This is a genomic window from Larkinella soli (genome assembly GCF_003703975.1).
GTDB lineage: Bacteria > Bacteroidota > Bacteroidia > Cytophagales > Spirosomataceae > Larkinella > Larkinella soli.
In genome coordinates this window covers 229442-287112 of record NZ_QTJY01000008.1, presented here as the reverse complement: position 1 = coordinate 287112, position 57671 = coordinate 229442, and the positions used below count along the sequence as shown (strand labels likewise).

The 57671-nt window shown below is 57.7% G+C and carries 48 protein-coding genes, 1 tRNA gene and 1 pseudogene (2 of these 50 running past the window's edge); 25 read left to right on the top strand and 25 right to left on the bottom strand.

Translation table 11 applies throughout. The features are described 5' to 3' along the window. A protein-coding gene (locus DX909_RS16290; RefSeq protein ID WP_128546251.1) for a recombinase family protein crosses the window boundary here: on the bottom strand, positions 1 to 191 show its start. 472 nt of this gene lie to the left of the window's left edge; only the first 191 of its 663 coding nucleotides appear in the window; the start codon lies at positions 189 to 191; its stop codon lies off the left edge, out of view. Positions 192 to 551: 360 nt separating this feature from the next. Here DX909_RS16290 and DX909_RS29800 point away from each other — a divergent pair, with 360 nt between their 5' ends. The 4 genes and pseudogenes from DX909_RS29800 to DX909_RS30100 form a co-directional block, all read left to right on the top strand. Continuing rightward, on the top strand, positions 552 to 719 hold the full coding sequence (locus DX909_RS29800; RefSeq protein ID WP_206513013.1) for a PIN domain-containing protein: 168 nt from the start codon (positions 552 to 554) through the stop codon (positions 717 to 719). A 38-nt stretch (positions 720 to 757) separates the two neighbouring features. After that, on the top strand, positions 758 to 1576 hold the full coding sequence (locus DX909_RS16285) for a PIN domain-containing protein (RefSeq protein ID WP_229311065.1): 819 nt from the start codon (positions 758 to 760) through the stop codon (positions 1574 to 1576). 10 nt (positions 1577 to 1586) lie between these two features. After that, on the top strand, positions 1587 to 2129 hold the full coding sequence (locus tag DX909_RS16280) for a hypothetical protein (protein WP_128546250.1): 543 nt from the start codon (positions 1587 to 1589) through the stop codon (positions 2127 to 2129). Between the two features lie 333 nt (positions 2130 to 2462). After that, positions 2463 to 3517, top strand: a pseudogene (locus DX909_RS30100) (IS3 family transposase); the annotation flags it as partial. A 611-nt stretch (positions 3518 to 4128) separates the two neighbouring features. Here DX909_RS30100 and DX909_RS16265 read toward each other — a convergent pair. The 4 genes from DX909_RS16265 to rpoN all read right to left on the bottom strand — a co-directional run bounded on the left by DX909_RS16265 (position 4129) and on the right by rpoN (position 7581). Continuing rightward, positions 4129 to 4202, bottom strand: a tRNA-Arg gene (locus DX909_RS16265). An 85-nt stretch (positions 4203 to 4287) separates the two neighbouring features. Beyond that, positions 4288 to 5082 (bottom strand): enoyl-CoA hydratase/isomerase family protein, encoded by a 795-nt coding sequence (locus DX909_RS16260; protein WP_128546247.1) that lies wholly within the window; start codon positions 5080 to 5082, stop codon positions 4288 to 4290. A 279-nt stretch (positions 5083 to 5361) separates the two neighbouring features. Next, positions 5362 to 5949: a hypothetical protein gene (locus tag DX909_RS16255; protein ID WP_128546246.1), complete on the bottom strand. Its 588-nt coding sequence runs from the start codon at positions 5947 to 5949 to the stop codon at positions 5362 to 5364. Between the two features lie 180 nt (positions 5950 to 6129). Next, the gene (rpoN, locus tag DX909_RS16250) at positions 6130 to 7581 is read right to left on the bottom strand and encodes an RNA polymerase factor sigma-54 (RefSeq protein ID WP_128546245.1); all 1452 of its coding nucleotides are present in this window, start codon (positions 7579 to 7581) and stop codon (positions 6130 to 6132) included. Between the two features lie 259 nt (positions 7582 to 7840). Here rpoN and asnS point away from each other — a divergent pair, with 259 nt between their 5' ends. The 3 genes from asnS (at position 7841) to DX909_RS16235 (ending at position 10817) form a co-directional block, all read left to right on the top strand. Next, entirely contained in the window at positions 7841 to 9295 is a 1455-nt protein-coding gene (gene asnS / locus DX909_RS16245; RefSeq protein ID WP_128546244.1) for an asparagine--tRNA ligase, read from the top strand. Between the two features lie 144 nt (positions 9296 to 9439). Beyond that, positions 9440 to 10249 (top strand): helix-turn-helix domain-containing protein, encoded by an 810-nt coding sequence (locus DX909_RS30045; RefSeq protein WP_128546243.1) that lies wholly within the window; start codon positions 9440 to 9442, stop codon positions 10247 to 10249. Positions 10250 to 10304: 55 nt separating this feature from the next. After that, a complete protein-coding gene (locus DX909_RS16235) occupies positions 10305 to 10817 on the top strand; it encodes an anthrone oxygenase family protein (RefSeq protein WP_164851307.1) in 513 nt (170 codons plus the stop codon). Positions 10818 to 11032: 215 nt separating this feature from the next. Here the strand turns inward: DX909_RS16235 and DX909_RS16230 are convergent, their stop codons facing one another. After that, positions 11033 to 12946: a S9 family peptidase gene (locus DX909_RS16230; protein WP_128546241.1), complete on the bottom strand. Its 1914-nt coding sequence runs from the start codon at positions 12944 to 12946 to the stop codon at positions 11033 to 11035. Between the two features lie 357 nt (positions 12947 to 13303). Between DX909_RS16230 and recQ the strand changes: the two genes are divergently transcribed. The 3 genes from recQ to DX909_RS16215 all read left to right on the top strand — a co-directional run bounded on the left by recQ (position 13304) and on the right by DX909_RS16215 (position 18068). Further along, positions 13304 to 15442 (top strand): DNA helicase RecQ, encoded by a 2139-nt coding sequence (gene recQ, locus DX909_RS16225; protein ID WP_128546240.1) that lies wholly within the window; start codon positions 13304 to 13306, stop codon positions 15440 to 15442. 147 nt (positions 15443 to 15589) lie between these two features. Next, positions 15590 to 16675 carry a lytic transglycosylase domain-containing protein gene (locus DX909_RS16220; protein WP_128546239.1) on the top strand — a complete coding sequence of 362 codons (1086 nt, stop codon included), beginning with the start codon at positions 15590 to 15592 and terminating at the stop codon, positions 16673 to 16675. Positions 16676 to 16844: 169 nt separating this feature from the next. Then, positions 16845 to 18068 (top strand): lytic transglycosylase domain-containing protein, encoded by a 1224-nt coding sequence (locus tag DX909_RS16215; RefSeq protein ID WP_128546238.1) that lies wholly within the window; start codon positions 16845 to 16847, stop codon positions 18066 to 18068. A 21-nt stretch (positions 18069 to 18089) separates the two neighbouring features. Here the strand turns inward: DX909_RS16215 and DX909_RS16210 are convergent, their stop codons facing one another. The 3 genes from DX909_RS16210 to DX909_RS16200 all read right to left on the bottom strand — a co-directional run bounded on the left by DX909_RS16210 (position 18090) and on the right by DX909_RS16200 (position 22868). Beyond that, entirely contained in the window at positions 18090 to 19124 is a 1035-nt protein-coding gene (locus DX909_RS16210) for a DUF4249 domain-containing protein (RefSeq protein WP_128546237.1), read from the bottom strand. Further along, complete coding sequence (locus DX909_RS16205; RefSeq protein ID WP_128546236.1) at positions 19124 to 21484, bottom strand: TonB-dependent receptor; 2361 nt, start codon at positions 21482 to 21484, stop codon at positions 19124 to 19126. Before DX909_RS16205 ends, DX909_RS16210 begins: the two co-directional genes overlap by 1 nt. 64 nt (positions 21485 to 21548) lie before the next feature. Further along, positions 21549 to 22868 carry a cryptochrome/photolyase family protein gene (locus DX909_RS16200; protein ID WP_164851306.1) on the bottom strand — a complete coding sequence of 440 codons (1320 nt, stop codon included), beginning with the start codon at positions 22866 to 22868 and terminating at the stop codon, positions 21549 to 21551. Positions 22869 to 23002: 134 nt separating this feature from the next. On the opposite strand from DX909_RS16200, the gene DX909_RS16195 reads away from it, so the two are divergent. From DX909_RS16195 to DX909_RS16185, 3 genes are all read left to right on the top strand, one after another. Then, positions 23003 to 24085, top strand: coding sequence for a complex I subunit 1/NuoH family protein (locus DX909_RS16195; RefSeq protein ID WP_128546235.1), 1083 nt, complete (start codon positions 23003 to 23005; stop codon positions 24083 to 24085). Positions 24086 to 24120: 35 nt separating this feature from the next. Further along, a complete protein-coding gene (locus DX909_RS16190) occupies positions 24121 to 24360 on the top strand; it encodes a DUF433 domain-containing protein (protein WP_128546234.1) in 240 nt (79 codons plus the stop codon). A 102-nt stretch (positions 24361 to 24462) separates the two neighbouring features. Then, positions 24463 to 24744: a DUF5615 family PIN-like protein gene (locus DX909_RS16185; protein ID WP_310589853.1), complete on the top strand. Its 282-nt coding sequence runs from the start codon at positions 24463 to 24465 to the stop codon at positions 24742 to 24744. Here DX909_RS16185 and DX909_RS16180 read toward each other — a convergent pair. The 7 genes from DX909_RS16180 to DX909_RS16150 all read right to left on the bottom strand — a co-directional run bounded on the left by DX909_RS16180 (position 24734) and on the right by DX909_RS16150 (position 32952). Then, complete coding sequence (locus tag DX909_RS16180) at positions 24734 to 26014, bottom strand: metal-dependent hydrolase family protein (protein ID WP_128546233.1); 1281 nt, start codon at positions 26012 to 26014, stop codon at positions 24734 to 24736. The genes DX909_RS16185 and DX909_RS16180 overlap by 11 nt on opposite strands. A 342-nt stretch (positions 26015 to 26356) precedes the next feature. Further along, positions 26357 to 27565 carry an acyltransferase family protein gene (locus DX909_RS16175; RefSeq protein WP_128546232.1) on the bottom strand — a complete coding sequence of 403 codons (1209 nt, stop codon included), beginning with the start codon at positions 27563 to 27565 and terminating at the stop codon, positions 26357 to 26359. A gap of 263 nt (positions 27566 to 27828) precedes the next feature. Beyond that, positions 27829 to 28230: a hypothetical protein gene (locus DX909_RS16170; protein ID WP_128546231.1), complete on the bottom strand. Its 402-nt coding sequence runs from the start codon at positions 28228 to 28230 to the stop codon at positions 27829 to 27831. Between the two features lie 56 nt (positions 28231 to 28286). Further along, positions 28287 to 30083 (bottom strand): SLC5 family protein, encoded by a 1797-nt coding sequence (locus tag DX909_RS16165; RefSeq protein ID WP_128546230.1) that lies wholly within the window; start codon positions 30081 to 30083, stop codon positions 28287 to 28289. A 55-nt stretch (positions 30084 to 30138) separates the two neighbouring features. Further along, a complete protein-coding gene (locus DX909_RS16160) occupies positions 30139 to 30855 on the bottom strand; it encodes an SDR family oxidoreductase (RefSeq protein ID WP_128546229.1) in 717 nt (238 codons plus the stop codon). Between the two features lie 20 nt (positions 30856 to 30875). Further along, on the bottom strand, positions 30876 to 32039 hold the full coding sequence (locus DX909_RS16155; RefSeq protein WP_128546228.1) for an LLM class flavin-dependent oxidoreductase: 1164 nt from the start codon (positions 32037 to 32039) through the stop codon (positions 30876 to 30878). Positions 32040 to 32052: 13 nt separating this feature from the next. Then, positions 32053 to 32952, bottom strand: a complete 900-nt coding sequence (locus DX909_RS16150) for a selenium metabolism-associated LysR family transcriptional regulator (protein ID WP_128546227.1) — start codon at positions 32950 to 32952, stop codon at positions 32053 to 32055. Positions 32953 to 33155: 203 nt separating this feature from the next. Here DX909_RS16150 and DX909_RS16145 point away from each other — a divergent pair, with 203 nt between their 5' ends. After that, on the top strand, positions 33156 to 36020 hold the full coding sequence (locus DX909_RS16145; RefSeq protein ID WP_128546226.1) for a TonB-dependent receptor: 2865 nt from the start codon (positions 33156 to 33158) through the stop codon (positions 36018 to 36020). A 132-nt stretch (positions 36021 to 36152) separates the two neighbouring features. Next, entirely contained in the window at positions 36153 to 37808 is a 1656-nt protein-coding gene (locus tag DX909_RS16140) for a glycerol-3-phosphate dehydrogenase/oxidase (RefSeq protein WP_128546225.1), read from the top strand. Between the two features lie 111 nt (positions 37809 to 37919). Here the strand turns inward: DX909_RS16140 and DX909_RS16135 are convergent, their stop codons facing one another. The 3 genes from DX909_RS16135 to DX909_RS16125 are packed head-to-tail and all read right to left on the bottom strand — an operon-like array spanning position 37920 to position 42121. Beyond that, positions 37920 to 39041 (bottom strand): glycoside hydrolase family 130 protein, encoded by a 1122-nt coding sequence (locus DX909_RS16135; RefSeq protein ID WP_128546224.1) that lies wholly within the window; start codon positions 39039 to 39041, stop codon positions 37920 to 37922. Between the two features lie 14 nt (positions 39042 to 39055). Further along, positions 39056 to 39823: an SDR family oxidoreductase gene (locus DX909_RS16130; RefSeq protein ID WP_128546223.1), complete on the bottom strand. Its 768-nt coding sequence runs from the start codon at positions 39821 to 39823 to the stop codon at positions 39056 to 39058. Positions 39824 to 39847: 24 nt separating this feature from the next. After that, positions 39848 to 42121, bottom strand: a complete 2274-nt coding sequence (locus DX909_RS16125; protein WP_128546222.1) for a hypothetical protein — start codon at positions 42119 to 42121, stop codon at positions 39848 to 39850. 153 nt (positions 42122 to 42274) lie between these two features. Between DX909_RS16125 and uvsE the strand changes: the two genes are divergently transcribed. From uvsE to DX909_RS16090, 7 genes are all read left to right on the top strand, one after another. After that, the gene (gene uvsE, locus DX909_RS16120; protein WP_128546221.1) at positions 42275 to 43204 is read left to right on the top strand and encodes a UV DNA damage repair endonuclease UvsE; all 930 of its coding nucleotides are present in this window, start codon (positions 42275 to 42277) and stop codon (positions 43202 to 43204) included. 49 nt (positions 43205 to 43253) lie between these two features. Then, complete coding sequence (locus DX909_RS16115; protein ID WP_128546220.1) at positions 43254 to 44591, top strand: MFS transporter; 1338 nt, start codon at positions 43254 to 43256, stop codon at positions 44589 to 44591. 3 nt (positions 44592 to 44594) lie between these two features. After that, positions 44595 to 46304, top strand: coding sequence for a GH39 family glycosyl hydrolase (locus DX909_RS16110; protein WP_128546219.1), 1710 nt, complete (start codon positions 44595 to 44597; stop codon positions 46302 to 46304). Between the two features lie 41 nt (positions 46305 to 46345). Further along, the gene (locus DX909_RS16105; RefSeq protein ID WP_206513012.1) at positions 46346 to 49198 is read left to right on the top strand and encodes a glycosyl hydrolase; all 2853 of its coding nucleotides are present in this window, start codon (positions 46346 to 46348) and stop codon (positions 49196 to 49198) included. Positions 49199 to 49226: 28 nt separating this feature from the next. Continuing rightward, the gene (gene rhaM, locus DX909_RS16100) at positions 49227 to 49541 is read left to right on the top strand and encodes an L-rhamnose mutarotase (protein WP_128546218.1); all 315 of its coding nucleotides are present in this window, start codon (positions 49227 to 49229) and stop codon (positions 49539 to 49541) included. A gap of 85 nt (positions 49542 to 49626) precedes the next feature. Further along, positions 49627 to 49827: a hypothetical protein gene (locus DX909_RS16095; RefSeq protein ID WP_128546217.1), complete on the top strand. Its 201-nt coding sequence runs from the start codon at positions 49627 to 49629 to the stop codon at positions 49825 to 49827. Continuing rightward, complete coding sequence (locus tag DX909_RS16090; RefSeq protein WP_128546216.1) at positions 49811 to 50239, top strand: putative toxin-antitoxin system toxin component, PIN family; 429 nt, start codon at positions 49811 to 49813, stop codon at positions 50237 to 50239. Before DX909_RS16095 ends, DX909_RS16090 begins: the two co-directional genes overlap by 17 nt. 97 nt (positions 50240 to 50336) lie before the next feature. On the opposite strand, the gene DX909_RS16080 is transcribed toward DX909_RS16090, so the two are convergent. Then, on the bottom strand, positions 50337 to 50801 hold the full coding sequence (locus DX909_RS16080) for an META domain-containing protein (protein ID WP_128546215.1): 465 nt from the start codon (positions 50799 to 50801) through the stop codon (positions 50337 to 50339). Between the two features lie 127 nt (positions 50802 to 50928). Between DX909_RS16080 and DX909_RS16075 the strand changes: the two genes are divergently transcribed. Further along, positions 50929 to 51114 carry a hypothetical protein gene (locus DX909_RS16075; protein WP_128546214.1) on the top strand — a complete coding sequence of 62 codons (186 nt, stop codon included), beginning with the start codon at positions 50929 to 50931 and terminating at the stop codon, positions 51112 to 51114. 84 nt (positions 51115 to 51198) lie between these two features. On the opposite strand, the gene DX909_RS16070 is transcribed toward DX909_RS16075, so the two are convergent. The 5 genes from DX909_RS16070 to DX909_RS16050 all read right to left on the bottom strand — a co-directional run bounded on the left by DX909_RS16070 (position 51199) and on the right by DX909_RS16050 (position 54851). Beyond that, complete coding sequence (locus DX909_RS16070) at positions 51199 to 51666, bottom strand: Fic family protein (protein ID WP_128546213.1); 468 nt, start codon at positions 51664 to 51666, stop codon at positions 51199 to 51201. A gap of 64 nt (positions 51667 to 51730) precedes the next feature. Continuing rightward, on the bottom strand, positions 51731 to 52582 hold the full coding sequence (locus DX909_RS16065) for a DUF4097 family beta strand repeat-containing protein (protein ID WP_128546212.1): 852 nt from the start codon (positions 52580 to 52582) through the stop codon (positions 51731 to 51733). Between the two features lie 59 nt (positions 52583 to 52641). Next, the gene (locus DX909_RS16060; protein ID WP_128546211.1) at positions 52642 to 53499 is read right to left on the bottom strand and encodes a DUF4097 family beta strand repeat-containing protein; all 858 of its coding nucleotides are present in this window, start codon (positions 53497 to 53499) and stop codon (positions 52642 to 52644) included. A gap of 12 nt (positions 53500 to 53511) precedes the next feature. Then, positions 53512 to 54333, bottom strand: coding sequence for a HEAT repeat domain-containing protein (locus DX909_RS16055; protein ID WP_128546210.1), 822 nt, complete (start codon positions 54331 to 54333; stop codon positions 53512 to 53514). Further along, positions 54330 to 54851: an RNA polymerase sigma factor gene (locus DX909_RS16050; protein ID WP_128546209.1), complete on the bottom strand. Its 522-nt coding sequence runs from the start codon at positions 54849 to 54851 to the stop codon at positions 54330 to 54332. Before DX909_RS16050 ends, DX909_RS16055 begins: the two co-directional genes overlap by 4 nt. A gap of 210 nt (positions 54852 to 55061) precedes the next feature. On the opposite strand from DX909_RS16050, the gene DX909_RS16045 reads away from it, so the two are divergent. Both DX909_RS16045 and DX909_RS16040 read left to right on the top strand, forming a co-directional pair. Continuing rightward, positions 55062 to 55682, top strand: a complete 621-nt coding sequence (locus DX909_RS16045) for an RNA polymerase sigma factor (RefSeq protein ID WP_164851305.1) — start codon at positions 55062 to 55064, stop codon at positions 55680 to 55682. Positions 55683 to 55832: 150 nt separating this feature from the next. After that, positions 55833 to 57671: the 5' end (the start) of a M43 family zinc metalloprotease gene (locus DX909_RS16040; RefSeq protein ID WP_128546207.1), read on the top strand. Its footprint extends 1929 nt past the window's final position; the window shows 1839 of its 3768 coding nt (coding positions 1-1839); its start codon is at positions 55833 to 55835; the stop codon falls past the right edge of the window.

Here is a 57671-nt window from a genome sequence, read left to right as displayed (position 1 = left end):
TGACAAGCCCGGATGGCGGCCTGAAGCTGCGGCCGTTCGCTCTTGCGGCCGGACTCAACCTCGGTCAGCTCGGCTACCAGCTGATCGCCCTCCCTCAGGTAACGGCTCACGATCGATCGCTGATCGGCTAGACCCAGGCCCGAGCGGCCCTGCATCTTCGTCGAAACCCGGTAGTAGGCAACGTAATTCATAGAGTCATTAGGGTCCGCTAGAGTGTTCCACGGACGGAAAGGCGAAAGATAAGGTGTTTATGGCCTTTAACAAACGAGCGTTTGTAAAATGCCATAAACCATTATCTTTGGTGAATTAAACTGTGGAACACCTGTTTTTAATGTTATAAGGATCTATGAACTACATCTGCTACTATCGGGTACCGACGAAAGCACAAGGCCACTCAGACTCTGAGTATTCAACTGAATATGAACGCTTTGTTAATAGAAAGTCATATGCTCCAAGTCATTCAATACCATCTTTTCAAGAAGCTGTTAAAAAGGTAAACCAATTTATAGATCTGATTAATAACCCTCTATAGCCATTACTATATTAGCAATATGCATAAGCTTTTAGTTGATACTTGTGTATGGTTAGATCTAGCAAAAGACCCTGATTATGAGAAGATTTTAGATATAGTCGAAGAATTAATTAGTATAAACGAACTATCATTAATCGTTCCTCAAACAGTAATTGATGAATTTTCTCGCACAAAGGAAGAGTTATAAAAGAAAATGGCAAAAGCCTTTCTGCCGTTATAAAGCGTGTGAAAGACGCTGTAAATAAATTAGGTGATCAGGAAACCAAGCAAGCCGTTTTGAATCATTTAAACAATATAGATTATAAGATCCCTGAACTTGGTGAGTCAGCCGCTCTTGCTGTCACCCGAATAGAGAAGCTGCTTAAAAGCAGCGACATTGTTGAAACGAGCGATAAAATAAAATTACGTGCTGCTCAAAGAGCTATAAATAAAAAAGCTCCGTTTCATGGTGGCAAAAATAGCTTTAATGATGCCATTCTGATTGAGATCTACGCGGACTATGTAAGTAACAAAAAGTCAGCAGGAGTAAAATTTTCCTTCGTAACCCATAATACTTCGGATTTTAGCCTACCCAACGGTAATAATAAGTTACCTCATCCTGATATTGAATTCATATTTACTAAAATCAAATCTTCGTATTATATAAAGCTTACAGAAGCTGTTCAAAAAATAAGACCAAAATTGGTATCAGATTTAATGCTCGAGCACGAATGGGTTGAAGAGACAAGAAGTTTGTCCGATATATTAGAAGCAATGAATGAACTTATGGATAAAATTTGGTACAACCGATATCAAAATTGGTTATACCGCATTAAAATAGGTGAACTAAGAATTGCTACTAAAAAAGATGCCGGAAAATATAACCCCAATGTAACGTCAAGGGAAGTATACAATGGTGCTAGAAAAGCAGCTAAAGAGAAAGAAAAACAGTTTGGCAAGAAAAACCTTGGGCCTTGGAATAATTTTGAATGGGGTATGCTCAACGGTAAGCTCTCTGCTTTACGCTGGGTTCTTGGGGATGAATGGGACTTTTTAGATACTTAAATTTACATCAATGAATATCGCTTGCTTAGGATGGGGATCACTCATATGGAATCCAGGTGGATTACTTGTACAGAACAAATGGTTTGAAGATGGGCCATTGCTACCAGTTGAGCTGAGTAGACAATCTAAGAACAAAAGGATTACTTTTATTATTGATGAGAATGCTCACCCAGTGAGAGTGCTTTGGGCATTGATGACAGTTAGTAATATCGATGATGCAAGAGCTTCTTTAAAAGAACGTGAAAACGCATACAGACTTGATGATATTCACTTTGTAGAAGTAACCGATAAAGAAGATAAAGGAATCAAAGCTACAATCGTAAAGTGGTTAGAAACAAAAAATCTTGATGCGGCAGTATGGACAGGCTTATCATTCAGCGAATTTACAAACCGTGAACAGCCATCTGTAGACTATGTAATTAAACATTTAGATAACCTTGAGTACAATACAAGAAAGTTAGCTGAAGAGTACATTAGAAAAGCTCCAAGGCAGATAGATACACAATATAGAAGAAAAATTGAAATCGCTCTGGGATGGACACCAATCGATTAATAAGCATAGGTCATATATCACACTTACAATATGTTAAGGACACTAAACGCTCTGGAAAATAAATTTAAATCTATTTGCATAGAATCATTTCCACACGAGTGGGATGAAAATCACCTGACGTATTTATTAATGAAAGATCTCAGATCTATTTTGAGTAAAAAAACTATAGCCTTCAATGGTTGGTCTAAAATTGTTGATTGGCAATCTTTCAAAAACAGAGGTAGTCAAGAGAATCTATACGGGGATATCGCATTATTAGTTAACATATGTAAGCTTCCCACTAATTAGGACAGTGTAGGATTAGACTCGAAAAGGTCTAATTTTAACTGTTACATGAAAAAGAAGAACTTCACCGAGTCCCAGATCGTAGCCATCCTCAAGCAGTACGAAGTAGGACGAGAGGCTATGGATGTTTGTCGTGAGTACGGCATCTCCAAAGCCACTTTGTACAATTGGCGGAAGAAATACAACGGGATGGAATCTAGTCATTTAAAAGAGTTGAAAGCCCTTCAGGATGAGAATCGTCGCCTAAAGCAGATGTATGCTGAGTTAAGTCTGGATTACAAATTGGCTAAGGAGATCATTGAAAAAAAGCTGTAAAGCCTTGTCAACAGAAGGAATTAGTGGAGTGGGCCGTGGACGAAAAGGTGTCTGTAGGCAGGGCTTGTCGAGTGGTGGGAATGCATCGTTCCCACTGGTACTATCAGAGTAAAAAGAACGATCAGCCGGTCATTGATAAACTTCGGAGATATGCTGAACTATATCCCACGCGCGGTTTTGATGATTACTATGGCAAGATTCGAAATGAAGGGCTAACGTGGAATCGCAAGCGGGTGCTACGGGTGTATCGTTTGCTGAACTTAAAACATCGAAGGCGGCATAAACGGAGACTACCGGCACGGGTGAAACAACCATTGAAGGTTCCCCAAGAAATTAATCAATGTTGGAGCATGGACTTTGTTTCTGATGCACTGGTAAGTAAACGAAAAATCCGGGTATTGACGATTATAGATGACTGTAGTCGCGAGGTCCTAGCCGCTCACGCTGATTTCTCGTTATCAGCTCTGAAAGTGATTGATGTTTTGGAAATGATTGCCTTGGAACGTCCCCTGCCAAAGCGAATCCGAGTAGATAACGGCCCGGAGTTTATTGCAGATAAATTCAAAGAATGGTGTGAAGGGAACCATATTAGGATTCAATACATTCAGCCGGGAAAACCGATGCAGAACGGTTACATTGAGCGGTTGAATCGCACGTTTCGAGAGGACGTGTTGGATGCTTATCTATTCGAGTCATTGGAACAAGTCCGGATCTTGTCGGATGAGTGGGTTGATCAGTACAATCGTTCGCTTCGGCGATCCGATTCATCCTCATCAGTCGCTGGGTGGTCTGGCTCCAGCAACCTATGCCAGGCAAGTGAAAACCACAGAAGTCTAAACACTTGCTGTCCTAATGTGGGTAAGGCTACAATTACTGGGAAGCTTACAGAGCCTAAGTAAAAATTTTACAGAGCCTATATAAATTTTTTACATAGGCTCTGTAAAATTTTTACATAGGGTCTGAAGCGTTTTCAGCGAGGGGTACATCCGTCGTTTATTTTCCTATAGCTTACCATCCTCTTCGACTACATATGCCGCCTTCTAGATCTGCTGCAGGGGCTGAGAGCTGACTAACAGTGGCCGTCGTCACGCCGATCTGCTCGACTGGGTAGGAGTTGGTGTCCGTACATTCTTCGTCCCGGGACAAAAAAGTTATCTAGAAGAGCTGTACCCGCGCGATAAGATTTAGATCCGGTATGGCCAAAATAATGGCCGGTAGCCAAATTTCAGGAAACTCTACCTTACGCTCCGTAAAAACTTCTCTCCCTACCCGGGTCCTTCTAGTCGGAAAGGCATACTTTATCTTAATTTATTCAATAAGGATATTTGTATTGCAACTTGTATTGCAACTAAAAAGAAAAAGCCACTCAACATTTTTGCTAAGTGGCTGATTTTCACTGCGGACTCGTAGGGATTCGAACCCCAAACCTTCTGATCCGTAGTCAGATGCTCTATCCAATTGAGCTACGAGTCCGGGACATGATGTCACTGCTCCCGGTTGGGACTGCAAAAGTAAGAGGAAAACGATTAATGTCAAAAGGTGCCGCAAATAATATTGGCTATTTTCCGCTGAAAACCGCCTTCCTTTTCGTTAAAAACGCCCCGATGCCTTCCGCGACATCCTTGGTGAAACCCAGTAAATCCTGATACTGAGCCTCTTTCTCCATCTGCTCTTCCAGTGAATTTGTTAACGACTGATTCAGGGCCAGCTTCATCGCCCCGATGGCCTGGGTAGGTGCCGAAGCGTAGTAGGAAACCAGCTCTTCCACAGTCTTGTCCAGGTCCGCCGACGGAACGGAACGGCTGACGAGTCCCAGCCGTTCCGCTTCCGGCCCGTACACCCGACGGCCCGTCGCACATAACTCGAACGCCTTCTGCTGGCCCACCAGCCGGGGCAGAAAATAGGTAGAACCGGCGTCGGGCATCAACCCGATGCCGACGAACAGCAGCGACAGATAGGCTTCCTCCGCCATAATCACCTGGTCGCAGGACAGCGCGAGGGAACAGCCGGCCCCGGCCGCCAACCCGTTCAGGCGGCAGATGACCGGTTTCGGGACACTGCGGATCGCCAGAATCATGGGATGATAGGTGGTGCGCAGCTTTTCTCCCAGCGAAAGCCGCTCGCCGGCCTGGATGGGTTCGGAAGCTTCTTTCAGGTCGGCCCCGGAACTGAAGGCCCGGTCGCCTGAAGCCGTCAGCACGATCACCCGCACCGACTCGTCGGCCCCGGCCGCTTCCACCGCGTCCCGGATTTCATGGATCAGCCCCGGACTCAGGGCATGGTACACCTCCGGCCGGTTCAGCGTGATCCGGCAGACGCCGTCGGAAATGGAATAGAGAAGGAAAGAGAACATAGTTGAGTAGGGGAGTTTGGGAGTTAAGGGGTTGGGGAGATTAGGAGTTTTGGGGTTAAGAGGTTTTGGGCTTAAAGATCTAAGGGTCAGGAGTTATGCGCTGCCTGTTTGTCATCCTGCCCGCTTTCTGGCATCCCGACGCAGGAGGGATCTTGTGGCTAAATGGCCGGTCTGACGGAGCGCCGAAGCTCAAGCTCCCTCGTTCCCCGGGATGACAATACCACCGGGAGGACAAAATCGGGCGGTGCGTAACTCCCCAACTCCTTAATCCCCCAATTCCTAAACCAGTAACGTGACCGTCGTCAGGCTGACCGCCAGCCCCAGGCAGAGGCCTGCCCCGATCTGGAGGGGCGTGTGGGCGTTCAGGTGAAGACGGGCGCTCGCCAGCAGACCGGCGAGCATAACCAGAATCAGTAACGGGTACAACAGATCGGACTCGCCGAACTTAACGGCAATCCCGAGCAGCGCACCGATCATGCCGCTGATGCCGACGCTGTGGGCGCTGATCTTCCAGAACAGGCTGATCAGCCCGACCAGCGTCACCGACACCGTAATGCTCCCCAGGATGATCCCGATTTCCGGGACAAGCTCCGATAGGGGGCGCATCCGGAAGGCGAACATCAGCGTGATGGCCGTATACAGAACCGCCGTCAGGAAATACGGCAGCCGCCGGTCGGCCAGGCTGTCGAGATGGAGACTGGAGACGAAGCCGGCCCGGTACAGAAAATAGATCAGAAAGGCCGGAACGAAGAACGTGCTGATGCAGATCAGCACCAGCAGGCTCAGCTTCGCCGTCAGGCCCAGCGCGTATAGATTCAGGGTGCCGGGTGCCGTAAACAGCAGGATGCCGAACAGGATCGTCGGCATTAGCAACGGGTGGAAAACCGCTGACAGAATTTGGGCAAGACGCGTATTCAAAGTCAATGGAACAGGCAGTAATTCAGGTGAAGTAAATACCCTTCAGCTTGCAAAAATAGGTTAAAACCGGAAATGTACCGCCATCGTCTGCCCCTGTATCCGGTTTGAATTTCTGCCTGAACCCCCCGCTTACAACTGCTTGCGAAGCCGCGCCACCGGAATATTGAGCTGCTCCCGGTATTTGGCGACCGTCCGCCGGGCAATGTTGTATCCCCGCTCATTGAGCAGTTTCTCCAGTTTATCGTCCGACAGGGGATTGCTTTTCGGCTCGTTGTCGATCAGGTCTTTCAGGATGTTTTTCACCTCCCGGCTGCTGACGTCCTCGCCCGATTCGGTCGAAATCCCTTCCGAGAAAAAGTATTTAAGCGGATAAATCCCGAATTCGGTCTGCACGGACTTGCTGTTGGCCACCCGCGACACCGTCGAGACGTCCATGTCGATCAGGTTGGCGATGTCTTTCAGGATCATCGGCCGCAGCTTGGTTTCGTCGCCCTCCAGAAAGAAGTCGTACTGGAATTTCACGATGGCGTTCATCGTCTTCAGCAGGGTGGCCTGCCGCTGCTTGATGGCGTCGATGAACCACTTGGCCGCGTCGAGTTTCTGCTTGACGAACGAGACGGTTTCCTTCAGGGAACGGTTGTTCTTGTCGCTTTTCTCGTACGTATCGAGCATTTCGGCAAACGACCGGCTGATGCGCAGTTCGGGCGCGTTGCGGGAGTTCAGCGTCAGTTCCAGCTTCCCGTTGTTGTTCGTCAGGATAAAATCCGGAATCAGATACTGCACCGCGCCGTCCTCACCTTCCACCGAGCCGGGTTTGGGGTTCAGCTTGGTAATGACCTGGATTACCTTCTTCAGCTGGTCTTCCGAAATGTTCAGGCGCTTCTGAATTTTGTCGTAGTGCTTTTTGGAGAATTCCTCGAAAAAGCCGTCGATGATCCGAATGGCCAGCGGTACGGCGGGGTCCGAAAGGTCTTTGCGCTGAAGCTGGAGCAGCAGGCATTCCTGAAGCGTCCGGGCCGCAATGCCCGGCGGGTCGAAGGTCTGAACCTTTTTCAGCACTTCTTCCAGTTCGTCAATGTCGGTGAATATATTGTGAGAGAAGGCCAGGTCGTTTACGATGGCCTGCATCGACCGCCGGATGTAACCGTCGCTCTCGATACTGCCGATGAGCTGGAGCCCGATCAGCTCCTGGCGTTCGTCGAGGTTGAGGTAGCCGAACTGCTGCATGAGCGTGTCCGTCAACGTCGAGCGGTTGGCTACCGGCATTTCCCGTTCTTCCTCTCCGTAATTGCCGTCCCCCTGCATTTTGTAACCGTTGTAATCGTCCTCGTTCAGGTAACTGCCCAGGTCGATTTCGTCGTTACGTTCCTTGTAATCATCGTCGTACTCGTCGGCAAACGGATCGTCGGCCGCCGGTTCGTCGTAATCGTCGGCGCCTTCTTCCAGCGCCGGATTTATTTCCAGTTCTTCCTCGATACGCGTCTCCAGTTCGGCCGTCGGAATCTGCAGCAGTTTGATAAACTGAATCTGCTGCGGGGACAGCTTTTGCTGTAAGGATTGGGTAAGGCTAAGTCTCTGCATAAATCGAAACAATCTTCAAGAGCACGAATCCGGGTCCGGACGTTCCGTGTCGCCCCTATCAAATTCCAGACCAATTTTAATTAAAATTGTTTTACGTCAGGTCGGCTCCCCAGAAAATAGCAATAAATATAATTGAGAATGAAGTTTTTAAATAGGAAAAAACGAGGAAATGGAATTCCTGGCGTAATCCGGCAAACCCCTTCATAGTTACGAGATATGACTTAACTTTGCAGCCGTCTTTCACTTAATTGCTGTTGTAATGAGTCTTTTACCAATCAAAGAGTTACTTGCTTCGACGACCACCGGCTCCACCGTCACGGTCAAGGGATGGGTCCGGACGAAAAGGGAAAGTAAAAACGCCATCTTCATTGCCATCAACGACGGCTCCACGATCCATACGATTCAGACCGTGGCCGAGCCGGGCCGGATCAGCGAAGACGTGCTGCGGCTGGTGACGACGGGCGCCTGCGTGGCCGTGACCGGCACCCTGGTCGAATCGCAGGGCTCGGGCCAGAAGGTAGAAGTCCAGGCAGCCGAAATTCACGTGTACGGCCCCGCCGACCCGGAACAGTATCCCCTCCAGCCCAAGCGGCACTCCCTCGAATTTCTGCGGGAAATCGCCCACCTGCGCCCCCGTACGAACACCTTCGGCGCGGTGCTGCGCATCCGGCATACCCTGGCCTACGCGATTCATAAGTATTTCAACGACAACGGGTTCTTTTACCTGCATACACCCATCATCACGGCCTCCGATGCCGAAGGGGCCGGCGAGATGTTCCGCGTCACGACGCTCGACCTGAACCACCTGCCCCGTACCGACGAGGGCGCCATCGACTTCAGACAGGACTTCTTCGGGCGGGAAACCAACCTGACCGTGTCCGGGCAGCTGGAAGGGGAACTGGGGGCCATGGCACTCTCCAAAATCTACACCTTCGGTCCGACCTTCCGCGCCGAGAACTCCAACACCACCCGCCACCTGGCCGAGTTCTGGATGATCGAGCCGGAAATGGCCTTTTACGAGCTGGAAGACAACATGAATCTGGCCGAGGACTTCGTCAAATACGTGATCCGCTACGCCCTCGACCAGGCCGCCGACGACCTGGCTTTTCTCGATCAGCGGCTGAAGGAAGAGGAAAAGACGAAGAAAAAAGAAGAACAAAGCGAACTGGGCCTGCTCGAAAAGCTGCGGTTCGTGGTCGACAACGATTTTGTCCGGATCACTTACACGGAAGCCATCGACATCCTGCTTCAGTCGAAACCGCATAAGAAAGGCCAGTTTCAGTACCCGGTGGAATGGGGCATCGACCTGCAGTCGGAACACGAGCGCTTCCTGGTCGAAAAGCACTTTAAAAAGCCGGTGATCCTGACCAACTATCCGAAAGCCATCAAGGCTTTCTATATGAAACAGAACGAGGCATCGGAGACCGAAAAAGGTCCGACGGTGCGGGCGATGGACGTTCTCTTTCCCGGCATCGGCGAAATCATCGGCGGTTCGCAGCGGGAGGACGATTTCGAAAAACTGCTGGCCCGGGTGCGGGAAGTGGGCATCGAACCGGAAAGCCTCTGGTGGTATCTCCAGACCCGGCAGTTTGGTTCGGCACCCCACGCCGGCTTCGGCCTCGGGTTCGAGCGGCTCGTGCTGTTCGTCACCGGCATGGGGAACATCCGCGACGTCATCCCGTTCCCGCGGACACCCAAGAGCGCCGATTTCTGACGGATACCGCCGACGAATCGGGTTGCTCCGAACCCAAAACGCCTTTCCTGATTCGCTGTTCACTATTCATTATTCGATCTTACGTTGGTTTTGAATAGCGAATAATGAATATTGAGCAGCGAATCACAAACCCCCGGCCACCCGGTGAGTCAGCATCACCACATCCCGCAACACCCTCTGCTCAGGGCTTCCATCGAACTCTTCTGGCAGGTCGATCGGAGCAATGCCCTGTTTCAGCAGGAAACGATCGTTCCGAAGGGGGTGATCGAGGTTATCTTCAATTTGCAGGAGTCGCCCGGTTTTTCGGCCCGGCTGGGCAGCCGGTCTTTTGCTTTGCCCCGCTGTTTCATCAACGGCTACAATTCCAGCCCGCTGGTGCTGACTCTTCCTGAAAAGCAGCTTTTCTTCGGCGTGGCCTTCAACCCGGCCGCCATTCGGCCGCTTTTTGGCATCCCGGCCGGGGAATTTGCCAACCAGTGCGTGGAGATAACGCTGGTGGCTCCGGTTTTCGATTCGCTCTGGCACCGGCTGGGTGAGCAGCCGACCTTCCAGGATCGGGTGGCTCTTTTTTCGGACTGGGCCGGCAACCGGCTGTCGGGAATGCCGCTTCGGGAACAGAGGTTCGGAAGTTTTCTAAGCGGAAAAGTCAGGCCGGTGGGGTCGGTGGCCGAACTGGCCGACCTGCTGTGTTATTCGCCCCGGCAGCTCTCCCGCAAGTTTCTGTCCCTCACAGGGATGAATACCGAAGAAACGCTGCTCTACCGGAAATATCTTCAGGCCGTCGATCTCATTCATCACTCCACGCTCTCCCTAACGGAAACGGCCTACGCCTGCGGATTCGTCGATCAGTCGCACTTCATCAAGGCCTTCAGGCTGTTTACGGGCCTGACCCCGGGCGAATACCGGCTGCGGAAAAGCCGGGTCCCGGGGCACATTCTCGAAAATGTCCGTTAAGTACAATTCCGGCCGGGGCGAGGAAGGTAGTTTTGTCGAAAAAAACACAAATACGATGAAACGAATCCTTTTATTCTCCACCCTGACGGTTGCCGGCGGAGTGCTGTTTGTCAACCTGTACAATTCCATCGTCGACGCCCCCGCCTGGGGCGCAGACCTGCCCCGGTCCATCGCCACCGCCCGGGCGTATTACCAGACCGTGAACCCCGGCACCTTTTTCCGGGCGGTTTCACCCGCTCTTCAGGTGCTGAGCCTGTTGTCACTTGTGCTGCACTGGAAATCCCATCCGTCGCTCCGGCGGTATCTGGGTGCGGCTTTCCTGCTCTTCGTCGGCGCCGATGCGTTTACCTTCGGCTACTTTTACCCCCGCAACGAAATCATGTTCCTGACGGCAAAACTGACCGATGTCGAAACGCTCCGGCAGACCTGGCAGGAGTGGAGCCGGATGAACTACCTGCGGTCGGCGGTGGTCCTGGCGGGTGTGATTTGTACCGGCCTGGGCCTGAACGGCAGCTATACCAGGCAGCCTCAATCGGTCTTCACCGTCCGTCCGGAACCGGTCCGTTAAGCCCGTGGAAACCGGAAGCCCCGCCGACCACCCCCCGGCCCCCTCCTAAAACAGGAGGGGGAGAGCGCTGCCCGATTCAAACCCTGCGGTGCCACCCCCTCCTTGCTAAGAAGGCCGGGCCGCCGGGGCGGGGCCGGGGGGTGGTCAACAGGATGCCAAACCGCTTCCCCAACCAACCCCTTAGTGGCCGGCGGGATTTCCGGTTTTTGTTTGATTTACTTCAGCGTCTCCTCCAGCCATTTGTAAAACTCCCGCTGCCAGACCAGCGCGTTCTGCGCGGTCAGGACCCAGTGGTTTTCGTCGGGCAGGTAGAGCAGCTTGCTTTTGATGCCGCGGAGCTGGGCCGCCTGGAACGCCTGGAGACCCTGCTCGATGGGGACGCGGTAATCCCGCCCGCCCTGAATGATGAAGATGGGCGTGTCCCATTTATCGACAAAGTTGCTGGGCGACATCTCAAACGACTTCCCGGCAGCTTTGTTCTTTTTGTCCCAGTACGGGCCGCCGAACTCCCAGTCGACAAAGAACAATTCCTCGGTCGTGCCGTACATGCTTTTAAAGTCGAACACGCCGTCGTGGGCGATGAACGACTTGAACCGCTTCTCGTGGGTGCCGGCGAGCGCAAACACCGAGTAACCCCCGAAACTCGGTCCGACGCAGCCCAGGCGGTTTTTATCCACAAAGGGTTCCTTTGCGACTTCGTCGATGGCGCTCAGGTAGTCTTTCAGCACCTGTCCGCCCCAGTCCTTGCTGATGTCCTCGTTCCAGGCGGTGCCGTGGCCGGGCATTCCCCGCCGGTTCGGGGCCACGACGATATAGCCCTGCGAGGCCATCAGCTGGAAGTTCCAGCGGTAGGAATAACTCTGGGTCAGCGGGGATTGCGGGCCGCCCTGGCAATAGAGCAGCGTGGGGTATTTTTTCGAAGCATCGAAACCGGGTGGGTAGATTACCCAGACCAGCATTTTCTTCTTATCGGTGGTGGTCACCAGCCGCCGTTCCGTTTTGCAGACGCCCAGCCCCTTCATGGTATCGTCGTTGACGTGGGTCAGCTGCTTCATGGAACCGCCGGTCAGGTCGACGGCGAACAGTTCCGTGGGGTTGTTCATGGTGGTGCGGCTGACGATGAGTGTGTTGCCGGTTTGCCCGACGATGCCCGTGACGTCGAAGTCGCCTTTGGTGATCTGGGAGATGACCGGCATCATTTTGGTCAGGCCCGGATACGTTACCCGAAACAGTTGCACCGTACCGTCGATGGGCGCATAGAAGAACAGGCTCCGTCCGTCTTCGGCCCATTTGAAGCCCTCCACGTGAATGTCGTCCCGCTGCTGGGTCAGGTTCATTTTGACCGTCCCGTTCATCACCACCAGGTCCTGCTTGTCGGATTCGAAGCCGTCGCGCTTCATCTGCATCCAGGCCAGCTGGCCCTGTTGGTTATATTCTGGATTGACGTCGTAGCCCTTGTTTTCCTCGGTCAGGTTGCGCGTCGTGCCGGTCGTGAGGTCATATTCGTACAGATCGGTATTGGTGCTGACGGCGTATTCGGCCCCAAATTTCTTTTTGGTGACGTACAGGATGTGTTTCCCGTCGGGGTGCCAGATATAGTCTTCCTCCCCGCCGAAGGGCTTCTGGGGGCAGTCGTACGGTTCGTTCGGCATCAGGTCTCTGGCCTTGCCGGGTTTGCCGTTTTCCAGGGGCGCCACGAACACATGGTCGAATTTTCCGTCTTCCCAGGTATCCCAGTGGCGGTAATTCAGGGAGGTGTAGACGTAGGCATTCGATTTTTTCAGGTCCGGGTATTTATCCGCACTGGTAATGTCCAGCACTTTCACGGGTTCGCTGCGGATGATGTGCTTCCCGTCCGAAGAAATTTTGGTGTTTTCGAGCAGCGCATCGGGGTCGTCAACTTCGACGGCTGGGCCGCCTGCAATGGGTACCCGGTAGGTTTTGCGGCTGCTTTTATTTTCTTCGATGCTGGGGGTGCTGACGGCGTACAGCACGTATTTTTTATCTTTCGAAAGGCCCAGACCCGACACGCGGCCCAGTTTCCAGAGCTGTTCGGGCGTCAGCCGGTTCTGTGCGTAGGTCGCCAGCGAGAGAAGAAGCAGGCCACCCAGAAACCCGGTTTTTTTCATGGAGTTGCGTAAAGTTTGCAGATGTTACTGAATCTCAAACTTACGCATAATCCCGGTTGCCGGGCCGCTCTCCCGGCACCAAAATGTTTGAATCACCTCCTAGACACTAAAAGTTGGGAACCGGTCCCGGTGGCTCCGGGTTCGGCAGGATCAGGATTCGGCAAAGAATAAAAAATAGATGTGCAAGCAAATAAAAAGGTGGTATATTTGCGGCCCGCTTGCTGAGCGATTCCGGTCCGAATTTCGTATTTTTGATATTCGGATTTTCCTCCGTTTTCTTTCCTGACCGGCAGGGTCGCCACTTTCGGCTTCCCTGCTTCCAACTCATCCGAAGGGCTGAACCATACGATGCAGAGTATGAACGAACTAATCACTCCGACCGCCAATCCCGTCGATTTCCTGAAGCGGTATTACGGCTACGACCGGTTTCGGCCGATGCAGGAAGACATTGTCCGGTCCATCCTGGCCGGGCGGGATACGCTCGTCCTGATGCCGACCGGCGGGGGCAAGTCGGTCTGTTTTCAGATTCCGGCCCTGATGAAAGCCGGCGTCTGCATCGTGGTGTCGCCCCTGATCGCCCTGATGAAAGACCAGGTGGAAGCCCTGCTGCTGAACGGCATTCCGGCGGCTTACCTCAACAGCACCCAGGGCGGCCGCGAGCAGCGCCAGATCGAGCAGGACTGTCAGGCCGGAAAACTGAAGCTGCTCTACGTCTCGCCCGAAAAGCTGATGTCGGAGTCGTTTTTCGTCTTTCTGAAAACGCTGTCCATCAGCCTGTTTGCAGTCGATGAAGCCCACTGTATCTCCTCCTGGGGTCATGACTTCCGGCCGGAATATACCCAGCTGAGTCTGCTGAAAAAGCATTTTTCCGAGGTGCCCGTCGTGGCCCTCACCGCAACCGCCGACAAGCTGACCCGCCGGGACATCGTCGACCAGCTTCATCTGAACGACCCGGCGGTGTTCATCGCTTCCTTCAACCGGCCCAACCTGAGCCTGAAGGTGCTGCCCGGCACCAAGCGCCTGCAGCAGATCGAGCGGTTTGTCGCTCAGCAGCCCGACACCTGCGGGATCATCTATTGCCAAAGCCGCAAATCGACCGAATCGCTGGCGGCCAAGCTTCAGGAAAAGGGCTACCGCGCCGATTATTACCATGCGGGAATGGACGCCGGAAGCCGCTCGCGGGTGCAGGACGCCTTTGTTCGGGATGAGGTCCGGATCATCTGCGCCACCATTGCCTTCGGCATGGGCATCGACAAGTCCAACGTGCGCTGGGTCATCCATTACAACCTGCCCAAAAACCTCGAAAGCTTTTATCAGGAGATCGGCCGGGCCGGACGCGACGGCTCGGCGGCCGAAACCGTGCTGTTCTACAGCTTCGCCGACGTCGCTTCCTGGAAGGAGATGCTCGCCGAAAACGCCCCGGCCAACATCGGCCTTCAAATGGCAAAACTGGAGCGCATCCAGCAGTATGCGGAAGCCCATTCCTGCCGCCGGCAGATTCTGCTGAGCTATTTCTCGGAAGACCTCGGCGAACCCTGCGGCAACTGCGACATCTGCCGGAACCCGAGGGTGACCTTCGACGGCACGGTCATCGCCCAGAAGGCCCTGTCGGCCATCATCCGGCTTGGGGAGCAGGTGCCGATGAACACCCTGATCGACGTGCTGCGGGGATCGAGGAACCAGGCGGTGATGCAGAACAACTATCACCTCATCAAAACCTACGGCGCCGGAAGCGACCTGAAGTTCGACGAATGGCGTACGTACCTGCATCAGCTCATCAACATCGGCGTCATCGAGGTGGCCTATAACGATCATTACGCCCTGAAAAAAGGGATTCTGGCCGATGCGGTGCTGTTTCAGGGCCGGAAAGCGGAACTGATCAAGCCGGAGGATGCCGCCCAGCTGAAAGCCGCCCAGAAGCCGAAGACCAAAACCGAATCCGCCCGCGACGGCCTGTTCGAGCGCCTGCGGACCCTCCGGAAACAACTCGCCGACGAGCAGAACGTGCCGCCGTACGTCATCTTCACCGATTCCACGCTGGAAGAAATGAGCCGAATCCGGCCGACGACCTCCGAGGCCTTCCGCAGCGTGAGCGGGGTGGGGGAACGAAAGCTTCAGCTGTTCGGCAGGCGGTTCATGGATGAAATTGCTTCCTTCCTGACCGGGCAGGCCCGCGAAGGCACCAGTCTGAAGGGAGCGACCCACCTGCTCACCTACGAACTCTACCGGAACGGCCGGTCCGTAGAAGAAATTGCCGAAGAAAGGAAGCTGTCTCCTTCCACTGTTGCGATGCACCTGATTTTTTTGGCCGAAAACAATTATGAGGTCGATCTGGAGGGGCTGGTAAGCACTGCCGAGCGGCTGGATATCGAACGCGCCATCGCCCGTGTGGGCTTGGAAAACAACGCGGTGAAGCCGGTTTATGAGTATCTTCAGGGACGTTATGACTACGCAAAAATCCGGATCGTGGCCGCCCTGATGGACCGAACCGTTTGATAAAATGATCGGTCCGTTGGATAAGCCGATTAGCAGTTTTTTTAGATCACGAATTTGGTAATTAGCAGTAAATCAACTAACTTCGTAAAACCGGCTTTTTGTTAAACCGTGAACGTCCTGTTGACGTAAACCACAATTTAGTCCGTTTTGATCAAAGAAGTTAGTTTTTCCCTTCTGCTGTCGACCATCAAACCGTTGGGTTTGAAGACGGCGTCGGGCGTGGATTCGAGTCAATTTGCGCCCCTTCCCAGCGGTCCCGTCAGTGTCGTGGTACCAGGGACTGAAACCATCCAGAGTTTGCATCCGGTGCAGTTTTGTGGGGAGGATGTCCCCCTGCACCAAACGGCCGTCACCCGGCGGTGGGTGACCGTATTACTCCAGCAATCCCGCCATCGGGATTACCTGCTTCGGCTTCGGAAACGTGCTGTGCATTTCTTTCCGATCATCGAGCCGATCCTAGCGAAGTACCGCATTCCCAGAGACTTTCGTTTTCTGCCGCTGGTCGAAAGTGACCTGACAGCCAACAGCATCTCCCCGAAGGGAGCCGCAGGATACTGGCAACTGATGCCGCAGACCGCCCGCGAAATGGGCCTGGTTGTCGAACCGGGCCGTGACGAGCGGAAAGACCTGCGGAAAGCCACCATTGCCGCCTGTCGGTATCTGCGTGGTCTGTACGCTGAACTGGGGTCCTGGTCGCTGGTGGCAGCCGCTTACAACAGCGGAGCCAGCCATGTTCAGGACCACATCGAAAAGCAGAATAACCGCAGCTATTTTGCCCTGCGGCTGCATCGTGAAACCCGGATGTACCTCTACCGGGTATTGGCCTATAAGGAGTTGCTGACCCGTCCGCGCCTGTATCGCGACATGATCAGCTCCGATGTGCTGTCCGACCTGACCCGCCCTGTTCCGGGCGAACGTTTCCAGCCGGGGGTCGTTCCGTATCAGCCGCCGGTTGTCCGGTCGGGGCCGGAGCCGGAACCAACCTGGGGACCGCGGAAGCGGAACTTCCTGGAGGAAGCCCTCGCACAGATCATCGGTGAGGACGAACCCGGCACCCGGGATGACGACGATGCCGGGGCACCGTCTATGTCGTCGTCTCCGGTTCAGCCCACCTCGGCCATGGCCGGTCTGATGGGCCTGCGGGTGCTGCGCTTCCGTCGCCGGAGCCTGTATCAGGTCTTCCTGGCCGCCAAACGCAAATTCCAGCCCCTGTTCGACTGGGACTGGGTCTAAACAGGCAAAGGAACCGTCAAAAAAGGGAGAAACTCTTCGGAATTTCTCCCTTTTTCATTTTGACCTTTTGCTAAAAACTCCGTCTAAAGTGAACACTAATCGGCTGGTCGGCGTTGTTTTTAACTGAGGACCAGGCTCTTAAATCGTGCATCAACAGCGTATAATCAGATTGATATTACTGGCCGGATGCCTCTGCCTGACGGCAGGCGTGCCGGCTTCCGCCCAAAAACACCTTCGGAAAACGAAAACCGGCTCCGGCGGCCGGCCGGTCGTAGCGGCCCGTTCGGGCGTTCATTTCTGCGGGGAACCCGTGCCGGTCGAACACGGCGCCGTGGCCCACAACCTGTCGGTGGCGCTCATGCGGAACGTCACCTCCCAGAACCACCTGATGAACTTCCGCCGGCGGGCCATTTCCCACTTCTTTCCCGTCATCGAACCCATTCTGAAGAAATACCGCATCCCCGACGACTTCAAATACCTGGCCGTGGTGGAAAGCGGCCTGAAGGCCGACGCCGTTTCCCATAAGGGAGCGATGGGGTACTGGCAGCTGATGCCCGAAACCGCCCTCGAACTGGGCCTGACCGTCAATGAGAAGGTGGACGAACGCAGGGACCTGCGCAAATCCACCGACGCGGCCTGCCGGTATCTCCGCATCCTGCACCGCAACCTGGGCAGCTGGACGATGGTGGCGGCCGCCTACAACGGCGGAATCGGCCGGATGCAGTCCCACATGAAGAAACAGCGGGAAACCAACTATTATTTTCTCTCGATGAACGCCGAGACGAGCGATTACCTCTACAAAATCGTCGCCGTCAAGGAATTTTTCCAGTTTCCCGGCCAGTACCTGACCTCGAACCTGATGGCCTCCCTGGGCAACGACTACGAGCGTGAACGCGCCGAGGCCGTCCGGCAGGGCCTCATCCCGGCCGACGAACCCGAACCCGTCGGTGTTCCCATCGAACCGAAGGAAAGCCTGACCCTGCAATTTGAAGCCGCATCGGTGGACAGCCTGCTGGGAGCCCTGACCCGCGCCCGGCCCGAAACCGCCCCTGCCACCGCCTTCCGGGGCGACGTGGAAGCCCGGCTCGAAAAACCCGGTAAGCTGGCCGTCGGTCAGGTCTGGCGGTTCCGCCTAACCAGAGAGGTGGAGATCGGCGAACGGAAACTGGGTCGCAACGACCTGATGATGGCCGTCGTCGATGACATCGACCGCAAAAACGGGCAGATCTTCCTGAGGTCCACCGGGTTCGTTTCCGAGCAAACGAAGCAGCCCTACCAATTGACGATGATCTGCCTGAACCCGCAGACTGGTCTGGCTGGGGTGCCGCTGCCGAAAGCCGAGCAGATCAAACCCGGCAATCCGGCCTGGACCATCGGCTGGAAGGCCATGTAATCCGGCTTACCAGCCCGGAACTTACCAGCCCGGCGGTTCCGTCACCGGGGCATCCGCGCCGTAGGTCCGGCGGCAATCGCCGAAGGGAACCGGTAAAGAGCTGAAATAGCCGAATGGCGCATTCCGGTACGTTTCCTCACCCGTGATGCGGAGCCGTTTCCGGGCGATGGCCGAGGCACCGAAGTAACCCAGCGCCCGGTCGTTCGGGTCGGCGGCATTGACCACATTGCCGATGATCGGTCCCGGCAGCGGGTCGAAAATACTGCCCACCCGGGTGCTTTGTTCCTGAAACGCTTTCCAGAAGCCGTAAGCCTCCTGCGTCAGGCTGTATTGCTGCACCTCCACCAGCGTCGGGCCGGGCGTAAAGACCGGCGACTGGATGATCAGCCGGTCGGCGATGGTGTTGCCGTTCGTGGCTTCGTCGTCGGCGATGTTGACGGCCCGGCTGAACAACTGCGTCCAGCAACGGTCGAAACAGATGGCCGTGCAGCTCAGGCAGCAGAGAACGCCGGTCGATCGCCGGCTGGTGTAGCTGTAGGCCGCCCAGCGGTAATAGTTCCGTTCCGAGGCCGGGTCTTTCGTATCCAGATACACAAAATACTGGTAGGCATTCGCGCCGGTGTTGGATTGCACCAGCTGAGCATACAGGCTGTCGACGGGCGGCACGGGCCGCATCGTCTCGGGCCGCGACACGTACCGCTTGCCGTCGGGCAGCGTGATTGACAGCGTATAGGACCGTCCCACCTGGCCCCGGAACGTGGAATCGGTGGTGAGGTAATAACCCGGCCGGCTTTCGCTCCCGATTGTAGGGGTGCTGCGGCCCCGGTCGTCGCTGATCGTCACTACTGCGTTTTGAACCACCTCATCCTCCGGTGTTTCCTGGTTGAAGCTGAACGTGCCGGAGCGCGAGAGCCGGATGGTATACGGGGGCGCTTCGTTGGTAATGACTCCATCGACCACCAGAATCGGCGTTTCGCTCCGGATGGGCAGGTTCACTTCGTTGATGCAGGCCGCCGTCAGCCCCGCCGGAATCAGAAACAGGATCGACCACCTCATCAGAAATAGAAATTATACGTAATGGAAGGAATGAACATACCGAAAATGGCCAGCCGGTAAGAACGCGTGCTGGAAAACACGCGGGTGAAATAGATCGAATAGGGGTTCTTCCGGGCATAGACGTTGTAGACGCCGAGTGTCCAGATACCGTACCGGGTTTGGGCGGCCGTTAGCCGGGTATCTTTCGAAAAGGAAACGTCCAGCCGGTGATAGGCCGGAACGCGGTCGGCGTTCCGGCGCGAATAATTGAGGGTCGGCTGATTATCAAATACATACTGCCCGTCCGGGTACGTGGCCGGGATGCCGGTGCTGTAGACGAAATTGGCGACGAAGGTCCATTTGTATTTCATCGCCAGCCGGGCCTGCACGTTCAGGTTATGCGGTTTGTCGAAATTCGACGGGTACCACTCGCCCCGATTGACAAGCAGCTCGCTGAACGGCGTCTGCACGGCCACCAGCGAGCGGGCGTAAACGTAATTGAGCTGACCGGTAAGCCGCCCCCTGTTTTTGGCCAGGCTGAACTCCAGACCGTAGGCCCGTCCGCGGGCTTTCAGCAGGTCGGTTTCCAGCGTCTCGTTCAGCAGCAGCGTGGCGCCGTTGCGGTATTCCACCAGGTTGTCGATGGTTTTGTAATACCCTTCCAGGGAAAGCTCGACGGCATTGTCGGCCAGGTTTTGAAAAATACCGACCGAATACTGGTCGGCCACCTGGGCCGGCACGAAGGGGTCGCTGGCCTTCCAGAAGTCGACGGGCGTGATGGCGGTGGTATTGGAAATCAGCTGGAGGTATTGCCGCATCCGGCTGTAATTCAGCTTCAGGGAGGTGGCCGGCCCGAACTGGAACCGCAGCCCCAGCCGGGGTTCCCAGCCGCCGTAGGTCTTCACGGTCTGTCCCGACCCGTACAGGGTCGAGTCCGTAATGGTTTCGCGCGACGGCACGACGCCCGCTTCGTACCGGTAGATCGTTCGCGGCCCCACCAGGGCATAGGCCGAATACCGCAGGCCGGCCTGGAGCGTCAGGGACGGGGTCAGGGTCCATTCCGTGTGCAGATAGGCCCCGCCTTCCCGGGCGTTTTCCGGTTCGAGCCGTTTGGGGTTGATGCTGGATGCGTCGCCCACCGGTTCGATGTTTCCCTTCTGCACCTGATAGGAAATGCCGTTGAGGCCGACCTGAATCCGGTGCCGGTCGCGGAGGGTGTAGTACAGGTCCGCCTTGACTTCCCGGTGTCGGATGGCCGCCGTCAGGTCGAATTCATAGCTTGCCCGCTGCCCGTCCACGCTGAACTGATAGCCGCTGTACAGCCCCGTCACATTGAGTTGCAGATTCCGGGTCAGCAGGCTGCTCCACCGCACCGACGCCACGTTCGACTGCCAGCCGTAGAGCGTATCGCCCGGGAACTTGAACCGGTCCTGGCTGCGGTAGCCGGAGAGCGAGATTGTGTTGGTCGCGTTGGGAGTAAACTGAAGTTTGAAATTGCCGTCGTAAAAAAAAGCCCGGCTTTCACGAGCCGTAGTTCGCTGCGGAAACAGCTGGAGCACCCAGCTCGGAAAGGCGATGCGCCCGCCCGCCAGCAGCGTCAGCTTCTTCGCGATCGGTCCGTCCACGACCACCCGGCCGCTGATGGGGCTGATTCCGCCCGAAACCCGCCAGGCATCGGCGTTGCCCGGGCGGGTCGTCATGAGCAGGAGGGAGGAGGTACGGCCGCCGTACTGGGCCGAAAACGTGCCTTTGTAAAGGTTGATGTCCTGCACCACGTCGGGGCTGACGTTCGTGTAAAATCCGAGCAGGTGGCTGGTATTGAACAGCGGTGCGCCGTCGAGCAGGACGAGGTTCTGGTCGGTGCGGCCCCCGCGGACGTTGAACCCGCCGGCCCCTTCCCCCGCCGTGGTGACGCCGGCCTGAAGCACCAGCGCCTTGAGGATGTCGGGTTCGCCCAGCACCATGGGCAGCTTTTTCAGCTGCTGCACGTCGATCTGCACCCGTCCCATGCGCACGTCCTCCACGTTCTGATCTTCGCGCCGGTCCTTGACCTGCACCTCGTCGAGGTCGATGGTCCGGGACTGAAGCCGGAACGTGATCGACCGGTCGGCGTTCAGCACCACCCGTTCCAGCGCCGTCTTGTAGCCGACCGCCGAAATCTGGATCAGATACGAGCCGCGCGGCAGGTCGAGGACGTACCGGCCGCTGTCGTTGGTGGTAGTGCCGGCCCCGACGCTGAGTACGCTCAGGCCGGCGCCGGGGAGCGGTTTTCCGGTAGCACCGTCTTCCACCTTCCCGGATAAGGTCAGACGCTGAGCAGAAGCGCCCGGATTCAGCAAAGTCAGCAGGAAGAGGAGACAGCAGGCGGAAAAGTGATTCATGCCGTTATTCAGGGTGGTTCCGTTGGCAAACCGACCCTAAAATTATAAGAATCGTTGGAATTGTCTAATCCGGCCGCAGGGCTTTCCGATAGGTGTCGACGGCCCGGTTGCGGGCAAAGGTGTGCTCGACCATCGGCGGGGGATAGTCGAGGGAGTTGAACTCCGGCACCCACCGCCGGATGTATTCGCCCTTCGGGTCGAACTTCTGCGCCTGAAGCGTCGGGTTGAACACCCGGAAATACGGGGCGGCATCCGTGCCCGAACCCGCGGCCCACTGCCAGCCGCCGTTGTTGGCCGACCGATCGTAGTCACGGAGTTTCCGGCCGAAATACGCTTCTCCCCAGCGCCAGTCGATGAGCAGGTGTTTGCAGAGAAAGCTGGCCGTGATCATCCGGACCCGGTTATGCATCCAGCCGGTTTCGTTCAGCTGGCGCATACCGGCGTCGACGATCGGATAACCGGTCCGGCCTTCGCACCACCGCCGGAATTCCTCCTCGTCGTTGCGCCATTCGATCCGGTCGTATTCCCGCCGGAAGGAGCCGGTTTCGACGTGGGGGAAGTGGTCGAGGACCTGGAAGTAAAAATCCCGCCAGACCAGCTCGTTCAGAAAGGTGAAATTATGTTCGCGGGCCTGCAGGGCCACTTCCCGGATGCTCAGGGTGCCGAAGCGGAGGTGAATGCCCAGTTCGCTGGTGCCTCTGAGGGCCGGAAAATTCCGGGTTTCCTTATAGTCCCGGAGCAGCCGGCCGGCGACGGTTCTTTCCGGAAAAGGCTCGTTGAGCGGTGTAAAGCCGAGTTCTTCCAGCGAGGGCACCGACCGTTGGTTCAGGGACAGAAAATGGCCGAAATACCGCTCCGTCGGGTAGGGTTTCAGGAAAAAATCGTTCAGCCGGGCGTGCCAGGTGCGGCTGTAGGGCGTAAACACCGTGTAGGGCGTGCCGCTGCCGCTCAGGACTTCGTTCCGGTCGAAAATGGTCTGGTCCTTGAAGGCATGAAAGCCGGCTCCGTTCTCGCGCAGTAGGTCGGCGACGGCCCCGTCGCGGTTTTTGGCGTAGACCTCGTAGTCATAATTGGTATAAACCGCCCGGACGTCGTATTCGCGCAGCAGGTCCCGGAAGACGTCGAGCGGTTTTCCCCGGCGGACGATCAGCGAGGTGTCGATGGCCCGGAACGCGTCCTGCATTTCCTGAATGGTCCGGTGAATGAATTCCACCCGCCGGTCGGCCCGGTCTTCGAGCCGGTCGAGAATGTCGGTGTCGAAAATGAATACCGGCAGGACGGGGTAGCCGCTGCGGAGGGCGTGGTAGAGACCGGCGTTGTCGTGAAGGCGGAGGTCCCGGCGGTACCAGAACAGGGCAATCGGCCGGGTAATGGTTTCAGGCATACGATGGGGTTTTGAGAAGCAACCGGGCGTTGAGGAAAAAGGTTTGCGGTCGGTATTTTCAGGGTGTCGACCGGCATTCCGCCCGGTGTGCGTATATTTGGCGTCTGAATCGTTCGTCCGAACGTCGTCGTTCCATGCTTGCACTTCCGATCTTTCTGGTCATTGCCGTCGGTTTCGTTGTGGTCGGGGTTTATCTCGAACGCAAGGTGTCGGCCTTCATTCAGGACCGCCTGGGGCCGATGGAAGTCGGGAAATACGGCCTTCTGCAGCTGATCGCCGACCTGCTGAAACTGCTTCAGAAGGAAGACATCGTGCCGAAAGCCGCCGACCGCCGGTTGTTTCTGCTGGCCCCGATGGTCATCTTCGCGGCCATTTTCGCCGGTTTTGCCGTGATCCCCCTGACGCCCGACCTCCAGGGCTCGGCGGCCGCCGTGGGCGTGTTCTACCTGATGGCGATCGTCTCCCTCGACGTGATCGGCATCCTGATGGCGGGCTGGGGTTCCAACAACAAATATTCGCTGTTCGGGGCCATGCGCTCGGTGGCCCAGATCATTTCCTACGAAATACCGCTCGGCCTGACGATCCTCTGCGCCGTCATGATCTGCCAGACGCTGAACCTTCAGGAAATCAGCTTCCAGCAGGGCATCTACACCTACGAAGCCAACTACCTGTTCGGGATCAAAGCCCTCGGCATCAACGTCACCGACTGGGGCGGAATTTTCAGCTGGAACATCTTCCGCAACCCCTTTCTGCTCATCGCCTACATCATCTTCTTCATCACGACCCTGGCCGAAAGCAACCGCGCCCCCTTCGACCTGCCCGAGGGTGAGTCGGAACTGGTGGCCGGGTTCCATACCGAATACAGCGGGATGCGGTTTGCGCTCCTGTTCCTGTCGGAATACGCCATGATGCTGCTGGTTTCCTTTCTGGGAGCCATTCTGTTCCTCGGCAGCTGGAACACGCCCCTGCCCAACCTCGGCCCCATCCGGCTGGCCGACTGGACGAGCGGGGTGCCGGGCACGGTCTGGGGCAATATTACGGCCGCTTTCTGGCTCCTGTCGAAAGCCCTGCTGGCCGTGCTGGCCCAGATGTGGGTCCGCTGGACCTTCCCCCGGGTTCGCGTCGACCAGATGATGTTCCTCTGCTGGAAAGTCCTGACCCCGGCCTCGCTGCTGCTGATCCTGCTCTCCGGCATCTGGCGCCTGTTGATGATCTGAGCGGGCTTCTTTACCTTTGAAAGAAACAATTGGTTATGGAACAGTTACTGCAGCGAATCACCATAAATCCGAAGGTCAGTTCCGGTAAGCCGTCTATTCGTAATATGCGGTTTACGGTGGCTCAACTGCTGGAACTGCTGGCGGCCGGGATGACGCCTGCTGAAATCCTGAGTGACTATCCGTTTCTGGAAGAAGCCGACATCCAGGCCTGCCTGCTGTTTGCCGCCCGAATAGCAAATGCCAAATCAATCATCAATCCTCAATCCGTCGCCTGAACCGGCTGCTTTTCTGCACCATTATTAATTGATGAAGTTCTTCATTGATACCCAGCTTCCGCCCGTGCTGGTTTCGTTTCTCAGAGGAAGGGTTATGATGCCATTCATAGTATTTCATTTCCGCAAGGGCAGTTTCTGGAAGATGCTCAAATCCGAGCCATTGCCGTTGAGCAAGGCCGAATTGTAATCACGAAGGATAACGACTTTCCGGACCGGTTCTTTCTTGAAGGCGCTCCTCCGAAAATTCTACATCTGGAGATAGGAAATATTAAAAACAACGATTTGGTCGACCTGCTCGACTTGTTTCTGCCGACCATAGTATCCCTTTTTGAATCCGGAGCGGAAATGGTCAAAATGGGGCGGGATACACTGATCAGTTATTGACCACTTTCCCGCCCTGCATGATCAGCCGGACGTTGCGGATGGCCTGGATGGCCTGCGCCGGGTCGCCCTCGACGGCCACGAGGTCGGCCAGGAGCCCGGGGCGGATGCGGCCCCGGTCGGTCAGGTGAAAGACGTCGGCATTGACCGAGGTGGCCGAACGCAGCACGTCCAGCGGTTTCATTCCGTATTCTACCATCATCTCCAGTTCGCGGGCATTGTCGCCGTGGGCGAACACCCCCACGTCGCCCCCGAAGCAGATCGTCACCCCGGCCGCCAGCGCCTGCCGGAAGGTGACCCGTTTCTGCCGCACGTTCTCCGGCTCCGGACCGACGCCCTTCTTCCATCCGCGATACTGGCTGACCGCGTCGCCGGCCGCGAGGGTGGGGCAGAGGGCGGTTTTATGTTCCTTCATGAGCGCGAAGATTTCGGGCGTACCGGCGTCGCCGTGCTCGATGGTTTCACAGCCCGCCAGAATGGCCCGGCGCATGCCTTCCGCCGTAGCCGCGTGGGCCGCCGTCGGCCGGCCGCTGGAACGGGCGGTTTCCACGATCAGTCTGATTTCTTCCAGGGAAAAGGTCGGTCGGGCGTCGGCCATGAGGCCCCAGCGGTAGTCGGCATAGACCTTCACCACGTCGGCTCCCCTGCCGATTTGCCGCCGGACGGCCTGAATCAGCCGGTCGTGGCCGTCGGCTTCCTCGGCCCCCTGCGGCACGTCGAGGTCGGGGCTGAAGCCTTTGGGGCCGTAGCTGCCGGATGCCACCAGCGCCCGGGTTGCCACGATCATCCGCGGGCCGGGGATGAGGCCCTGGGCGATGGCCTGTTTCAGCCCCACGTCATCGTAATCGGCCCCCTCGGTGCCGAGATCCCGGACGGTCGTGAAGCCGGCCAGCAGCGTTTTGCGGGCGTGGACCGTGGCCCGGGCGACGCGGTAGGCGCGGGGTTCTTTCAGCACCTGGTCGTTCCAGCTCGTTTCGTTGTAGGGATGCAGCAGCAGGTGGGAATGGCCCTCGATGAGCCCGGGCAGCAGGGTGGTGCCTTTCAGGTCGACGACCTCCGCACCGGCCGCCGGAACGCTGCCCGCCGGCCCCACGGCCTCGATCCGTTCGCCCCGGACCCGCACCGCCCAGCCTTCGTGCATCGTCTCCCCGTCGAACACCCGGTCGGGTTTCAGCAGCCGGGCGGCCTCCTCAAACCGGCCGGCAGGGGGTTGATCGAAAAAGGAGAGGGCCAGCCACAGGGCCGGCAGGCGGAGGTAGTTAAGCAGGAACATTCCGGTATCGGTTGGCCGTCTTTACAGGTAATCACCGGAAATAAAGATCGGTCAAAACCGGGGAAATGGAAGACCGCCGGAGAAAAACTTTTCGATAAAAAGGCCGGAGGCAGGGGAACGCCCCTGCCTCCGGCCAAACGGAAAGGGAAATGCCTGAAGCCTTCATCTCGGGGAACGAGGGGCGCCGGACCACCCCCCGGCCCCCTCCTTTTGAAGGAGGGGGTAGCTTCGCAGGTCTTAAAAACGGCAGCGCACTCCCCCTCCTGTTTTAGGAGGGGGCCGGGGGGTGGTCCGCTCGCCGGCCAACCGGTCGGGGAAAAAATCTTTTCGCCAAACGATCGCTTAAAGTGTAACTTCCGATACGGACGCATTGACCGGATACGCCTGCCGCCGGTGACCGAACCGCCGGTTGATGTAGTTCCGGGCCGGAACCTCGACATACCGGTAAGTCAGAGCCGCCGTTCCGAGCGTCAGGACCAGCAGCACCAGGCACACTGGGCCGCCCGGAGGGAACGGGGTCGACATCCAGGCCGGGAAGCTGGAGTACATCTTCGGGTGGTTCGGCAGAATGAACACGGCCGTCAGGAAAAAGGCGATCGGGATGTGGACCATGTAGATCGAAAACGACCAGTCGCCCAGGCGTTGCAGGGGCCGCGTTTCCAGCACCCGCTTGATGAAGTCTTCGTTCCAGGCGGCCGTCAGGATGATGAACGGAAAGAAGCAGACGATCAGCAGGTCGTGGATGGCGAAGTGCATGGCCGCCAGCACCCCGACAAAGGAGGCCAGGAAGGCCCAGCCGCTCCGCAGCAGCCGGTAGCCGATGCCGTGACGGTAGAGTTCATGGAACAGCATCCCCAGCAGGAAGCCGGCCAGACAGCGGACCAGGCCCCAGTCCGTCAGTGTGTTGAGGGTCGGCGGGGTATACTGCCCCGGTTTGACGAACCCGTTGTCACTGTAATTGGGAACCAGATAATACATGACGCCCAGAAACAGACCGGCAATACCGATCAGAGCACCCAGGCGGCCGATGCCCCGAAGCCGGGAGAACGGCCCCACCAGCAGCGGGAAAACCATATACACCCACCACTCCGTGCTCAGCGACCAGGAGGGCGTGTTCAGGGGGGCGGTGATGCAGGTATGCAGCGACTGCGCCAGCACCAGGGATACCGGAATGGCCTTCAGGTCGAAGATCGCCCCCAGGAACGGGTCCATCCCGTCGGCCTGCGCGCGGACCATCACCGTTACCCCGACGGCCGCCAGAAGCGTCAGAAAATGAAGCGGATACACCCGGGCGAAGCGGGCCAGCATGTACTTCCGGTAGCCGGCCCAGGTCACTTTTTCACGGAAATGGCCGCCGTAGGCGTGGGTCAGCACGAAGCCGCTCAGGACAAAAAAGAAATCGACCCAGAGCCAGCCGCTTTTCATGAAGCCGGTTTGGGAATGATCCACGAAGGGAGCCAGCATCAGGTCGGAATGATAGATGACCACCAGCAGGGCCGCAATGCCCCGAAGCGGTGTCAGTGTGGTGAGGTAAGGAACAGAATGTTTCATAAAATACTGGCATGGATGGTCTGACCGCAGCCGGGAACGACAGGGCGGATGGAACGATAAAATGGACGTAAAAAAGCAAATGCCGGCCGTCAGGCCGCTTCATGAAGAGGTTCGGAACCGCAGGCGGTGTCCGTTGCAGGTAAACGAAGGTAGTGTATTGCGAATGCGCAACAAAGGTAGCTAAGCGCCTGACTAAAAAGCAAGTAGGATTGAGGGAACGGTAGGTGTCCGGCGTAAAATGACGGTTTTAGGCGGCCGGCCGGTTATTTACGGATAACGTCCGCCGTCGTTTTTCCGAACACGATGGTCAGGATAATTGGCAGCAGCACCGCCCCGGTCTTGAAGCCTGATCCCGTGAACTGGTAGGTCCCGGAGGTGAATTTGACGAACGTCTGAAAGGTGAGAAACACGCAGAAGGCAAGTAAAGCCGCGGCCAGCCCGATCGCCGGCGGCCGGCTAAGCACCCGTTTGATGGCCAGACTCAGCAGGACCGCCACCAGCACCGTGATGCCCACCGTTCCCATGGCTTTCGGGAGGGTTTCGAGATAATCGTAATCGAACCAGAAAATACCGATCCGACCGATGAGGTTCGGGTGGGCCAGCAGCCAGGCGTCAACCATCGTTAAAACCAGCAGGACGAGATAAAAAAATACGTTATTACGCATGTAAGTGGGAGAGAGTCTTTCGGCTACAACGACGAAGGGAACCCCGCCGTATACGTCTATGCAAAGAAAAACAGAATCCAGACCGTCACCGAACTCAGCAGTCCTGCATAGAAAAGATCGGAGGCTAGCAGCGACCCGCCGGCCGGCTTCCGGGCATAGGCGCTGAGGAACAGCGCCATCGGGATGAGGGCGCCGGGCCAGGCGGCCGTCTGCGGCCGAAGCAGGCCGGTCAGCACCCCAACGATCAGAAGGCCCTCCAGCCCCAGAAAAATCCAGATCCAGCGCGCCAGTCCGGGTGCCGACAGCACCAGGTCCGGCGCCTTCACAGGACCGCCCTGTTTCCAGCGACGGCTGAGGCCGAGCAGCAGAAGCGTGCAGCAGGTACAGATGATGAACACCCGGTAGAGGAAGTTGAGCCGGGCACCGAACAGGTCGCGCACGGCCGGGATGGTGGCCAGCACGTGGTTGTAGAGCAGGTCGGCCAGCAGCCCGAAGACCGGCCCCGCCAGCATCGCGATCACGGCCGCCCGCGGGTGCGCTCCGGCGTAAAGAATCCCCACGAAGAACACCGCCACCAGGCTCGGTTTGATGTAGGACGTCTGGTCGGCCAGCTGCAGGAAGAAATTGTCGGAAGAAGCCGGGTCGTAGGTCCAGAGGGTCAGAACGGTGGCCACGGCGCAGATCGCCACGGCCGAAAGCCGCCCGAACTGCACGGTCTGGCGGTCGGAAGCCCGGCGGTTCAGGTATTTTCGGTAGATGTCGAAGGCCAGCAGCGTGGTCACCGAGTTCATCATCGAGTAGATCGCCGAGAAGATGGCGCAGGTCAGGCCGGCCAGGGTGAGGCCGATGATGCCGTAGCCGGAAGGGACCACCGTCGCCATGAGCTTCAGAAAGGCGTCGTCCGGTTTGACGCTGCCGGCCCCGAACCGGTGGTTGAAGATGTAATAGGCCGCCACCCCGCTGGCGATGGAGAAGAAGGGAATGCTCAGTTTCAGAAAACCGGCCGCAATCGTACCCAGCTGGGCATCCCGGTCCGACGCGGCCGCCAGCACCCTCTGTACCTGGTACTGGTTGGTGGTCCAGTAGAAACAATGGAGGATGTTGAGGCCGGTGAAGATCCCCAGCCAGGGGAGCCGGGGGTGGTCGGCCGGCAGGTAGAGGTGCATCTTCTGCTGGTCGGCGGGCTGGGCATGGTCGAGCGCCAGCAACCCGTCGATGCCCTTTATTTCGGGCTGGGTCAGCGTCATCACGCCCACGATCAGGACCGTGAAGATCATCAGGACCGTCAGGATGTTGTCGGCCACGACGACGGAGTCCATTCCCCCGTACACGGTGAACAGCACCGTCACCCCGGCGATGAGCAGGATGCCCTGCAGGTAGCTAATTTCGAACGAACTGCCCTGAAACAGCAGGCCGAGCGTCCGGCTGCCGATGTAAAAGCCGGCAATCAGCTGAATGACGATGAACGCCACGATCAGCACCGTGTAGGCCAGCCGGGCCTGTTCGTTGTAGCGGTGTTCGAGAAACTGGGAAAGCGTGAATACCGACCGCTTCCGGTAAATCGGGATGAACAGGTAGCAGAGGATCAGAATGGCCGGCACCGCCAGCACCTCGTAATGGCTCTGCGCGAAGCCGATGGAATACCCGATGCCGAGCATCCCGATGATCTGCTGGGCGTGGATGTTGGTGCCGTAGATCGACCCCGCCACCGACCACCATCGCAGCGACCGGCCGGCCATGAAATAATCTTCCGAATCCTTCTTCTTTCGCCCCGCAAAGGCGCTGGCGGCCACCAGAAATAGCAGGCTGGCGATCAGGACGATAAAATCGATGGTGGTTAGTTGACTAATCATACCGATTAAGCAGGATTACGATGGGTAAAAAATCCCGGCCGCAGCCGGGGTGGTTTCAATATTCCTGAGAAAGAGGGTGAATCATCAGTTCGTCGATGACCACGTGCCGGGGCTGCTCCATGATGTACAGGATCGTCCGGGCCATGTCCTCCGTAGTCAGCCAGTCGGCGTGTTTTTCGTGACCCTGCGGGTCGGTATGGAAGGCGCTGTCGACCAGACCGCTGTACACCACCGACACCTTGATGCCGTGCCGACGGACCTCCTTGCGCAGGGCGGCCGAGAAGGCGTCCTGGGCAAATTTCGAGGAGGCATACAGCGCCCCGCCGTCGAATACCCGTTTGGCGACGTCGGAGGCTATGTTGATGATGTGACCCTGTCCGGCGGCTTTCATCGGCCCGAGGGCGGCTTTGCTGAACAGGAAGGTGCCCTTCACGTTGGTGTCGTAGAGGTCGGACCACTGTTCGGAGGTGAAACTCTCCGTCGGGCCGAACAGGCCGTAGCCGGCGTTATTGATTACAAAATCCACCCGGCCGAAACGTTCCGTCAGGGTCTCGACGGCCCGTGTCGCCAGCGTTTCGTCGGTGACGCTTCCCGGAAAGATTTCTACCGTGCCGCCGAGGGATTCGGCTTCGGTTTTGAGGCTTTGCAGTTCGGATTCGGAGCGGGCCACCAGCCCGAGGTGGGCGCCCTGCCGGGCCAGTTCGAGGGCCAGCGTACGGCCGATGCCCCGGGATGCTCCGGTCAGCAGGACGGTTTTACCTTGTAATGTCATTCGGGATAATAAGTTGGTTGTTAGTGTAGTTCGGCGGTGGTTAGGGGAGTGACGGGTTCCTCGGCGGGGGTCCGGCCCTGCACCACCGACAGCTGCGCTTTAGGCAGGTGGGGCAGCACCAGTTCTCCGAAGATCCGGCTTTCCTCGATCAGCGGATACCCCGACAGGATGAACGACCGGAACCCCATGTCCATATACCGGTTCAGTTTTTCCAGAATCTGTTCCGGCGTCCCGACCAGCGCGGCCCCGCAGCCCGACCGTGCCCGGCCGATGCCGCCCCAGAGCAGCGGTTCGAGGTAATCGTCGGTGGAACGGGTCCGCAGTTCATCCTGGCGCAGCACGCCCAGCGATTTGCTGTCCTGGGTGCGGTCTTTCAGGTTGAACCGTTCGGGGTCGAAGCGAGACATGATGTGCTGCGCCCACGCCCGGGCCTCTTTTTCGGTTTCGCGGACGATGACGTGAACCCGGAACCCGAAGTCGATGGTCCGGCCGTAGCGGGCGGCCCGCTCGGAGAGGTCCTGCATGGTGGCGTAGAGGTTCTCCTCCGGTTCGGGCCACATCAGAAAGACGTCGCAGTACTGGGCGCAGACCTCCTTCGAACCGTCGGAAATACCGCCGAAGTAAAGCAGCGGCCCGCCGTTCTGCTGGTAGGGTCGGACCGGGTCGGTCGAACTCATGTGGACGTTGTAGACCTCGCCCTCGAAGTCGATGCGGTCGCGGGTCCAGGCTTGTTTCAGGATTTCGATGGTTTCCGAGCAGCGTTTATAGCGCAGTTCGGGGCTTTCCTTCAGCCCCGGAATGTCGGAGTTGATGATGTTGACGGTCAGGCGGCCTTTCAGGATGTGGTCGAGGGTGGCGATGTGCCGGGCCAGCATCGTCGGGAAGATTTCGCCCGTGCGCAGGGCCGTCAGCAGGTTGATGGAGCGGGTCTGCGGCCCCATCGCCCCGGCGAAGGGGATCACTTCCTGCCCCACGATGTAGGAGGAAGGCAGCAGGATGTTGCCGAAGCCCATTTCTTCGGCCGTCAGCAGGATGTCGCGGCAGTGTTCGTAGCTGCTCCGGCGGTCGGGATCGAGTACCCCCAGAAATTCGGTGTCGCCCCCGCACAGGTCGTCGAACCAGGCCACTTCGGCCAGGCGCCCGGTGGTCCGGATCGGAACGGATAGAATCGGCTCGGTCAGCATATTGGAAAATCGTTTAGTCGGGACGTTGAAAATACCGGTTGGCAAAGGTCATAAAATTGGCCGCCAATCCCTCGGGCTGCCCCTGCAAATGGACGAAACTGAACGTACGGGACAGGCTGAAATCCCGGATCGGAATGACTTTGAGCGTATTGCTCTGCACCTCCTTCTCGATGGCGCGGGTCGACAGGATGCCCAGGCAGTTGGCGTGTTCCAGAAAGGATTTGATGCTCTCCGAACTGCCGAGGTGCATGACGATCTGGAGGGAGGACAGCCGGATGCCCCGCCGGTGCAGGGCCTCCTCGATCACCTCCAGCGTACCCGAGCCCCGTTCGCGCAGGACGAGCGGGACCGTGGCGAGTTCGGGCAGGGTGATTTCCTGAAGGCGGCTGTACCGGCTGCCGGTATGCGCCACCGCGACCAGTTCGTCCTTCAGAAAATCATGGTATTTCAGACCCGCGTGGTGTTTCTGCCCTTCCACGATCCCCAGATCGATTTCCTTCGCCAGCACCGCCTTCTCGATCATTTCGGTGTTCTCGTTCATCAGGCTGAGGTGGATGTGCGGGTAGCGCTCGTAATACGACGCCAGCAGGGCCGGAATCAGGTACTGGGCAATGGTGGTGCTGGCTCCGAGCCGCAGCGAGCCGGTCAGCTGGTTCTTGAAGGCGTTCAGCTCCGTCTGCGCTTCCTGATACAGGGCGAAAATCTGGTTGGCATACCGGTACAGCACCTCGCCGGGTTCGGTCAGCACGATGGTGTTGCCCCGCCGGTCGAACAGCCGCAGCCCCAGCGAGTCTTCGAGCGCCCGGATGTGTTTGGTGACGGCGGGCTGGGTAATGAACAGTTCGGAGGAGGCTTTCGTAAAGCTGCGGTTACGGGCTACACTGTGAAATACTTTCAGTCGGAAATCTTCCATCAATCAGGCGCAATACGTTACAGGGTATTTCTACCCAAAGGTACGGGAATAACCATCAAACCCCCGCAGCCCGGTCCGGAAACCTCTCCGCCCTATATTTTTTCAAATGCCCGTGGCAAGGTATTCGTTTGTTGTTCATCTTTGCAGAAAAAGTTTACTTTGTTGGTAGACTTAGTATGATGTAAATGTAAATACGTATGCCTATGAAGTCAATCCTTACGAACTGGACGGGGCTGATCTTTCTGATCCTGTCGGCCGTACCCGGTCTGGCCCAGTCCCTGGTATCCGGCAAAGTAACCGATGCCAGTTCCGGAAAGGGCCTGCCGGGCGTCAGCATCGTCATCAAGGGCCGAACCGTCGGGACGATCTCGGACGCCGACGGCTCCTATCGGCTGACGCTGCCGACCACCGAGCCCATCACCCTGGTATTCAGCTATGTGGGATACAAGGCCCAGGAGAAGGCCGTCGCGTCGGCTACCGAACTGAACGTGGCGCTGGAGGAGTCGGCGCTGCTGGCGGACGAGATCGTGGTGTCGGCCAGCCGGGTTGAGGAAAGTATCACGAAAGCCGCCGTGACGGTCGAGAAGCTCGGCCCCCGGCAGTTTCAGCAGTCGCCCGCGGCCACGCCCTTCGACGCGCTCCAGAACATCAAGGGCGTCGATCTGCTGACGCAGAGCCTGACGTTCAAATCGGTGAACCTCCGCGGGTTCGGCGCCAATAACAACAACCGGTTCGTGCAGCTCACCGACGGCATGGACAACCGGTCGCCGGGGCTGGGCTTCGGTTTCGGCAACGTAGCCGGCGTGCCGGACCTCGACATCGAAAGCATCGAACTCATCCCGGGCGCTTCCTCGGCGCTCTACGGCCCCGACGCCCTCCAGGGCCTCATGCTGACCCGTACCAAAAGCCCTTTCGACTACCTGGGCCTGAGCGCCCAGGTCAAGGTCGGGGTGAACAACGTCGGGAAGGACGGCTTCGGCCCGAAACCGTATCTGGACTTTTCGGCGCGGTATGCCCGGCAGATCGGGCAGCGGTTCGCCTTTAAGGTAAGCTTCCAGCGGCTGGCCGGCACCGACTTCATCGCCGACGACTACAGCGACCGCCTGACCCGCGCCCGCTCCAACTTCTTCGCCGTCGATGCCGACCGGGGCGGCATCGCGACCGGCATCGGCTACGTACCCAACAATGACCCGAACACCAACTTCGAATATGACGGGCTGAACATCTACGGCGACGACATCAACGCCGGGGGCGCCTTCCGGTTTCCGGCCGATTACCGCGTTCCGGCCCTGGCCGGCAAACTGGTAACGCGCACCGGCTACACCGAACTCGACCTGGTCGGCAACGAAGGCAAGGTGTTCAACAACCGGGCGAACGTGTCGCTGCATTACCGCATCACCCGCGACATCGAGGCTTCCGTGGGCTGGTATTACGGCAACGGCAACTTTATCCGCACGGCCGGTTTCCGCGAATATTTCCCTGATTACCAGCGCCATCAGGTCAAGGCCGAGGTGCGGGGGAAAGACTTCTTCCTGCGGGCCTACACCACCCGCCAGAAAGCCGAAGGCTATAATATCGGGCAGACGGCCGCCATCATCAACAACGCCTGGAAACCGCTGAACCAGTGGGCCGAAGACTTCGCGACGGCCTTCGCGGCCAACGGCGGCAACATCGGCCAGGCCCGGACGGCCGCCGACCAGGGCCGCTTTCTGCCGGGCTCGGCCGGTTTCGATCAGGTGAAGGATGCCGTGACGAACACGCTCACGAACCAGAACGTGCCGGGCCTGATCAACATCCGGGGCACCCGGGCGCGCGACAATTCCGAACTCCGGCATTACGAGGGCATGTATAATTTCCGGAGCCTGTTCGACATCGTCGAGCTGGTGGTGGGCGCGAGCCTGCGCAAATACGTGATCAACACCGCCGGGACGGCCGTTCCGCTGCGGGCCGACGGTTCGGAATACACCATCGACGAGTATGGCGCCTACGCCCAGGCTTCGAAGGAGTTCCGCATCGGGTCGCGGGTGAGCCTGAAGCCGACGGTAGCGGTGCGTTACGACAAAAACGAGTATTTCGAGGGCGGTTTTACGCCCCGGGCGTCGGCGGTGCTGAGCCTCGGGGCGCATAACTTCCGGGGCTCGTGGCAGAGCGCCTTCCGTAACCCCTCGCCGGGACAACTCTTTGCCGTGCCGCCGGCTGGCCGGGGCGGGGAAGTGGGCGGAGCGCGGGTGGCCGCCGAAACCGCCGGGCTGTTCAGCAACCCGGCTTACCTCGAAAACGACGTCCGTGATTTTGTGGCCGGCCGCCTGACCGAAGCCCAGCTCCGCAGCCGCGCCTACGACCCGACCCGGTTCACGACGGAAAAGATCAAAACCTGGGAAGTGGGGTATAAGACGCTGCTGTTCAACAAGCTGTACATCGACGCCTTTCTGTATCGGAGCACCTACTCCGACTTCATCGCGGCCCAGAACTTTTACCAGCCCAACAACGGCCAGATCGCCGACTTCAGCACGAACGCCTTCCGCTCGCTCCAGGTCAATTTCAATAATTACAACGAAATCTTCGTCAACGGCTGGGGCCTCGGGGCCGACTACGCCATCGGAAAGGGCTTTACCGTCGCGGCCAACTATGCCCGTCAGGTGGGTCTGATCACGTTGCGGGATGCCCAGGGCAACGTGGTGAAGGACCGGGCCGGGGCGGAGGTCGTCAAGCGCCGGATGAGCAACCCGGAGGTGTCGCAGCTCGGGCGGAACTTCTTTATCTCGCCCGAAAACCGCTACAACCTCACCCTCGCCAACCCGCGCCTGACGCCGAAACTCGGATTTGCGGTTACTTACCGCTGGACGGACCGGATGTGGGTCGAGCAGGGCACCACGGCGGGCGACGCCTGGCTGCCGTCCTGGACGAGCCTCGACGCCCAGGTGTCGTACAAGCTGCCGTCGCTCAAATCCATCGTGAAGGTGGGCGGGTCGAATATCCTGAATCAGTATTATTCCCAGGGCTATGGGCTGGCGCAGATCGGCGGGCTGTATTACGTTTCGCTGACCTTCGATCAGATCAGCCGGTAAGGCGGAAAAGGCATTGACAGACAGCCGGAATGGGGTTTTCAGCAAGGAGGGCAAAAGTTTATCCGAAGGTTCATGGATCAACTGTGCTTCTCTTTGCTGAACTTTGTGTTTCAACCGAACCCGATCCCATCCATGCAGCGCGCCCAGCAACTTGAGAGAGCCGACAGCGAGGAATTCGATATCTGTATCATCGGCGGTGGAGCTACCGGAGCCGGCTGTCTGCTCGACGCCCAGAGCCGGGGCCTGAAAGCCATCCTGATCGAAAAACACGACTTCGCTTCCGAAACCTCCAGCAAATCGACCAAGCTGATTCACGGGGGGGTCCGGTATCTGGAACAGGCCGTCAAGAAGGCGGATCTGAACCAGTACCACATGGTGAAAAAGGCCCTGCACGAGCGTCTGACCCTCATCCGCAACGCGCCCCACCTGGCCCATCCGCTCGCCCTGCTGACCCCCTGCATGAGCTGGATGGAAGGCATCTACTACACGGCCGGCCTCAAAATGTACGACGCCCTCTCGGGCGACCTCAGCCTCGGCCGCAGTGAATGGCTCAACAAGGAACAGGCCCTGAAGCGCAACCCGTCTCTGATCCATAAAATTCACAGTGCGGTTCTCTACTACGACGGCCAGCTCAACGACGCCCGCTACAACATGTCGCTGGTGAAAACCGCCATGCGCTACGGGGCGGTGGCGCTCAACCACGCCGAAGCCCGGGATTTCGAAAAGGATGCCGAAGGGCGGCTGGCGGTGCTGCACGTGCGCGACGTCCTGACGGGCCGGCTGCTGCGGGTCCGGTCGCGGCTGTTCATCAACGCCACCGGGCCGTTCGCAGACCGCATCCGGCTGCTCGCCAACCCCGGCATGGGCCGTCGGATGCGGGTCAGCAAGGGCGTCCATATCATCGTTCCCGGTGATCTCATGCGCTCGGATACCGCCATTCTGGTACCGAAAACCGACGACGGCCGGGTGGTGTTCATCATTCCCTACAACGGAAAGCTGATGATCGGAACGACCGAAACCGAAACCGAACTGACCGACCAGGAGCCGGTGGTGGAACGGGCCGAGGTCGATTATCTGATCGAATACGTAAACCGGTATTTCGAAATACCCCTCAGCGCCGACCAGGTCATCGCCGGATTTGCCGGCCTGCGCCCGCTGCTCCAGGCCGACCCGAACGCCAACTCCAAAGAGCTGGTCCGTGACCACGAGGTGGAGGTCGATCCCACCTCCGGGCTGGTCAGCATCCTGGGCGGCAAGTGGACGACCTACCGGCTGATGGCGATGGATACCATCGATAAAAGCTACGAACTTCTCGGCCGGGAACGCACGCCCTGCGTGACCGACACCATCAGACTCGTCGGCGCCGATGGCTACGCCGAGGATTTCTGGAAGGTGCTGTGTCAGAAGTACGAAGTGCCTGAACTGGTGGCCCAGCACCTGAACCGGCAGTACGGCACCGAAAGCCTCGAAATCGCCCGTCTGATGGTCGAGCGGCCCGAGTGGCGGGAGCCGCTGTGGGAGGGGCTGCCCCACACCCCGGCGGAGGTGGTGTTCGTGGTGCGGGCCGAGATGGCGCAGACCCTGAAGGACGTGCTGGCCCGCCGGTTCGGCCTCGAACTGACCGACTGGCGCACCTCCGACCGGATTGCCGAAACCGTCGCCGACCTGATGGCCGCCGAGTTGAACTGGTCCGACGACGACCGCCGGAAAGCCGTCCGCGACTACCACGCCGAAATCGACTGGTTCCGCAAATCCGCCGGCCTGATTCTGCCGTCGGCGACGGTCTGAATTAAACCACCCCCGGCCCCCTCCTTGGTAAGGAGGGGGTGGCTTCGCAGGAAGGAAAAGTAGCAGCGCCCTCCCCCTCCTGTTTTAGGAGGGGGCCGGGGGGTGGTCCGGTCACCGGAAGGCGGTTTTGGGGATGTGGGTGATCCGACAGGCGAGGTCCGCTTCGCCCGAGGCCACGATGTAATGGTCGCCGGCGTCGACGATGCCCGTCGAGAATACCACGTCGCTCAGGTACATCTGGTCTTCGATGGGTTGGGTCAGTGCCGGGCGGGCTTCCAGAATCGGCGTCCGGTCTTCCAGCCGCAGGATGCGGACCGGGTCGTCGCGATCCAGCAGCGCCCAGAACGTGCGGTAGATCCCCACCAGCCCTTTCAGTTCCACCCCGTGATACAGCATCAGCCAGCCGTCGTCCGTCAGGATGGGCTGGGTGCCTCCGCCGATTTTCATGGTCGAGGTGGAGCCTTTCCGGGCGCGGATGAACGGCTCGTCGAGCGGCTTCCAGTGCAGGCCGTCCGGCGAACGCGCCAGGTTGATCGACGGCCCCGCGTGGAACGGGCTACCGGGCGGATAGGTGAAATACAGGTCGCCGAGCGGGCGCGTGAGCGCGTAGAACCGCCCGTCCACCTTCCCCTCGAACAGCAGCATATCCTTGTTCTGGTGGTCCAGGATGATGCCCTGAAGCGTATAGTTCAGCCCGTCGTCGGAGGTGTAGAGCGTGGTGGAATGGCGCTCCGAACTCACCGAGCAGGTCGTCATGTACCAGGTGTCGCCGATCTTCGAGACGCGGGCGTCCTCCACGCCGTATTCCTGATAGGATTTCTGCGGAGCGATGATTTTATCGTAATGAATCTGAACCACTTCCGTGCCGTCGGCAGTCAGCTCGACAGGCAGAATCCAGGAGAGCGAGGTAAGCGCCATCGTCTTGTAATGGTGCGTCAGGAGCTGGAACTTGCGCGGGTCGGCCGCGTTGACCTGATCGAGCAGATAGGCGTCGAGGACGTACCCGGCCTCCGGGTCCCAGCGGACCGCGTGAATCTCCGTGCCGACGATGGGCTGACGAAGCGCTTCCGCCACCCGGACCATCAGCAGCAGATTGCCGTTCGGCAGCCGGGTCATGCCGGGATTGAAAGCCCCCAGAATGTAGGTTTCCGCCTGCACGGACCCCCGGAGGGGAGAAAAACGAAGATCGATATCGTCCGGACGAAGGACAAGCAGATCGGTTTCGAATTCCATGGGTAAACCGGTGGTCAGATGGCCTGAAGGTGAGGACGGATCTTAACCTCCACGACATCGCAGCGGAGGGGTTGGGTGAGAATATAGTGGACGCAGACGGCGATGTCTTCCGCCCGCAGCATTTCCAGGGCCTCAATCTGACGTTGCTGCTCGTCCGTGTCGGCCTTTTCGAGCTGCATGTCGCTGCCGGTCTTGCCGGGCTCGATCAGGCTGACCTTGATGCCCTGTCCGTTGACCTCTTTCCGCAGCGCTTCCGCAAATCCCTGAATGCCTGATTTGGTGGCGACATACACCGAACTGCCGGCTTCCTTCGTCTCGGCGCTCATCGACCCGACCATCACGATGTGGCCGCGGCCCTGCTGCACCATGCGGCCGACGGCCTCCTTCGCGCAGGCCATATAACCCAACAGGTTGATTTCGACGATATTGCGCCAGCTTTCCTCCGACTCTTCGCTGATGCTGCCCCCGCCGAGGGCCGCGTTGTTGACCAGAATGTCGAGCCCGCCCAGCACCTCGAACGACCGGTCGAAGATGCGTTTGATGTCCTCGGGCCGCGAGACGTCGGCCGTGATGCCTTCGGCGATGATGGTGGGGTTGGCCTTCCGGATGTCGGCCAGGGCCTCCTCCAGCGCCTGCGCGTCGCGTCCGAAGGTGAAAATGCTGGCTCCGTAGGAGGCCAGCAGGATCGCCGTGGCCCGGCCGATGCCGGTGGTTCCACCCGTAATCAGAACCCGTTTCCCTTCCAGCGGTTCGACGGCGGTATGCGCATTTCTGTTTTCCATAACGTATTCGAATTGGTTGTTGAATCACTTTTTTCTCCGGTTGGGAATCTCCCAGTTGATGCGCAGGCGACATCCGCCCGGCACCGTCAGTTCGATGAACTCGCCCGCCCGCTTCCGGATCGGCAGGGTTTCCTCTCCGCTCTCGAGGAGCTGGGTTACCCGCACCACCGGCAGGCTTCCGTCCCGGGGCAGCACCCGCAGCCGGCAGTTCAGTCCGGGCGACCCCGCCAGACGCAGGGTGATCTCGCCTTTGTTCGGGCCGACGGCCATAAAATCGGCATTGAGATACGGGTACTCCGAGAAAACCATGATCGGCACCTTTTTGTGTCGGAAATAGGCGTGGGTGCAGAGCACGAGGGCGTTCGCGCTGCCGTACACCTCCTGCCCGACCTGCCCGGCCGGTTTCCAGCCGGTGTAGATGTCTTCCAGCGGAACGGTCAGGTCCCGTCGGATGTGGCCCTCCCGCGGTTCGGTCGAGATGACTTTCTCAGGCAGCTCCGACGGGAAATAAAACCGCCCGCGATGCAGCAGGTATTTATTGTATTCCGACAGCAGCAGGTGAATCGCCGGAGACGGGTCGCCGACCGTTAGATTCAGGTAGGTTTTGACCGTTGCAAACGATTCGGCTTCCTCGTAGGCGGCAATGTATTCGGCGTTCTGGAGCGGAGCCACTCCCATGAACGTATTGTAATACCGGGCGTTGCCGTAGTCGCAGTCCCAGATCCACATCCGGGCGACCACGTTGGCGACGCAGACCCGGCTCAGATCGTAATACTGCCGGTTGCCGGTGACCTGCCAGAGCCGGGCCAGCGCCACGGCGCTCATGATCGTGTTGTTGGTCTGGTAAAGCAGTTGAAACCCCTTGCCCTTCAGCCGCCGGGCCGAAGTTTCGGCTTCCTCCAGATACCGGGGTTCCTTCGTCATGGTGTAGGCCTGGAGCATGACGTGGGCATACAGACCCGGAACGTCCTGTTCCCCGCCTTTACCGGGTTCGGTTTCGGCCTTGTACACCTTCAGCGTCCGGGCGTCGTAAAAGACCGGCCATTCATAATCGAAATGGTGGGCGGTTTTGATGGCGAAATCCAGCGATTTCAGGAACATCTTCCCGGCGTCCTGATGCCCCAGTTCCGCCAGCCGCCCGAGATTGAGCAGGATGTGGAACAGATACCATGAATCGATTTTCCGGCGGTCCTCTTCCTCGCTCGGCTGGGAGGTCCGGAACGGCTCGCCCGGCAGCCAGCGTACGATGACGCCGAGGTCTTCATTATAAAAGGTGATGACGTTCTTCCCGAGCCGGTCTGAAATCTTCGTTTTTCCGCCTTTCCAGTTTTCGTATTCCAGCAGCGGAACCAGGATGGCGAACTGTACCATGCTTTCGGGCGGTTTCTCCGACGATCCGACGTAGGCATTCAGGTAGAAATGACCCTTGATCGTGCGGGCGCAGGCTTTCGAGCGGGTCAGGGAGCGCAGGGTCTGGTCGGCGGCCAGCGGCCAGTCGAGATAACCGGTTTCGGGCTTCGGAAGAAAGGGATACAGGGAGGCCAGGGCTTCCAGAAAGCGGTCGGCCACTTCTCCGTCACCGGACGGTATTTGCTCCGTGAGGGCGATATAGGCGTCGGACAGCACCACCTCGGTTCCGGCCCGGAGCGGTTTATGGGCTTCCGGCAGGGCCAGCCCCAGTTCAGGCCAGTCGGCCGATACTACCCCCGAAGGTTCGGTTCCGGTGGTCTGGCAATAGGGGTTCAGCGCCGTCAGATTCTGGAAATAGAGGACCGTCCCGGCTTCCGGGCGGGTGATCGTGAAGTAGGCCAGACCGGCGGTCGGTCCGTTCTGGGTGACGAACACGGTTCCTTCCGTTCCCATCGGGTCGCCTTTTTTATCGAGCACACAGAGGTCGCGGGGGAAAGCGCCGGGCCGGAAACCGTGGGCCGGAGTGAGCCGGGTGGTATAATGCAGCACCAGACCGTCGGTGTCCAGACATTCGATCAGCACCCGGACGGTCCCGAGCGACCCTTCGGTCTGAAATTCGAATTGCCGGTCGTTCTTCCGGTGGAGGCTGTACCGGCCCGAGGCCAGCGGGTCGTAACTCGTCCGGAGGGCAATGCCGGCCCCTTTCGGGAACCGGAAGATCAGCCAGAGCGAATGGCTGTCGGCGCAGGCTTCAAGTCGCCCGAAGGCCAGGGCCATCGGGACTTCTTCCCGGTCTCCGGCGAGGGCCTCGCGGATGCCCGGCACCCATTGTGACACCTCTTCCGTCGGGTGAGCCTCCGACGAAAAACGTCCCGGATCAGCTTTCATATTGATATAGTCAGTTAATGGGGCCCGGAGACAGAGAATACCGGCAACCGACTGTTAAACCGACCTGTTTGGAATAGGTTATAAAACCACCGGGAGAAGTTATCCGCCGGGACGCCACATAACTTTTCCACTGCTTTCCGGTTAATCCAACCGATGAGTGAATTCAATCCGACCGAGCCGACCGTCAACCTGGGGTATGCCTGCATCAACCTGACCCTCCATGAGGTAGGGATCACCACGAACCGCGGCATGATCAAACGCACCTTCCAGGAAAAAGGCATCCAGTATGCCTCGCAGCTGGCCCTTCAGAACGTCCGGGATCTGCTTCAGGTTGTCGACTGGAACCTCGAAAACGGAGTGCGGCTGTTCCGCATCTCGTCGGAGGTATTTCCCTGGTGGTCGGAATATCGCTTCGAGTCGCTGCCCGACTTTTTCGAGATTCGTTCGCTGCTGGAGGAGATCGGGAAAAAGCCGATCCGGCTGACCGTGCATCCGGGACCGTTCAATAAAATGGCCGGAGAAGGCGCCACCCTCACCAATACCATCATCGACCTGGAACAGCACTCCGGCCTGTTCGACCTGATGGGCCTGACGCCCTCTCACTGGAACAAGATCAACATCCACGTGGGCGGGGCGTATGGGGATAAGAACGAGACGCTCCGGCGCTTTGCCCGCAATTTCCCGCTACTGTCGGAAAACCTCCGGAAGCGCCTGACCGTGGAGAACGACGACAAGTCGGGCCTGTATACCATCGCCGAACTCTTCCCGCTGCACGAAATGACCGGCATCCCGCTGGTTTTCGATTATTTTCACCATTCGCTGTACCCCGGCTTTCAGACCGAGCGGGAAGCCTTCGAAATGGCCTTTTCCACCTGGGACCTGCGGCCCGTGTTTCACTACTCCGACTCCCGGCGCGAAAACGAGGATCCCTCCGCCCGGAAGGAAGCCCATTCCGACTGGGTCTACGGCCGCGTCAGGACCTACGGCCGGGAGGTGGACATCATGCTCGAAACCAAAATGAAGGAACTGTCCCTCCGCCGGTATCTTTCCCCCGCTTCGTATAATACCGTAATCGAAAGGTAGATATTGAATGGGGCCTGCTTTCTATTGATGAAATGACTCGCCCTGTATTATGAATAAGTCAATCGGTAACTACCGCTGGACGATCTGCAGTCTGGTGTTTTTTGCAACCACCGTCAACTACCTCGACCGCGTGGTCATCAGCCTGCTGAAGGGAGACCTGGAAAAAGAGTTCAACTGGACCGAAACCGACTATTCCAATCTGGTCGTGGTCTTTCAGAGTGCGTATGCCCTCGGGATGCTGGGCGCGGGCCGGCTGGTCGATAAGCTGGGGTCGAAAATGGGTTACGCCCTCTCCCTGACGGCCTGGAGCATCGTCGGGATTCTCACCGCCCTGGCTAAAACCACCTTCGGGTTCGGCGTGGCCCGGGCCGCCCTCGGCCTGAGCGAAGCCGGCAACTTCCCGGCCGCCATCAAAACCACCGCCGAGTGGTTCCCGAAAAAGGAACGCGCCCTGGCAACCGGTATTTTCAATTCAGGCACCAACGTGGGCGCCATCCTCGCTCCCCTGTCGGTGCCCTACATCGCCGAATACATGGGCTGGCAGTGGGCCTTCATTCTGACCGGGGCCACCGGCGTCATCTGGCTCGTTCTCTGGCTCACCATCTACGAATCGCCCCAGACCAACAAACGCGTTTCCGCCGAGGAGCTGGCCTACATCCGCAGTGACCGCGACGAGCAGCTGATCGAAGAGCAGAGCGGGCACGAGAAAGTTTCCTGGACCCGGCTGCTGACCTACCGCCAGACCTGGGCCTTCGTGCTGGGCAAAATGCTGACCGACCCCATCTGGTGGTTTTACCTCTTCTGGCTGCCCGCCTTCCTGAAGGCCCAGTACGGTATCACCGGAACGGATGCCGCCCTGCCCGTCGCCATCGTCTACACCATCGCCAGCGTGGGCAGTATTTTCGGGGGCTGGCTGCCGCTGAATTTCATCAAAAAGGGAATGCCGGTTTTCAAGGCCCGGAAGACCTCCATGCTGCTCTACGCCATCTGTGCCGTGCCGGTCGTGTTCGCCCAGTATCTGGGGAGCATGGGCCTCTGGCTGGCCGTGCTGAGCATCGGGTTTGCGGCTTCGGCCCATCAGGCCTGGAGCGCCAACATCTTCACGACGGTCTCCGATATGTTTCCCAAGAAGGCCGTGGCCTCCGTGACCGGGATCGGCGGGATGGCCGGCGGTTTCGGCGGGATCATCATCTCGTCGCTGGCCGGCAAACTGTTCGATCACTACAAGGGCCTCGGACATATCGAAACCGGGTATTACATCATGTTCATCATCTGCGGGGTGGCCTATCTGCTGGCCTGGGGTCTGATGCACCTGCTGGTGCCGAAACACCGGATGGTCGATCTGTCGGAGCAGGCGGGCCCGGCCAAAGTCTCCCCGGTGGCCTGAGCCATGAAGCGGTTTCAATTTTTCTGTCTACTGCTCTTTCTGTGCATTCGGCCGGAAGGCCGGGCGCAGGCGGTCCAGAATACCGTCGCGCCGACGGTATCGCTTCAGGTAGATTTAACGAAGGAAAAAGGCCCGATGGAGCCGATCTGGGCCTGGTTCGGCTACGATGAGCCGAATTATACCTACATGAAGGACGGTAAAAAACTGCTGTCCGAACTGGCCGCGCTCAGCCCGGTTCCGGTGTTTGTCCGCACCCACAGCCTGCTGTCGTCCGGCGACGGAACGGCCGCCCTGAAGTGGGGCTCGACCAACGTCTACACCGAAGATGCCCAGGGGCGGCCCGTCTACGACTGGACGATCATCGACCGTATTTTCGATACCTACATCGAACGGAAAATGAAACCGCTGGCGCAACTCGGGTTCATGCCCGAAGCCCTCTCCATTAAACCGCAGCCCTACCGCCACAGCTGGCAGCCGGGGCAGTCGTACGAAGGAATTTTCGGCGGCTGGCGGTATCCCCCCAAAGACTACGAAAAGTGGGCCGAGCTGATTTACCAGTGGGTCAGACATTCCATCGACCGCTACGGAAAAGCGGAGGTGGAAAGCTGGTACTGGGAACTCTGGAACGAGCCCAACAGCGGCTACTGGGGCGGCACGCCCGAAGAATATCAGAAACTGTACGACTACTCGATGGACGCCGTCCGCCGGGCCCTGCCGACCGCGAAGGTGGGAGGTCCGCACGTGACCGGGCCGACCGGAAAAAGCTCCCAGGCATTTCTGAAGGCCTTTCTGGAGCATTGCCGCAGTGGCAAAAACTACGTCACCGGGAAGATCGGCTCCCCGCTCGACTTCATCGCTTTCCACGCCAAAGGGGCGCCCCGGCTCGTGGACGGGCACGTCCGGATGAACCTCGGCACCCAGCTGCGGGACATTTCGAACGGCTTTCAGATCGTGGCCTCCTACCCGGAGTTCGCCCGGCTGCCGATCATCATCGGGGAGTCGGACCCGGAGGGCTGCGCGGCCTGCGGCATGAAAACCAACCCGGAGAACGCCTACCGCAACGGCACGCTATATTCAAGCTATACGGCTGCGGCCTTCGCCCGGAAATACGAACTGGCCGATTATCACCGGGTGAACCTCAAAGGGGCGGTGTCGTGGTCGTTCGAATTTGAAAACCAGCCCTGGTTTTACGGCTTCCGCGACCTGGCGACCAACGGCGTCGACAAACCGGTCCTGAACGTCTTCCGGATGTACGGCATGATGCGGGGGAAGCGGGTGGCCGTGAGCGGAAATACCGCCTACGACGCCCTGACCGTCCGTGATTCGAGCGTGCGTCGGGCCGAGCCGGACGTCAACGCCCTGGCCACCCGCGATACCGCGTCGAATGCGGCTGCCGTCATGGTCTGGAACTACCACGACGACAACCGGCCCGCCCCGGCTTCGCCCGTCGACCTGACCATCCGGGGCCTGTCGGCCAAAACCGTTCACGTACGCCATTACCGCATCGATCAGGAACACAGCAATTCCTATACGCTCTGGCTGAAAATGGGTTCTCCGCAGAACCCGACGCCGGAGCAGATCACCCAGCTGGAAAAGGCCGGGCAGCTGGCGATGATCGGAAAGCCGGAGCGGGTTCGGGTGGCCGACGGCGCCGTCCGGCTCAAAACCAACCTTCCGCGGCAGGGCATCTCGCTGTTCACGCTGTCGTGGTGAGCCAGGCGCATCGTCGCTATTCGACTAATTCTTACCGCTTTATGAAACGGATTCTGATTTCGGGTCTTTTAGTAACCCTGATGGTCACCGGAATGGCCGATGCGCAGCCCCGCTGGCCGGAAATTACCCAACAGGCCCGGCCGTGGACGCGCTGGTGGTGGATGGGCAGCGCCGTCGACCCCAAAGACCTGACGAGTCTGCTGGAACAATACCGGAAGGCGGGTCTGGGCGGGGTGGAGATTACGCCCATCTACGGCGTGAAAGGTTCTGAGAATCAGTTTATCGAGTTTTTGTCGCCGACCTGGATGGACCGGCTGGACCACACCCTGAAGGAAGCCGGCCGGCTGGGCATGGGCGTCGATCTGGCGCAGGCGTCGGGCTGGCCGTTCGGCGGGCCGTGGGTGTGGTCGGAGGATGCCTGTAAGTATGTAGCCTACAAGACCTTTAGCCTGAAGGGCGGGGAACGGCTTTCGGAAACGGTTACGTATGTGCAGCAGCCCATCGTCCGGACGGTCGGGGAGAAGATCGACCTTAGTAAGCTGGTCGAACCGATCACGAAAAACCCTGACCTTCAGCTTCATGCCTTCGATCAGGTCCGGTTCGAAAAGCCGCTGCCTTTACAGACGCTGATGGCCTATCCGCAGCAGGGGCCGGCCGTCGATCTGACGAAGCAGGTGGACGCGAACGGGCGGCTGGACTGGACCGCCCCCGCCGGTAACTGGACCCTCTACGCGGTATTTCAGGGCTGGCACGGCAAGATGGTCGAGCGGGCCGGACCGGGTGGGGAGGGGGACGTGATCGACCACTTCTCCCGAACCGCTGCCCTTAACTATCTGAAACGCTTCGATGAGGCCTTCAAAGGGCGGAATATCCAGTCGCTGCGGGCCTTTTTCAACGATTCCTATGAGGTGGACGATGCCCAGGGAGAGGGCAACTGGACCCCGGCCCTGTTCGACGAGTTCCGAAAACGGCAGGGGTACGACCTGAAAAACCACCTTCCGGCTCTGTTCGGCAAAGCCGCCGACGACCAAAACCGGCGGGTGCTGAGCGACTACCGCGAAACCATCTCCGAACTGCTGCTGGAAAACTATACCCGCACCTGGAGCGAGTGGGCGAAGTCGAAGGGCAAGATCATCCGCAACCAGGCCCACGGCTCCCCAGCCAACATCCTCGACCTCTACGCCGTCACGGACATTCCCGAAATCGAGGGTACTGAAATCCTGCGGATCAAATTTGCTTCCTCGGCGGCTCATGTTACGGGCAAAAAGCTGGCTTCCTCGGAGTCGGCGACCTGGGACAACGAACATTTCCTCTCCACCCTGGCCGACATCAAAAAGGACATGGACCGCTTTCTGCTCGGCGGGGTCAATCACACCTTTTATCACGGCACCAACTACTCCCCGCAGGGGGCGGCCTGGCCGGGCTGGCTGTTCTATGCCGCCGTCCATTTCAACCCGAACAATACGTTCTGGACGGACTTCGGGAAGCTGAACCAGTATGTGGCCCGCTGCCAGTCGTTCCTGCAAACCGGCCGCCCCGACAACGACGTGCTGGTCTACCTGCCCATTTTCGACTCCTTCACCCGGCCCGGTAAAGTGCTGCTTCAGCATTACGACGGCATCGAACACGGTTTCAAGGGGATGCCGGTGGAGGGCCAGGCCGAAACCCTCTGGGAAAAAGGCTACGGCTTCGATTTCATTTCCGACAAACAGCTTCTGAACGTGAAAGCCGTAAACGGCAGTCTGCAAACCGGCGGGGTCGGCTACCGAACCGTGCTGGTGCCCGACGCCCGGTTTATCCCACTTCCGACGATGCAGCAACTGATGAAGCTGGCCGGAGCCGGGGCCACGGTGGTGTTTGCCGGAACCCTGCCCGAGAGCGTTCCGGGGCTGGCCGATCTTGAAAACCGGCAGGCAGCTTTCAGAAAACTGGTCGATGCCCTGAAATTTACCGACGCCGGGAACGGCGTCCGGAAAGCCGCCGTCGGGAAAGGGGCCGTCTGGGTCGGCCCGGACGTGGACCCGCTGCTGCGTACGGCCGGGGTGAAGCGCGAGACGCTCGTCGACGGCGGTCTTCAGATGATGCGACGGAGCCACGACCGGGGCAAGCTGTATTTTATCGCCAACCAGGCATCGAAACCGGTGGACGGCTGGGTGCCGATCCAGACCCCGACAAAGGCCGTGGCGCTTTATAACCCGATGACGGAAACCGCCGGGATGGCCCAGGTCCGGACCACCGGCGCAGGAACGGAAGTCTACCTGCAACTGGCACCCGGCGAAACCTGCCTTCTGGAAACCTACGACCAGGCGGCTGGCGCACCGGCGGTGCACGGCACGGCCTACGCCTACCGGAAAGCCGCCGGTCCGGCACTTGAACTCAAAGGCCCCTGGGAGGTCCGGTTCGTGTCGGGCGGGCCGGAACTGCCGTCACCCGTCAGCACCGCCCAACTGGGTTCCTGGACCGGGTGGGCGGGAGATGCGGTCAAAAAGTTTGCCGGTACCGCCGACTACACGATCGCCTTCCCGAAACCCGACGGCCCGGCCGCCGACTGGCTGCTCGACCTCGGGCGGGTGGCCGAAAGCGCCCGCGTCCGGCTGAACGGCAAAGACCTTGGTACGCTCATCGGTCCGACGTTTCAGATGAAGATTCCCGGCAATTTTTTGACAACCACCAACACCCTGACCGTCAGCGTCTCCAACGGCATGGCGAACCGCATCGCCGACATGGACCGGAACCACCAGCCCTGGAGGATTTTCTACAACATCAACATGTCGGCCCGGCTTCGGGAGAACCGGGGGCCGGACGGCAACTTCACGGCCGAAAAGTGGGTGCCGCGCGAATCGGGTCTGCTGGGGCCGGTGACGCTGACGCCGGTTTCGGGGCTTAGCCAGTAACGTTCAACCCATCGAAGACACTCAGACCATGCAGGAAATCGCCTTTACGATGAAGCTGAAGCCCGGTGTCGAAGCCGAGTACAAACGCCGGCACGACGAGATCTGGCCCGAACTGGCGGCCGCGCTGACCGAAGCCGGCATCCGGGATTACTCTATTTACCTCGACCGGGCGAGCGGCACCCTGTTCGCGGTGCAGAAACGGGTCGACGGCCATACGGCCGACGCGCTCCCCGGCCTGCCGGTCATGCAAAAATGGTGGGCTTACATGGCCGACCTGATGGACACCCACCCGGACCATTCGCCCCTGGTGACGGCCCTTGAGCCGGTGTTTCATATGGAGTAGAAGAACCCGTGATCATTCTACTCCCTCGGATCATGTCGGAGAATGATAAATGCGTTACTTTTGTACATCAAATGATGGTGATCCTATGACAGCAGGTGCGCAAAAAATCATCAGCCAGTTTCGTCAGTTGTCTTCCGACGACCGGAGGGCAGTTTTACGGGAATTGAACCGTACGGATTGGGAAACGGAGTTCGAACAACTCAATCGTGATCTGCCCAACGTAGAAATATCGATGCAGGAAATTATTTCGGAAGTGAAAGCCGCACGTCGTGCCGGTCAGGCGTAACTATCTGGTAGTGATTGATGTCAATTGGTATATCAGTGCTACCATCAATGAACGCTCCCGTCGCACCCTGTTTCGAATTCTGACCGACGAACGATTCCGGGTGGTTATGTCGCCCGAATTGATCAGTGAATACCAGATGGTCATCAACCGGCCGAAAATGCGTCGGTATGTGAGTATCCATCAGGCTGAACGATTTCTGAACTGGCTGGAAATCAAAATAATCCGGTTTGTTCCCTGGTCGAAAGTGGAGGTCTGTCGTGATCCGAAAGATGATTATCTTCTGGCACTTTCTCAGGATTGCCGGGCTCATTATCTGATCTCAGGCGACCCGGATGTTTGTGAACTTCAGGGCTTTGGTTCTACAATCATTTTGACCATGAAGGAGTTCTATCGGCGTTTTCGGCTAAAATAACGCAGATTTCTACATGGCCGACCTGATGGACACCCACCCGGACCATTCGCCCCTGGTGACGGCCCTTGAGCCGGTATTTCATATGGACTGAGCGGCTTTAGAAATAAACCGCCACGAAGCGGGCCAGCGGGGCGATGCGGGCGCGGTTCAGGATCAGCGTATCGCCTTTCTGAACGTAGCTGTCGGCGGTGTTCAGCACCTGCATAAATTCCTGCTCGACGGTCATGTCGGGGCAGGCCATGCGGGTGGAGGCTACCTTCGTAAACCGGATGCGGTTGTTGGGCTGCAATTCGTAGCCGCCCATCAGCCGGTTGCAGCCTCCGCTGCCCGACAGCCGGTTGTCCTGGTTTTTAAGGATGAAGTGCGGCTCCCGGCCCGGCCCTTCAAAAACCGGAACGGCTTTTCCTCTCAGTTCGGTCAGTTTCCAGTACTTTTCGGTGATGCCTTCCGCCGTTCCGGCCGCTCCGGTGCCGTCTGCGGGACTGCTGTTTTTAGCCGACTGACACGAAGAAAGGATGGCTATTACGAGGACACGGCTCAGGTAAGATACCACAGGTTTCATACAATGCGGTTGAAGGTTTCAAAGACTATAACATTTTGATCGACCGGGAGTTATACGGATTAAACAAAATAAAAAGGCTGGTGTTAATGGTTAGTTATTAACTTATTGCCTCTATTTTTGCAGGAATATGAAATTTTATGAAAAATATCCTCTCCTTCGTGAGCGGGCCTACCTGACGAGGATGTTGACAGATACTGTTTTTTCTACAATGGCTTTGGAGAATCAGGAGGTTGCCAGGGCAAAAGTGGAGAGGATTGTGGCAGAAGTAATGAAAGAGAAGACCTCAAAAGGCGGCCATTTCATTGTCGATTAAATTTAGTAAAGGCGCAACGTTCCCCAGGTCGGCCTCCTTCATGGCATCGATATAAATTTTTCTGGCGTCGCCTTCCCGGTGGTATTATTTCAAAAACTGATAGCCTAACTTTAAAGCCACCAAATTCATCAGCATTCTCCCGGTTCGGCCATTTCCGTTATTGAAAGGATGTATTCTAATGAATTCATAGTGGCAATAGAAGAGACACTCCAGGTGATCCCGCCTGTTTTCAGCAATGGATAACTTGAAATTTAAGGTATCCACAAATTGATACATGAGTTGGAGAACAAGATGTGGTGCAGGAGGAGTAAATTGTCCGACAATGACTTCTGTGGTACGCCATTTGCCCGCCCAGTCATATAGTTTGCCAAAGGCGGTTTTATGAATTTCCAGAATCAGCCCTGTTGAGATTTCGGTTTCAAATTCCAGCTGAAGAATAAATAGTTCAGCGGTTGCCATTCCCTGGGCTTCCAATTCATTGATGCGATTCTGGTCGGTGATGCCAGGAAGGTTTTCCTCCGGAGAGGGTGTCCAGGAAGTTTCAGATCCCATGCGGCAAATATAAAAAATACCCAGCCGGAATCGGCCGGGTATCCATACAGTTATCCTGGTTCTTTTACTTCGCCTTGCGGATGTAGATGTTGCCGTGCATGTTCTTCATCATCACTTCGGGGCCTCCGCCGTTGATCTTGCCGTAGACCCAGTCTTCCACGGCCACCCGGTACATCCCTTCTTCTTTGGAGCGGGAGGTTTTCGGCTCCGTTTTGTCGACGTCGATGTCGAAGTCGCTGTAGATGTCGCCCCGGTCGGACTTCATCTTCAGGCTGGATTTGACGTTGGCCGGGAAGGTGACGTCCACATTGCCGTTAAGCGTCGAGAAGGCCATCGGCGTGTTGGGGCTGACCTCCCGGAAGGTGGCCGTCAGCTGACCGTTGACCGTGTTGGCGACCGCCGACCCGGCGATGTTCGTGAGCGTGATCTTTCCGTTGACGTTCGACACTTCCACGGCCCCGGTGATGTTCTCGACCGTAATGTTGCCCTGGTTGACGGTTCCGACCTTGAGCGCAAACCGCTGAGGCACCCGGATAGTCAGCCGGACGGCCCGTTTCATGAAGCTGGACTCGACCTTGACGGTGTTGTTGCGTTCGACGGCGGTCAGTTCGATGCCGCCCCGGGAGTTGATCCGTTTCATGCCGCCGGCGAGTTCGTCGTCCCTGCCGTCTTTCCGGCCGCCCGACCCTGAGTCGGTAACGGCTTCGACGGTCACTTCCTTCGCGTTGGTGCCGATCACGTGAATCGACCCGTTGATGAGGTGAACTTCCAGCGTGCCCGCTTTGCCCGGGTCGGTCAGCGGCACGACCAGTTGTTCCTTCACTTCATTCTGATTCTCGTTCTGGGCCAGCAGCGGGCCGGCCCAGAGGGTACCCAGCAGGAGGCATACGGAGATAGTCAATGCATTGGTTTTCATAATCTTCAGGTTGACGGCGGTCCGGTTGTTTCGGGAGCCGCCGGTTGCAGGTGGTTTGATCAGGACTGTTTTTTGATGTAGACGTTGCCGTTGAAGGTTTCGAACCGGAGTGTCCGTCCGCCGTTGCCGATCCGGATGGAGGTATCCTTGCTGAGTTTGTAGACCGTGCCGTCACCCCGGCGCTCCTCGGTTTTGATGGCCTTGACCGGCAGGAGTTCCGCATTCGGAAAATCGGTATAAAACTCACCCTGGAAGCTCTTGAACTGGAGGTCGGCCGAGAGGTCGGCCGGGTAGCTGATTTTGATGTCGCCGTTCAATGTATAGTACGAGGATTTTTCCGGCGGGGTGGACAGATAATTGGCCTCGACGTTGCCGTTGATGGTCCGGACGACCGAAGTGCCCTTTACGTTCGTCAGCGTGATGGCCCCGTTGACGTTATGGGCGTTGAGGTTGCCCGTGACGTCCTTGATGGTCACCTGCCCGCCGTTGACCGTCGAGACGTGCAGGTTCATCGCGTAAGGCACCTTCACCGTGAAATCCAGATCGAAGTGGTAGTCGATATGCCGGTCGTTCCGGTTGTTCCAGTTGCGTTTGGGGCGCGTATCGAACGGCTCGGCGATGTAGGCGATCAGGCTGTCGGCGTTCTGGTCGAAGGCCAGTTTGAACTCCTGTTTGCCCTGCTCCAGCACACTGCTCTCCTTCGCCGACAGCGTCTGGTCGATTTCCAGTACGACCTTATCGCCTGCATACCCTTCGACCTTGATGAAGCCGCTGATGTTGTAGATCGCCAGGGTGCTGGACCCGGCCGGTTTGGACAGGGAAAATTCCTTGCTGATGTGTCGTTTGTCTTCCAGTCTCTGGGCAAACGTCTGGGTGCCGAGCAGGAGCAGGGTCCCGAGGAGGAGGGGTGTTTTCATGGCAATTTGTTGTTATGACAGGGCTTTGATACTCTCCTTGATCTTGGTTTTGACCAGATCGTCTACATTCTCCTGATGGAGCAGCTGCTTCAGGGGCCGGACCGACCGTTTTTCCTGAAGTTTAACCATTACGTCCGCCAGGGCCGCCTGCACCAGCGGGGAGTCCTGCTGCGTGATCGACTGCACCAGCCCTTCCCGAACTTTGGGGTCGTCGGCCAGTTGGGCGAGGGCTTCCAGCGTTACTAATCGCACGTTGACGTTTGGGTCGTTGTTAAGGGTGCTGAGCAACGCTTCGGTCACCTTCCGGTCAACCTGCCCGATTTCGCGGGTGTAGCCGATGGCGCGGAGCCGCTCGGAGGCCGAAGGGTTTTCGAGCAGCGAAAGCAGCACCGTCTGGTGCATCTCCTGCACCTGGGTGGAGAGCGCGTCGATCTGCCGCTCGTAGGCCACGGCCGGGGCATTGCGGGCGCTGAGCCAGTAGCCACCGGCGAGGCCGGCGCCGACCAGGAGGAGGCTGTAGGCCAGCCGGAGCGCCAGTTGGGGCGTTAGGGCCCTTCGTATCCGGCGGAATACGCTTTTCAGGGAGCGCCGGCGTTTGGCCGCTTCGGCGTCTTTGTAGGTTTCGACCATGGCGTAAAACCGCACCCGCATCTTTTCGGTCGGCTCAGGCACCGGCATCCGGCCCATCGCCTGCCAGAGCCGGCGGGTGGCGGCCAGTTCTTCCCGGCAGTCCGGGCATTGCGCCAGGTGTACTTCCAAGGTGATTCGTTCGGCCTCCGCAAGCTGATTTCCCAGCAGGTCGACCAGTTGGTTCCGGCTATGTTCACAATTCATTGTCGCTTCAGAAATAAGGTTTTCAATTCATTCATGGCCCGGTGAACCCGCACCTTCACGGCCCCTTCCGTCAGGTTCAGGATGCGGGCGATCTCCTCGTATTTAAGCTCCTGAAACCGGCTCAGAATCAGGATTTCGCGGTGGTCGGGGCTGAGCTTTCGCAGGGCGTCGTGCAGCGAAGCCAGTTCCTGTTCCTTCTGCATCCGTTCGTCGGCCGGCGCGCCCCCGCCGATGCGGTCCACGAAGTCGGCCAGGTCATAATGCCGGGCGGACGGTTTGGCCTTCCGAACATGGTCGGCCAGCACGTTGCGGGCCAGATGGTACATCCAGGTCCGGAATTCGCCCTCGCCGGTGAACGTGTGCCGGTATTTCAGCATCCGATAAAAGACGTTCTGGACCAGGTCCTCGCTGGCGTCGGCCTGCCCGGTCATGTGGTACAGGAAACCGAACAGGGGCCGATGATACCGCTCGAAGAGCAGGCCCATCTTTTCCAGATTCCCGTCTCTTACCTGAGTCATCAATGCGTTGTCCGTCAGAGCGTTCAAGCGAGTGTGCGTTTGGGTTCAGCGAATTCGGACGTGAAAACTCCCGGAATCCGGGAAGGTTACGGAACCAGCCGGAAAAATTTTCGCCGGCGGATAAAGCTCAAAAAAAGTACGCCGTTCCGGATTATTCAGACAGAACGTTTAGATTGCGGTGATTTGTATATACAAATATATGTTAAGCCTATGATGAACTATCTATCCGAAAATGGTAACAATTTAGTAGAGTTCTCGCAGGAAAGCGAACTGGCCGACGGGATTGCCTGCGGGGATGAACGGGCCTTTCGGCGGCTGTACCACGATTATTATGGGGAACTGCACCGGTTTGTGCTGCGGTTCGTACGGTCGGCGGCCGGCACGGAAGATGTGCTGCACGATGTGTTTCTGAAGGTCTGGGAAAGCCGCCTTCAGCTGGACCCCACCCAGAACCTGCGGGCTTATCTCTACCGGGTTTGTAAAAATCAGATGCTCAACGACCGGCGTCGGGCGGCCTTGGAAGAACGGTACCGGTCCGACCTGCTTTCCGATTTTGAAAGCCTCGACCCGACCGTTTCCGATTTTTACGGGGAGCTGGAGCCCCTGCTGGACCGGGTGATCGGTGCCCTGCCGTCCCGGCGGCAAACCATCTTCCGGCTCTGCAAGCTGGAAGGCTGTTCCTACGAGGAGGTGGCCCGGCGGTTCGGCATCTCGCGCGGCACCGTCAACGACCACATCGTCAAAGCGAATGTCTTCATCCGGAGAGAAATGGAAAAGCTCCTCAGGCAGGCCCCGGTTATTCTACTGACTTCTCTAAGTCTCTTTATGTGAGATAATTAGGTGCTGTAGTCGGCACTGGGTTATAAATTATTCCCAATCCCAACCTATGATTCGGGGTCGGCCGGTGTATTACGCATTCGAAAACCAATCCAAAAGGTTAAACGGCTGGGCCACCCGTTGCGCCGAATCCTTCCAAAATCGATGAGACCATTTGTAAGACTATTCGCAGTGGCGATGCTGCTGTGTGTCAATTCGTTTGTCTTCGGGCAGTTTCGGTGTGAAACCTATGAGCCATCTGCAGGTGAAAAGGAGTTGATGAGACGGATAAGGTTAAAAGCAGCAAAAATCGCTTCCGCTAGTTCCACCTCGGTGGTTAATGGGATATCCTATATTCCAGTTCAGGTACATATTGTGCAAAAAAGCGATGGTACGGGAGGGGCAACATTGAAAGAAATAAATCATGGGCTTGCGCTGACCAATAAAGCCTTCCTCAAATCTCAAATTCAATTTTATTTCTGTAATGCAACACCTCACTATATAAACAGCGATAAGTATTATGATTTCGATTTAAAAACGGAAGCTGACTCCTTAAGCACTTTTAGTAAGAGGAATACGATCAATGTTTATTACTTCAATACATTCAGTACGGATGGAAGTCGGTTTGTAAGAGGGGGGTATGCCTTCAATTCTTATAACAGGAAAAACATGATCCTTATGAGTAACGATATTCCTAACAGCATCGGTGCAGAATATACGCTGGCGCATGAGTTAGGCCACTATTTTGGTTTGCTTCATACCTTCGAAAACAGCGATAATACCAATCCGGCCTTACGTGAATTAGTTACCAGAGGTACCGGACGCAATTGCGAAACCGCCGGGGATTCCTTATGCGATACACCTGCTGATCCGAATGGGAGGGCAAGTATTGGCCTCGATCCAAAAGTAGATGATAACGGAGAACCCTTTGCACCGGATAACCTCAATCTTATGAGTTATTCTTTTGGTAAGAATTATATTAAAACATTGACGGAGGGGCAGACTCAGAGAATTAAGCGGGAGTATAACGATCAACAGCTTTGGGCTCAAAAGCCACCTATAGGAGACTTCTGGAACTGGAAATATGACTGTGCCGCTCCCGTCTCCATTGGTCCAATAAACTTAATCGGGTCAAAAAACGGCTCCACAGTGACTTTAGCCTGGGAGGGAAATATAAGTGAGACAGGTTATTTTATTGAAAGGTCTACAGACGGCGTCAATTTTATTACGATAGGTGGGGTGGGTCCTGTTGAAAAAAGGTTCACCGATCTGGAGGCCGCAAATACCACCTATTTCTATCGGGTCAAGGCATCTAATTCCATCAATGCCTACAGCAACATCGTCTCACAGTTTACTTCCTCCTCCATTTCCGCAGCAGCCCCGAACAAAATGAAGTTTTGCGCCGGAGATAGTATTCAGGTTAGTTTTCAAAAGACTGGCATTTTTGATCCGGCAAATCCTTTTGTTGTTCAGGTATTAAATTCGTCCAATCAACTGGTTTCAAGTTCGGTTGGCAGTGGGCCGGCCAGCCCGGTTTCAGGCGTTTTGCCTTCTAATTTTCCCACTGGAAATTATAAAGTTCGAGTTGCCTTAAAGGATCTTTCTATTATCGGAACCGAAAGTTCGCAATTCGTCGTTCAAGGCAAACCGAGTGCTTCCCTATCCGGTAACTCCACTATCACCGCTGGCCAGAGTACTACCCTGACCGCCTTTTTATTCTTTGGAGGACCCTGGAATCTGACCTTATCCGACGGCCAGTCCTTCACCAATGTTTCCCCTTCTTCTTTGGAAATTCCGGTCAGTCCGGCAATAACCACCTCTTATACCATCACGAAAGTCAGCAATGCCTGTGCTACCGGAACGACTTCAGGGACGGCAACGGTAACCGTATTATCCCAATGTATGCCCCCGACCGTCACCGTTTCCGGCAACCAGACAATTACTGCAGGGCAAACTGCCTCGATAAAATTGTCACTTACTGGAAGTTATCCATGGAATGTTACT

What these genes read in the sequence shown, in the direction of transcription:
- DX909_RS16065 (WP_128546212.1), bottom strand. Translation starts at nt 52,582, where the DNA reads ATGAAAACCAATGCATTGACTATCTCCGTATGCCTCCTGCTGGGTACC.
- DX909_RS16150 (WP_128546227.1), bottom strand. Translation starts at nt 32,952, where the DNA reads ATGGAAGATTTCCGACTGAAAGTATTTCACAGTGTAGCCCGTAACCGC.
- DX909_RS16230 (WP_128546241.1), bottom strand. Translation starts at nt 12,946, where the DNA reads ATGAAAAAAACCGGGTTTCTGGGTGGCCTGCTTCTTCTCTCGCTGGCG.
- DX909_RS29800 (WP_206513013.1), top strand. Translation starts at nt 552, where the DNA reads ATGCATAAGCTTTTAGTTGATACTTGTGTATGGTTAGATCTAGCAAAA.
- DX909_RS16115 (WP_128546220.1), top strand. Translation starts at nt 43,254, where the DNA reads ATGAATAAGTCAATCGGTAACTACCGCTGGACGATCTGCAGTCTGGTG.
- DX909_RS16190 (WP_128546234.1), top strand. Translation starts at nt 24,121, where the DNA reads ATGGAACAGTTACTGCAGCGAATCACCATAAATCCGAAGGTCAGTTCC.
- DX909_RS16050 (WP_128546209.1), bottom strand. Translation starts at nt 54,851, where the DNA reads ATGACTCAGGTAAGAGACGGGAATCTGGAAAAGATGGGCCTGCTCTTC.
- DX909_RS16135 (WP_128546224.1), bottom strand. Translation starts at nt 39,041, where the DNA reads ATGGAATTCGAAACCGATCTGCTTGTCCTTCGTCCGGACGATATCGAT.
- DX909_RS16105 (WP_206513012.1), top strand. Translation starts at nt 46,346, where the DNA reads ATGAAACGGATTCTGATTTCGGGTCTTTTAGTAACCCTGATGGTCACC.
- DX909_RS16210 (WP_128546237.1), bottom strand. Translation starts at nt 19,124, where the DNA reads ATGAGGTGGTCGATCCTGTTTCTGATTCCGGCGGGGCTGACGGCGGCC.
- asnS (WP_128546244.1), top strand. Translation starts at nt 7,841, where the DNA reads ATGAGTCTTTTACCAATCAAAGAGTTACTTGCTTCGACGACCACCGGC.
- DX909_RS16060 (WP_128546211.1), bottom strand. Translation starts at nt 53,499, where the DNA reads ATGAAAACACCCCTCCTCCTCGGGACCCTGCTCCTGCTCGGCACCCAG.
- DX909_RS16125 (WP_128546222.1), bottom strand. Translation starts at nt 42,121, where the DNA reads ATGAAAGCTGATCCGGGACGTTTTTCGTCGGAGGCTCACCCGACGGAA.
- DX909_RS16155 (WP_128546228.1), bottom strand. Translation starts at nt 32,039, where the DNA reads ATGCTGACCGAGCCGATTCTATCCGTTCCGATCCGGACCACCGGGCGC.
- rhaM (WP_128546218.1), top strand. Translation starts at nt 49,227, where the DNA reads ATGCAGGAAATCGCCTTTACGATGAAGCTGAAGCCCGGTGTCGAAGCC.
- rpoN (WP_128546245.1), bottom strand. Translation starts at nt 7,581, where the DNA reads ATGCAGAGACTTAGCCTTACCCAATCCTTACAGCAAAAGCTGTCCCCG.
- DX909_RS16255 (WP_128546246.1), bottom strand. Translation starts at nt 5,949, where the DNA reads ATGCCGACGATCCTGTTCGGCATCCTGCTGTTTACGGCACCCGGCACC.
- DX909_RS16280 (WP_128546250.1), top strand. Translation starts at nt 1,587, where the DNA reads ATGAATATCGCTTGCTTAGGATGGGGATCACTCATATGGAATCCAGGT.
- DX909_RS16235 (WP_164851307.1), top strand. Translation starts at nt 10,305, where the DNA reads ATGAAACGAATCCTTTTATTCTCCACCCTGACGGTTGCCGGCGGAGTG.
- DX909_RS16080 (WP_128546215.1), bottom strand. Translation starts at nt 50,801, where the DNA reads ATGAAACCTGTGGTATCTTACCTGAGCCGTGTCCTCGTAATAGCCATC.
- DX909_RS16045 (WP_164851305.1), top strand. Translation starts at nt 55,062, where the DNA reads ATGATGAACTATCTATCCGAAAATGGTAACAATTTAGTAGAGTTCTCG.
- DX909_RS16205 (WP_128546236.1), bottom strand. Translation starts at nt 21,484, where the DNA reads ATGAATCACTTTTCCGCCTGCTGTCTCCTCTTCCTGCTGACTTTGCTG.
- DX909_RS16175 (WP_128546232.1), bottom strand. Translation starts at nt 27,565, where the DNA reads ATGAAACATTCTGTTCCTTACCTCACCACACTGACACCGCTTCGGGGC.
- DX909_RS16165 (WP_128546230.1), bottom strand. Translation starts at nt 30,083, where the DNA reads ATGATTAGTCAACTAACCACCATCGATTTTATCGTCCTGATCGCCAGC.
- DX909_RS16260 (WP_128546247.1), bottom strand. Translation starts at nt 5,082, where the DNA reads ATGTTCTCTTTCCTTCTCTATTCCATTTCCGACGGCGTCTGCCGGATC.
- DX909_RS16170 (WP_128546231.1), bottom strand. Translation starts at nt 28,230, where the DNA reads ATGCGTAATAACGTATTTTTTTATCTCGTCCTGCTGGTTTTAACGATG.
- DX909_RS16200 (WP_164851306.1), bottom strand. Translation starts at nt 22,868, where the DNA reads ATGCCTGAAACCATTACCCGGCCGATTGCCCTGTTCTGGTACCGCCGG.
- DX909_RS16160 (WP_128546229.1), bottom strand. Translation starts at nt 30,855, where the DNA reads ATGACATTACAAGGTAAAACCGTCCTGCTGACCGGAGCATCCCGGGGC.
- DX909_RS16140 (WP_128546225.1), top strand. Translation starts at nt 36,153, where the DNA reads ATGCAGCGCGCCCAGCAACTTGAGAGAGCCGACAGCGAGGAATTCGAT.
- DX909_RS16195 (WP_128546235.1), top strand. Translation starts at nt 23,003, where the DNA reads ATGCTTGCACTTCCGATCTTTCTGGTCATTGCCGTCGGTTTCGTTGTG.
- DX909_RS16145 (WP_128546226.1), top strand. Translation starts at nt 33,156, where the DNA reads ATGAAGTCAATCCTTACGAACTGGACGGGGCTGATCTTTCTGATCCTG.
- DX909_RS16180 (WP_128546233.1), bottom strand. Translation starts at nt 26,014, where the DNA reads ATGTTCCTGCTTAACTACCTCCGCCTGCCGGCCCTGTGGCTGGCCCTC.
- DX909_RS16110 (WP_128546219.1), top strand. Translation starts at nt 44,595, where the DNA reads ATGAAGCGGTTTCAATTTTTCTGTCTACTGCTCTTTCTGTGCATTCGG.
- recQ (WP_128546240.1), top strand. Translation starts at nt 13,304, where the DNA reads ATGAACGAACTAATCACTCCGACCGCCAATCCCGTCGATTTCCTGAAG.
- DX909_RS16055 (WP_128546210.1), bottom strand. Translation starts at nt 54,333, where the DNA reads ATGAATTGTGAACATAGCCGGAACCAACTGGTCGACCTGCTGGGAAAT.
- DX909_RS16130 (WP_128546223.1), bottom strand. Translation starts at nt 39,823, where the DNA reads ATGGAAAACAGAAATGCGCATACCGCCGTCGAACCGCTGGAAGGGAAA.
- DX909_RS16095 (WP_128546217.1), top strand. Translation starts at nt 49,627, where the DNA reads ATGACAGCAGGTGCGCAAAAAATCATCAGCCAGTTTCGTCAGTTGTCT.
- DX909_RS16075 (WP_128546214.1), top strand. Translation starts at nt 50,929, where the DNA reads ATGAAATTTTATGAAAAATATCCTCTCCTTCGTGAGCGGGCCTACCTG.
- DX909_RS16070 (WP_128546213.1), bottom strand. Translation starts at nt 51,666, where the DNA reads ATGGGATCTGAAACTTCCTGGACACCCTCTCCGGAGGAAAACCTTCCT.
- uvsE (WP_128546221.1), top strand. Translation starts at nt 42,275, where the DNA reads ATGAGTGAATTCAATCCGACCGAGCCGACCGTCAACCTGGGGTATGCC.